General features: G+C 58.3%; 59 protein-coding genes and 4 tRNA genes (2 of these 63 cut by a window edge). 31 read left to right on the top strand and 32 right to left on the bottom strand.

The features are described from left to right. From ACJ8HB_RS02015 to ACJ8HB_RS02005, 3 genes are all read right to left on the bottom strand, one after another. On the bottom strand, window positions 1–905 hold the 5' portion of the coding sequence (locus tag ACJ8HB_RS02015; RefSeq protein ID WP_047568126.1) for an aldehyde dehydrogenase (NADP(+)). Its footprint begins 712 nt before the window's first position; the window shows 905 of its 1617 coding nt (coding positions 1–905); its start codon is at window positions 903–905; its stop codon lies off the left edge, out of view. A 54-nt stretch (window positions 906–959) separates the two neighbouring features. Further along, window positions 960–1880, bottom strand: coding sequence for a dihydrodipicolinate synthase family protein (locus ACJ8HB_RS02010; protein WP_033654192.1), 921 nt, complete (start codon window positions 1878–1880; stop codon window positions 960–962). Window positions 1881–2088: 208 nt separating this feature from the next. Beyond that, the gene (locus ACJ8HB_RS02005; protein WP_033637947.1) at window positions 2089–2943 is read right to left on the bottom strand and encodes an AraC family transcriptional regulator; all 855 of its coding nucleotides are present in this window, start codon (window positions 2941–2943) and stop codon (window positions 2089–2091) included. Between the two features lie 389 nt (window positions 2944–3332). Here ACJ8HB_RS02005 and ACJ8HB_RS02000 point away from each other — a divergent pair, with 389 nt between their 5' ends. Genes ACJ8HB_RS02000 through ACJ8HB_RS01985 form a run of 4 tightly spaced genes read left to right on the top strand, consistent with a single transcriptional unit; the run spans window position 3333 to window position 6922 of the window. Further along, on the top strand, window positions 3333–4280 hold the full coding sequence (locus ACJ8HB_RS02000; protein WP_033654191.1) for a 4-hydroxyproline epimerase: 948 nt from the start codon (window positions 3333–3335) through the stop codon (window positions 4278–4280). Beyond that, window positions 4280–5404: an NAD(P)/FAD-dependent oxidoreductase gene (locus ACJ8HB_RS01995; RefSeq protein ID WP_047568123.1), complete on the top strand. Its 1125-nt coding sequence runs from the start codon at window positions 4280–4282 to the stop codon at window positions 5402–5404. Before ACJ8HB_RS02000 ends, ACJ8HB_RS01995 begins: the two co-directional genes overlap by 1 nt. After that, a complete protein-coding gene (locus ACJ8HB_RS01990) occupies window positions 5401–5661 on the top strand; it encodes a (2Fe-2S)-binding protein (RefSeq protein WP_033654189.1) in 261 nt (86 codons plus the stop codon). The genes ACJ8HB_RS01995 and ACJ8HB_RS01990 overlap by 4 nt, the downstream gene beginning before the upstream one ends. Then, on the top strand, window positions 5654–6922 hold the full coding sequence (locus ACJ8HB_RS01985) for an NAD(P)/FAD-dependent oxidoreductase (RefSeq protein WP_033654188.1): 1269 nt from the start codon (window positions 5654–5656) through the stop codon (window positions 6920–6922). Before ACJ8HB_RS01990 ends, ACJ8HB_RS01985 begins: the two co-directional genes overlap by 8 nt. 41 nt (window positions 6923–6963) lie before the next feature. On the opposite strand, the gene ACJ8HB_RS01980 is transcribed toward ACJ8HB_RS01985, so the two are convergent. Then, on the bottom strand, window positions 6964–7323 hold the full coding sequence (locus tag ACJ8HB_RS01980; protein ID WP_033646527.1) for a hypothetical protein: 360 nt from the start codon (window positions 7321–7323) through the stop codon (window positions 6964–6966). A 544-nt stretch (window positions 7324–7867) separates the two neighbouring features. Between ACJ8HB_RS01980 and ACJ8HB_RS01975 the strand changes: the two genes are divergently transcribed. Together ACJ8HB_RS01975 and ACJ8HB_RS01970 are read left to right on the top strand one after the other, a co-directional pair. Further along, entirely contained in the window at window positions 7868–8182 is a 315-nt protein-coding gene (locus ACJ8HB_RS01975) for a hypothetical protein (RefSeq protein WP_033637956.1), read from the top strand. A gap of 171 nt (window positions 8183–8353) precedes the next feature. Beyond that, entirely contained in the window at window positions 8354–8785 is a 432-nt protein-coding gene (locus tag ACJ8HB_RS01970) for a hypothetical protein (protein WP_047568120.1), read from the top strand. Between the two features lie 18 nt (window positions 8786–8803). On the opposite strand, the gene ACJ8HB_RS01965 is transcribed toward ACJ8HB_RS01970, so the two are convergent. Both ACJ8HB_RS01965 and ACJ8HB_RS01960 read right to left on the bottom strand, forming a co-directional pair. Beyond that, the gene (locus ACJ8HB_RS01965; protein ID WP_033637958.1) at window positions 8804–9145 is read right to left on the bottom strand and encodes a GlpM family protein; all 342 of its coding nucleotides are present in this window, start codon (window positions 9143–9145) and stop codon (window positions 8804–8806) included. 121 nt (window positions 9146–9266) lie between these two features. Next, the gene (locus ACJ8HB_RS01960; RefSeq protein ID WP_004927950.1) at window positions 9267–9491 is read right to left on the bottom strand and encodes a DUF2594 family protein; all 225 of its coding nucleotides are present in this window, start codon (window positions 9489–9491) and stop codon (window positions 9267–9269) included. 703 nt (window positions 9492–10194) lie between these two features. On the opposite strand from ACJ8HB_RS01960, the gene uvrY reads away from it, so the two are divergent. The 6 genes from uvrY to ACJ8HB_RS01930 all read left to right on the top strand — a co-directional run bounded on the left by uvrY (window position 10195) and on the right by ACJ8HB_RS01930 (window position 14347). After that, window positions 10195–10851, top strand: coding sequence for a UvrY/SirA/GacA family response regulator transcription factor (gene uvrY / locus ACJ8HB_RS01955; protein WP_004927947.1), 657 nt, complete (start codon window positions 10195–10197; stop codon window positions 10849–10851). Further along, the gene (gene uvrC, locus ACJ8HB_RS01950) at window positions 10844–12676 is read left to right on the top strand and encodes an excinuclease ABC subunit UvrC (RefSeq protein WP_047568116.1); all 1833 of its coding nucleotides are present in this window, start codon (window positions 10844–10846) and stop codon (window positions 12674–12676) included. Before uvrY ends, uvrC begins: the two co-directional genes overlap by 8 nt. A gap of 58 nt (window positions 12677–12734) precedes the next feature. Next, window positions 12735–13283, top strand: coding sequence for a CDP-diacylglycerol--glycerol-3-phosphate 3-phosphatidyltransferase (pgsA, locus tag ACJ8HB_RS01945; RefSeq protein ID WP_033637960.1), 549 nt, complete (start codon window positions 12735–12737; stop codon window positions 13281–13283). A gap of 144 nt (window positions 13284–13427) precedes the next feature. Beyond that, a tRNA-Gly gene (locus ACJ8HB_RS01940) sits at window positions 13428–13503 on the top strand. A gap of 674 nt (window positions 13504–14177) precedes the next feature. Next, a tRNA-Cys gene (locus ACJ8HB_RS01935) sits at window positions 14178–14251 on the top strand. 10 nt (window positions 14252–14261) lie between these two features. Continuing rightward, a tRNA-Leu gene (locus ACJ8HB_RS01930) sits at window positions 14262–14347 on the top strand. A 178-nt stretch (window positions 14348–14525) separates the two neighbouring features. On the opposite strand, the gene ACJ8HB_RS01925 is transcribed toward ACJ8HB_RS01930, so the two are convergent. After that, a complete protein-coding gene (locus ACJ8HB_RS01925) occupies window positions 14526–15866 on the bottom strand; it encodes an anaerobic C4-dicarboxylate transporter (protein ID WP_033646470.1) in 1341 nt (446 codons plus the stop codon). Window positions 15867–16097: 231 nt separating this feature from the next. On the opposite strand from ACJ8HB_RS01925, the gene ACJ8HB_RS01920 reads away from it, so the two are divergent. The 3 genes from ACJ8HB_RS01920 (at window position 16098) to ACJ8HB_RS01910 (ending at window position 17490) form a co-directional block, all read left to right on the top strand. Next, on the top strand, window positions 16098–16550 hold the full coding sequence (locus ACJ8HB_RS01920; protein ID WP_033654150.1) for a PaaI family thioesterase: 453 nt from the start codon (window positions 16098–16100) through the stop codon (window positions 16548–16550). Between the two features lie 141 nt (window positions 16551–16691). Further along, the gene (locus ACJ8HB_RS01915; protein ID WP_047571649.1) at window positions 16692–16973 is read left to right on the top strand and encodes a hypothetical protein; all 282 of its coding nucleotides are present in this window, start codon (window positions 16692–16694) and stop codon (window positions 16971–16973) included. Continuing rightward, window positions 16939–17490, top strand: a complete 552-nt coding sequence (locus ACJ8HB_RS01910; RefSeq protein ID WP_047568113.1) for a hypothetical protein — start codon at window positions 16939–16941, stop codon at window positions 17488–17490. The genes ACJ8HB_RS01915 and ACJ8HB_RS01910 overlap by 35 nt, the downstream gene beginning before the upstream one ends. A gap of 65 nt (window positions 17491–17555) precedes the next feature. Here ACJ8HB_RS01910 and ACJ8HB_RS01905 read toward each other — a convergent pair whose 3' ends face one another. The 6 genes from ACJ8HB_RS01905 to ACJ8HB_RS01880 all read right to left on the bottom strand — a co-directional run bounded on the left by ACJ8HB_RS01905 (window position 17556) and on the right by ACJ8HB_RS01880 (window position 24600). Further along, window positions 17556–17825 carry a hypothetical protein gene (locus ACJ8HB_RS01905; protein ID WP_033646469.1) on the bottom strand — a complete coding sequence of 90 codons (270 nt, stop codon included), beginning with the start codon at window positions 17823–17825 and terminating at the stop codon, window positions 17556–17558. A 90-nt stretch (window positions 17826–17915) separates the two neighbouring features. Next, window positions 17916–18053: a hypothetical protein gene (locus tag ACJ8HB_RS01900; protein ID WP_162062229.1), complete on the bottom strand. Its 138-nt coding sequence runs from the start codon at window positions 18051–18053 to the stop codon at window positions 17916–17918. Window positions 18054–18193: 140 nt separating this feature from the next. Next, window positions 18194–19696, bottom strand: a complete 1503-nt coding sequence (gene proP, locus ACJ8HB_RS01895) for a glycine betaine/L-proline transporter ProP (RefSeq protein ID WP_047568110.1) — start codon at window positions 19694–19696, stop codon at window positions 18194–18196. A 417-nt stretch (window positions 19697–20113) separates the two neighbouring features. Further along, complete coding sequence (locus ACJ8HB_RS01890; RefSeq protein ID WP_047568109.1) at window positions 20114–21481, bottom strand: TolC family protein; 1368 nt, start codon at window positions 21479–21481, stop codon at window positions 20114–20116. A gap of 3 nt (window positions 21482–21484) precedes the next feature. After that, window positions 21485–23422 (bottom strand): MacB family efflux pump subunit, encoded by a 1938-nt coding sequence (locus ACJ8HB_RS01885; protein WP_047568108.1) that lies wholly within the window; start codon window positions 23420–23422, stop codon window positions 21485–21487. After that, window positions 23419–24600, bottom strand: a complete 1182-nt coding sequence (locus ACJ8HB_RS01880) for an efflux RND transporter periplasmic adaptor subunit (RefSeq protein WP_047571648.1) — start codon at window positions 24598–24600, stop codon at window positions 23419–23421. The genes ACJ8HB_RS01885 and ACJ8HB_RS01880 overlap by 4 nt, the downstream gene beginning before the upstream one ends. 239 nt (window positions 24601–24839) lie before the next feature. Between ACJ8HB_RS01880 and cho the strand changes: the two genes are divergently transcribed. The 5 genes from cho (at window position 24840) to ACJ8HB_RS01855 (ending at window position 27210) form a co-directional block, all read left to right on the top strand. Beyond that, window positions 24840–25688 carry an excinuclease Cho gene (gene cho, locus ACJ8HB_RS01875; RefSeq protein WP_033647447.1) on the top strand — a complete coding sequence of 283 codons (849 nt, stop codon included), beginning with the start codon at window positions 24840–24842 and terminating at the stop codon, window positions 25686–25688. Window positions 25689–25800: 112 nt separating this feature from the next. Continuing rightward, window positions 25801–25897 (top strand) — tRNA-OTHER (locus tag ACJ8HB_RS01870). Between the two features lie 185 nt (window positions 25898–26082). Then, entirely contained in the window at window positions 26083–26382 is a 300-nt protein-coding gene (locus tag ACJ8HB_RS01865) for a sigma-S stabilization anti-adapter protein IraP (protein WP_047568106.1), read from the top strand. 123 nt (window positions 26383–26505) lie between these two features. Then, entirely contained in the window at window positions 26506–27009 is a 504-nt protein-coding gene (locus ACJ8HB_RS01860) for a YlaC family protein (RefSeq protein ID WP_033638009.1), read from the top strand. 69 nt (window positions 27010–27078) lie between these two features. After that, the gene (locus tag ACJ8HB_RS01855) at window positions 27079–27210 is read left to right on the top strand and encodes a hypothetical protein (protein ID WP_015377413.1); all 132 of its coding nucleotides are present in this window, start codon (window positions 27079–27081) and stop codon (window positions 27208–27210) included. Window positions 27211–27272: 62 nt separating this feature from the next. On the opposite strand, the gene ACJ8HB_RS01850 is transcribed toward ACJ8HB_RS01855, so the two are convergent. The 4 genes from ACJ8HB_RS01850 to mdoC form a co-directional block, all read right to left on the bottom strand. Then, complete coding sequence (locus tag ACJ8HB_RS01850) at window positions 27273–27401, bottom strand: hypothetical protein (RefSeq protein ID WP_033638010.1); 129 nt, start codon at window positions 27399–27401, stop codon at window positions 27273–27275. 249 nt (window positions 27402–27650) lie between these two features. Beyond that, entirely contained in the window at window positions 27651–29372 is a 1722-nt protein-coding gene (locus ACJ8HB_RS01845; protein WP_033638011.1) for a potassium/proton antiporter, read from the bottom strand. Window positions 29373–29655: 283 nt separating this feature from the next. Next, complete coding sequence (locus ACJ8HB_RS01840; RefSeq protein WP_033638012.1) at window positions 29656–29880, bottom strand: hypothetical protein; 225 nt, start codon at window positions 29878–29880, stop codon at window positions 29656–29658. A gap of 303 nt (window positions 29881–30183) precedes the next feature. Continuing rightward, on the bottom strand, window positions 30184–31314 hold the full coding sequence (gene mdoC, locus ACJ8HB_RS01835) for a glucans biosynthesis protein MdoC (RefSeq protein ID WP_047568104.1): 1131 nt from the start codon (window positions 31312–31314) through the stop codon (window positions 30184–30186). 259 nt (window positions 31315–31573) lie between these two features. Here mdoC and mdoG point away from each other — a divergent pair, with 259 nt between their 5' ends. The 3 genes from mdoG (at window position 31574) to ACJ8HB_RS01820 (ending at window position 36103) form a co-directional block, all read left to right on the top strand. Further along, entirely contained in the window at window positions 31574–33142 is a 1569-nt protein-coding gene (mdoG, locus tag ACJ8HB_RS01830) for a glucans biosynthesis protein MdoG (RefSeq protein WP_170310366.1), read from the top strand. Next, the gene (mdoH, locus tag ACJ8HB_RS01825; RefSeq protein WP_033638017.1) at window positions 33135–35693 is read left to right on the top strand and encodes a glucans biosynthesis glucosyltransferase MdoH; all 2559 of its coding nucleotides are present in this window, start codon (window positions 33135–33137) and stop codon (window positions 35691–35693) included. The genes mdoG and mdoH overlap by 8 nt, the downstream gene beginning before the upstream one ends. Window positions 35694–35857: 164 nt before the next feature. After that, window positions 35858–36103: a YceK/YidQ family lipoprotein gene (locus ACJ8HB_RS01820; RefSeq protein ID WP_033638018.1), complete on the top strand. Its 246-nt coding sequence runs from the start codon at window positions 35858–35860 to the stop codon at window positions 36101–36103. Window positions 36104–36109: 6 nt separating this feature from the next. Here ACJ8HB_RS01820 and ACJ8HB_RS01815 read toward each other — a convergent pair whose 3' ends face one another. Further along, complete coding sequence (locus tag ACJ8HB_RS01815; protein ID WP_047568101.1) at window positions 36110–36655, bottom strand: GNAT family N-acetyltransferase; 546 nt, start codon at window positions 36653–36655, stop codon at window positions 36110–36112. A gap of 33 nt (window positions 36656–36688) precedes the next feature. Continuing rightward, window positions 36689–37066 carry a MysB family protein gene (locus tag ACJ8HB_RS01810; RefSeq protein ID WP_033638020.1) on the bottom strand — a complete coding sequence of 126 codons (378 nt, stop codon included), beginning with the start codon at window positions 37064–37066 and terminating at the stop codon, window positions 36689–36691. Between the two features lie 210 nt (window positions 37067–37276). Here ACJ8HB_RS01810 and leuA point away from each other — a divergent pair, with 210 nt between their 5' ends. Next, window positions 37277–38965, top strand: coding sequence for a 2-isopropylmalate synthase (leuA, locus tag ACJ8HB_RS01805; RefSeq protein ID WP_047568098.1), 1689 nt, complete (start codon window positions 37277–37279; stop codon window positions 38963–38965). On the opposite strand, the gene ACJ8HB_RS01800 is transcribed toward leuA, so the two are convergent. Next, window positions 38916–39716 (bottom strand): AraC family transcriptional regulator, encoded by an 801-nt coding sequence (locus tag ACJ8HB_RS01800; RefSeq protein WP_094859784.1) that lies wholly within the window; start codon window positions 39714–39716, stop codon window positions 38916–38918. The two genes, leuA and ACJ8HB_RS01800, sit on opposite strands and share 50 nt — an antisense overlap. Window positions 39717–39851: 135 nt before the next feature. Here ACJ8HB_RS01800 and ACJ8HB_RS01795 point away from each other — a divergent pair, with 135 nt between their 5' ends. From ACJ8HB_RS01795 to ACJ8HB_RS01780, 4 genes are read left to right on the top strand one after another with little or no spacing between them, the layout of a single operon-like run. Next, window positions 39852–40169 (top strand): ArsR/SmtB family transcription factor, encoded by a 318-nt coding sequence (locus ACJ8HB_RS01795; protein ID WP_033638023.1) that lies wholly within the window; start codon window positions 39852–39854, stop codon window positions 40167–40169. Next, window positions 40159–40593: a YeeE/YedE family protein gene (locus ACJ8HB_RS01790; RefSeq protein WP_047568091.1), complete on the top strand. Its 435-nt coding sequence runs from the start codon at window positions 40159–40161 to the stop codon at window positions 40591–40593. Before ACJ8HB_RS01795 ends, ACJ8HB_RS01790 begins: the two co-directional genes overlap by 11 nt. A gap of 1 nt (window position 40594) precedes the next feature. Next, window positions 40595–41023 (top strand): YeeE/YedE family protein, encoded by a 429-nt coding sequence (locus tag ACJ8HB_RS01785; RefSeq protein WP_039566628.1) that lies wholly within the window; start codon window positions 40595–40597, stop codon window positions 41021–41023. Continuing rightward, window positions 41014–41412: a VOC family protein gene (locus ACJ8HB_RS01780; protein ID WP_094859785.1), complete on the top strand. Its 399-nt coding sequence runs from the start codon at window positions 41014–41016 to the stop codon at window positions 41410–41412. Before ACJ8HB_RS01785 ends, ACJ8HB_RS01780 begins: the two co-directional genes overlap by 10 nt. Window positions 41413–41463: 51 nt before the next feature. Here ACJ8HB_RS01780 and ACJ8HB_RS01775 read toward each other — a convergent pair whose 3' ends face one another. From ACJ8HB_RS01775 to ACJ8HB_RS01760, 4 genes are all read right to left on the bottom strand, one after another. Then, window positions 41464–43017 (bottom strand): peptide MFS transporter, encoded by a 1554-nt coding sequence (locus tag ACJ8HB_RS01775; RefSeq protein ID WP_033638027.1) that lies wholly within the window; start codon window positions 43015–43017, stop codon window positions 41464–41466. Between the two features lie 474 nt (window positions 43018–43491). Further along, window positions 43492–44730, bottom strand: a complete 1239-nt coding sequence (gene mdtG, locus ACJ8HB_RS01770; protein ID WP_047568085.1) for a multidrug efflux MFS transporter MdtG — start codon at window positions 44728–44730, stop codon at window positions 43492–43494. A gap of 201 nt (window positions 44731–44931) precedes the next feature. Then, window positions 44932–45216 (bottom strand): YciI family protein, encoded by a 285-nt coding sequence (locus tag ACJ8HB_RS01765; protein ID WP_033655070.1) that lies wholly within the window; start codon window positions 45214–45216, stop codon window positions 44932–44934. Between the two features lie 101 nt (window positions 45217–45317). Continuing rightward, window positions 45318–46238: a Kdo(2)-lipid IV(A) acyltransferase gene (locus ACJ8HB_RS01760; RefSeq protein ID WP_033638030.1), complete on the bottom strand. Its 921-nt coding sequence runs from the start codon at window positions 46236–46238 to the stop codon at window positions 45318–45320. A 261-nt stretch (window positions 46239–46499) separates the two neighbouring features. On the opposite strand from ACJ8HB_RS01760, the gene ACJ8HB_RS01755 reads away from it, so the two are divergent. After that, window positions 46500–46658 carry a hypothetical protein gene (locus ACJ8HB_RS01755; RefSeq protein WP_033638031.1) on the top strand — a complete coding sequence of 53 codons (159 nt, stop codon included), beginning with the start codon at window positions 46500–46502 and terminating at the stop codon, window positions 46656–46658. A 119-nt stretch (window positions 46659–46777) separates the two neighbouring features. Further along, entirely contained in the window at window positions 46778–47845 is a 1068-nt protein-coding gene (trhO, locus tag ACJ8HB_RS01750) for an oxygen-dependent tRNA uridine(34) hydroxylase TrhO (protein ID WP_033646457.1), read from the top strand. Between the two features lie 45 nt (window positions 47846–47890). Here the strand turns inward: trhO and ACJ8HB_RS01745 are convergent, their stop codons facing one another. Both ACJ8HB_RS01745 and ACJ8HB_RS01740 read right to left on the bottom strand, forming a co-directional pair. Further along, on the bottom strand, window positions 47891–48469 hold the full coding sequence (locus ACJ8HB_RS01745; RefSeq protein WP_016928208.1) for a YceI family protein: 579 nt from the start codon (window positions 48467–48469) through the stop codon (window positions 47891–47893). 23 nt (window positions 48470–48492) lie between these two features. Beyond that, entirely contained in the window at window positions 48493–49047 is a 555-nt protein-coding gene (locus ACJ8HB_RS01740; protein WP_004927830.1) for a cytochrome b, read from the bottom strand. 442 nt (window positions 49048–49489) lie between these two features. Between ACJ8HB_RS01740 and ACJ8HB_RS01735 the strand changes: the two genes are divergently transcribed. Beyond that, a complete protein-coding gene (locus ACJ8HB_RS01735; protein ID WP_033646455.1) occupies window positions 49490–50548 on the top strand; it encodes an AI-2E family transporter in 1059 nt (352 codons plus the stop codon). Between the two features lie 294 nt (window positions 50549–50842). On the opposite strand, the gene ACJ8HB_RS01730 is transcribed toward ACJ8HB_RS01735, so the two are convergent. The 6 genes from ACJ8HB_RS01730 to bssS all read right to left on the bottom strand — a co-directional run. Then, window positions 50843–51532: a hypothetical protein gene (locus tag ACJ8HB_RS01730; RefSeq protein WP_047568082.1), complete on the bottom strand. Its 690-nt coding sequence runs from the start codon at window positions 51530–51532 to the stop codon at window positions 50843–50845. Window positions 51533–51922: 390 nt separating this feature from the next. After that, a complete protein-coding gene (locus tag ACJ8HB_RS01725; protein ID WP_052133443.1) occupies window positions 51923–52939 on the bottom strand; it encodes a zinc-dependent alcohol dehydrogenase family protein in 1017 nt (338 codons plus the stop codon). Window positions 52940–52942: 3 nt separating this feature from the next. Further along, window positions 52943–53059 (bottom strand): DUF2770 family protein, encoded by a 117-nt coding sequence (locus tag ACJ8HB_RS01720; RefSeq protein ID WP_033638034.1) that lies wholly within the window; start codon window positions 53057–53059, stop codon window positions 52943–52945. A 122-nt stretch (window positions 53060–53181) separates the two neighbouring features. Then, window positions 53182–53808 carry a LuxR C-terminal-related transcriptional regulator gene (locus ACJ8HB_RS01715; RefSeq protein ID WP_033646453.1) on the bottom strand — a complete coding sequence of 209 codons (627 nt, stop codon included), beginning with the start codon at window positions 53806–53808 and terminating at the stop codon, window positions 53182–53184. Between the two features lie 216 nt (window positions 53809–54024). After that, window positions 54025–55140 (bottom strand): N-methyl-L-tryptophan oxidase, encoded by a 1116-nt coding sequence (gene solA / locus ACJ8HB_RS01710; RefSeq protein ID WP_047568078.1) that lies wholly within the window; start codon window positions 55138–55140, stop codon window positions 54025–54027. 140 nt (window positions 55141–55280) lie between these two features. Then, a protein-coding gene (gene bssS, locus ACJ8HB_RS01705; RefSeq protein WP_004927812.1) for a biofilm formation regulator BssS crosses the window boundary here: on the bottom strand, window positions 55281–55351 show its end. 184 nt of this gene lie beyond the right edge of the window; 71 of the gene's 255 nt are visible here — the last part of the coding sequence; its start codon lies beyond the right edge, outside the window; it ends in the stop codon at window positions 55281–55283.

The following is a 55351-nucleotide window of genomic DNA, read 5'->3' as shown; positions in this document are numbered from 1 at the left end:
CAGCCGAGCGTGAAGGAAGAGACCAATTCCTGTGCGATACGCTGCTCGCGCCGCGCCAGCGCCTTGGGCAGGATCACTACCGGGTTGATGCTCGACATTTCGGCGAAGACCGGGATAGGTTGAGGGCGTTGCGTCGCCAGATCGAAGAGCGCCCGGCCACCTTGCAGCGAGCCGGTGAATCCCACCGCCTGAATCGCCGGATGTTGTACCAAATCGGCCCCCACGCGGTTGCCGAAGATCATGTTGAAGACGCCGGCGGGCATCCCGGTGCGTTCCCGTGCGCGCTCGATCGCCTGAGCGATCAGCTCCGCGGTGATCATATGGCCGCTGTGCGCCTTGAACACGATCGGGCAGCCGGCGGCGAGCGCGGCGGCGGTATCGCCGCCCGCGGTGGAAAACGCCAGCGGGAAGTTGCTGGCGCCGAAGACCGCCACCGGGCCGAGCGCCGTGCGGTATTGACGCAGATCGGGGCGCGGCAGGGGGGAACGCTGCGGCAGCGCGCAGTCGATGCGCACGCCCTCGACGTCGCCGCGCCGCAGCAGCGTGGCGAACAGCCGCATCTGGCCGCTGGTTCTGGCGCGTTCGCCGCTCAACCGCGCCAGGGGCAAGGCCGTTTCCTGCATGGCGAAGGCGAAGAAAACATCATCCAACGCGTCTATCTCCTCGGCGATGGCGTCGAGAAAGTTAGCGCGTTGTTCCGCGCTGAGCTGCGAATAGGGCGCAAAAGCCGCGGCGGCGGCTTCGGCGGCGGCGGCGGTTTCTGCCGCCGTGGCCTGGTGGAAGCGGTAACCGGTCGGCTGACCGTCGTCGGCGCGCAGGCTGAGCAGCGCCGCTTCCCCTTCGGCGCGGCGCTGGCCGCCGATAAATTGTTGGCCGCTGATGGCGGCATAGCGAGCGTTGGGCATCGGTTCCCCCGGTAGAGAAAGCATGACGCCCGGCATGGCCGGGCGGTGAAGGCGTTACAGGCCGACGTTCGGCAGCGCCGGGCGAGTGGCCAGCGCTTTATCGATCATGGCGTTGATCTCGCTGAGCGTTTCCCCCTGCAGCGCCAGGCGCGGCGGACGAGTGACGGCGCTGCCGCGGCCGACTCGCTGCTCGCAAAGCTTGATGCACTGCACGAGGTCAGGGCGGGCATCGAGGTGCAGCAGCGGCATGAACCAGCGGTACAGCGCCAATGCTTCCTCATAGCGTTTTTCCTTCGCCAGCCGGAACAGGGTTTCCCCTTCGCGCGGGAAGGCATTGGACATGCCGGAGATCCAGCCTTGCGCGCCGACGGCGATGCTTTCCAGCACCACATCGTCCAACCCGGCGAACAGCACGAAGCGATCGCCGACTTCGTTGCGCAGATCGATAAAGCGGCGGGTGTCGCCCGACGAGTCTTTGAAGCACACGATGTTCTCGCAGTCGACCAGCGAGGTCAGGATGTCGGGCGTGACGTCATTTTTGTAAATGGGAGGGTTGTTGTAGACCATGATCGGCAGATCGGTCGCGCCGGCGACGCTGCGGAAATGCGCGGCGGTTTCGTGCGGCTTGGCGGAGTAGACCAGCGCCGGCATCACCATAATCCCGTCGACGCCGGCCTTTTGCGCTTCACGCGCCATATTCTGCGCGAAGGCGGTGGTGAACTCGGCGATGCCGGCGATTACCGGCACTTTACCGTCGGCGGCATCTCTCGCCACTTCGATCACCGCCAGCTTTTCCTGCACCGTCATTGAGGTATTTTCACCGACGGTGCCGCACACCACCAGGCCGGAGACGCCGTCGCGCACCAGGTTTTTGATCACCGTATGGGTGGCGTCGAGATCCAGAGAGAAATCGTTGCGGAACTGGGTCGTCACCGCCGGGAATACGCCGCTCCAGCTTATGGCTTTATGGCTCATCGTGTTTGTCCTGTCGTCCGTAAGTGTTAATGAAAAGTGAATCTTTGGTAAGGCTCACCGACAGATTGACCGGTATTGCGCAGGGAGGCTTGACGCTTTTCGCCGATTGCCGCGACGAAATTGGCACAATGCCGGCGGAACGCGGGCGTGAAAAATTCGGGCGCCGGCGCACCGTGAAAAGAGGGGGGTAACCAGATAAATCAGCGCGTTAAGCGGAAAGCGTCAGGCGGAAATCGCGCGGCGTGGAGCCGGTCATCGCTTTGAACTGACGGCTGAAGGCGCTGTGATCGGTGTAGCCGCACTGCAGCGCGATGTCGGTGATCGGCAGATCGCCGGCCAGCAGTTCCGTGGCCTTTTCCAGCCGCACTTTATGGATCATCTGGCGCGGGGTGAGGTGGAAGATACGTTTGCAGTAGCGTTCGATCTGCGCCACCGACAACCCGGTCAGTGCCGTCAGCTCCTCAAGCGCGATCGGCCGGGCATAGTGGCGGCGGATGTGCACGTCGATCGCCGCCAGCCGTTGGTAGGCCGGGTGATTGGCCCTGGCCTCCTGCAGATCGTGAGAAATACCCGCCATACCGATGATTTTTCCCTGCGCATCATACAGCGCCAGCTTTTGCGTCAGGCACCAGCCGGTTTCTCGGCCATTGTACAGGTGCATTTCCAGCTGATCCTGGATCAGCACGCCGTGGCGCAATACCCGCAGATCCTGTTCGGTATAGCCGGATCCGAGCTGAGCGGGAAAAACGTCGGCGGAGGTCTTGCCCAGCAGCGGCGTGACGGTTTTGAAACCGCAGCGCCTGGCCAGCGTGAGGTTGGCCAGCAGGTAGCGGGCCTGGGCGTCTTTGATAAAGAACACCACGTTGGGGATCGCGTTCAGCAACGGCGCGATCAGCGCCAGCGTATTCAGCAGATCGCGCAGGTTGTTCGGGCGCTGCTGCGCCAGCCCGTCGCACAGGCGTGACAGATGTTCGACGGCAAAAACGTCCTCCTGCTCCGGCAGCCCCACGAGTGAAGGCGGCGAGAGAGAAACCGGAGGCTGATAGTCTGAAGTGGATCTCATAGCAGTCCCTTTTCGGTCGTTAGCCGGGAAAACAGGCGGGTCAGGTTGATGTCTTCGCATCAATATTAACTTTTCTGTAACGAATCAAGCGCTATTTCCGGCCACCTGCCAAATATGCGGATTGCCGCATACTTTTGCCGGACGGCGCGTGGCGGTTGCTTGAAAACTGCGGCGTTTCTCGTCATGCGGAGATTTAGCATGAAAGTAACGCCATGATAAATAAGTTATTGTTATGGCATTCGTTAATATCATGCCCGCAACGCGTCAGGCCTGACTTTTGTCACTATGCTGATTTCTTCATTCGCCGCGCCGAAACGCATCAAGCCGTTAAGCCCACATTCGTTCAGGCTAACGCTATTGGTAACATCTCATTAACTCAGGAGACGCCGATGGCACTTTCTGCGCATATCACCGCTTTGCGGGCGATCGATTCTCATACCGGCGGAGAGCCGACCCGCCTGATCGTGGAAGGTTTTCCCGATCTCGGCGCGGGCAGCATGGCGGAACGGCGGGCGCGCTTCGCGCAACATTATGATGATTGGCGCTGCGCGGTGATGCTCGAACCGCGCGGCAATGACGTGCTGGTGGGGGCGTTGCTGTGCCGACCCTGCTCGCCACAGGCCACCGCCGGGGTGATCTTCTTTAACAACAGCGGCTATCTGGGCATGTGCGGGCACGGCACTATCGGGCTGATCGCTTCGCTGGCGCACCTGGGGCGCATCCACGCCGGGCGCCATCTGATAGAAACCCCGGTCGGCCCGGTAAACGCCACGCTGCACGAGGACGGCAGCGTCACGGTAGAGAACGTGGCGGCTTATCGTTACCGCCGCCAGGTGCGGCTTGAGGTGGCGGGTTACGGGCCGGTGACCGGTGACATCGCCTGGGGCGGCAACTGGTTCTTCCTGATCGGCGAGTCGCCGTTGTCCATCGATAAACAAAATCTGGAGGCGTTGACCGCGTTCACCTGGGCGGTGCGGCAGACGTTGGAACAGGCGGGCATTCACGGTGAAGACGGCGGAGCGATAGACCATATCGAACTGTTCGGTGACGATCCGCAGGCCGACAGCCGCAGCTTCGTGCTGTGCCCCGGTAAAGCCTATGATCGTTCCCCGTGCGGCACCGGCACCAGCGCCAAACTGGCGTGTCTGGCGGCGGACGGCAAACTGCCGCCGGACACGCAGTGGCGGCAGGCCAGCGTGATCGGCAGCGAATTCCAGGCCTATTATCGTTGGAACGGCGATCGCATCGCCCCCTTTATTCGCGGGCAGGCCTACGTGTGCGCCGATAGCCAGCTGCTGCTCGACGAACGCGATCCCTTCGTCTGGGGAATACGCTGATGGGCGCCGAGCGGGGAGCCGATGTCATCGTGGTCGGCGCCGGCATCATCGGCGCCGCCTGCGCCTGGCGGTTGGCGCGGGAAGGCTATCGCGTCTCGGTGGTGGACGATCGCCGCGCCGGCGCCACCGCCGCCGGCATGGGGCATCTGGTGTGCATGGACGATAATCCGGCCGAGCTGGCGTTGAGCGCTTATTCACTGCGGTTATGGCGTGAAGTGACGGGACGCATGCCGCAAGCGTGTGCCTGGCGCGGCTGCGGAACGCTATGGCTGGCGGATAAAGCGGATGAAATGGCCATCGCCGAGCAAAAGCGGGTGCGGCTGGCGGAGCAGGGCGTGGCCGCGGAATTGCTGACGGCGGAACAGATCGCCGCCATGGAGCCGATGCTGCGGCACGGCCTGGCCGGCGGACTGCGGGTGCCGGGCGACGGCATTCTGTATGCGCCGCTCGCGGCTCGCTGGCTGTTGGCCGACGGTGGTGCGGCAATCGACGTGGTGCACGGCGAAGCGGCAGCGCTGGAAGAGGGAGCCGTGCGGCTGGCGGACGGCAGACGCCTGGCCGCGCCGGTGGTGCTCCTGGCGTGCGGCCTTGGGGCCAATGGCCTATTGTCGCAGACTTTGCTGCACGCCAAAAAGGGCCATCTGGCGATCACCGATCGCTACCCGCCGCGGGTGCGGCATCAACTGGTGGAGTTGGGGTATGGGGCCAGCGCGCATGCCAGCGACGGCACGTCGGTGGCATTCAATGTGCAGGCACGGCCCACCGGGCAATGGCTGATCGGTTCTTCTCGCCAGTTCGGCGCCGTCGATTCGGTGTTGGACATGCCGCTGTTGGCGGCGATGCTTGCGCGTGCGCAGCATTTCTTGCCCGCACTGGCGCAGATGAACATCATTCGCTGCTGGACCGGGCTGCGCGCCGCCTCCGCCGACGGGCTGCCGCTGTTGGGCGCGCATCCACGGCATTCCTGGCTGTGGCTGGCACTGGGGCACGAGGGATTGGGCGTCACGACCGCCCTCGGCAGCGCTGCGCTGATCGCTGCGCAGATCGGCCGGCAAACGCCGGAGATTGACGATTCCCCGTATTTGGCGGCGCGGGCGTTTGCCGCCGAGGAGCTGCCTGTATGAATGAAAGACAAAACACGATCACGTTGAGCATCGATGGCGAGCACCGGCGGGTGCCGGTTGGTCTCAGCGTTGCTGCGGCGCTCAGCCTGTGCGGCGACGAGCGTTGTCGGTTGTCTGTTTCACATCAACCGCGCGCTCCCTTTTGCGGCATGGGCGTTTGTCAGGAGTGCCGGGTGAACATTAACGGTCTGCGTCGCCTGGCGTGCCAAACGCTGTGCCAAGCCGGCATGCGCATTGAGAGGAGCGATGATGAGTAACTTAGACTGTGAGGTGCTGATCGTCGGTGCCGGGCCGGCCGGCATGGCGGCGGCGCTGGCCGCGGCGGAAAGCGGTGGCCAGGTGCGAATGATTGATGATAATCCGCATCCCGGCGGGCAAATTTGGCGCGATGGGCCACAGGTGGTTTTGCCTGAAACGGCGAACCGCTATCGGCAGGCGGTGGCGACGAAGGAAAATATTGCGCTGCAGCCCGGTTGCAAGCTGGTGGCGCAGTGTGGCGCTAACCGATTGGCATATGAAGACGCCGAAGGCTGCGGCGTGATTCGCTATCAAAAGCTGATTCTATGCAATGGCGCGCGTGAACTTCTGCTGCCGTTCCCCGGCTGGACGCTGCCGGGGGTGACCGGCGCTGGTGGTCTACAGGCGCAAATCAAGCAGGGGCTGGCTATCCGCGGCGAACGAGTGGCGATAGCCGGCAGCGGGCCGCTGCTGTTGGCGGTGGCGAACAGCGTGAAACAGGCCGGAGGCGAGGTGGTGCTGGTGGCTGAGCAGGCGCCGCTTTGGCGGTTGGCGGCGTTCGCCGGCGGCCTGTGGCGTTGGTCAGGCAAGCTGCGTCAGGCGCTTTCTCTGATGCCGCATCGTTACCGTGCCGGTAGCCGGGTGCAGGCGGCGTTGGGGCAAGAGCGTTTAACCGCGGTGCGCGTCAATAACGGCGGGCGGGAAAGAACGATCGCCTGCGACAGGTTGGCCTGCGGTTTTGGTCTGGTGGCGAACATTGAGTTGGCGATGCTGCTGGGGTGTCGGATAGAACACGACGCCGTAGCGGTGGATCATTGGCAGCAAACCAGCCAGGTGCAAATTTTTGCTGCCGGGGAATGTACCGGCATCGGCGGCAGTGAATTGGCGCTCACCGAGGGCGCCATTGCCGGTTATGCTGCCACCGGGCAACGGGAAAAGGCGGATCGCCTGGCGGCGCAGCGGCGGCGATGGCAGCGTTTCGCCACGGCGGCGGCCAGTGCCTTCGCTCTCGATGAGCGCTTGGATTCGCTGGCCAAACCACAAACGCTGCTGTGCCGCTGTGAAGACGTCATGCTGGAACAGGTGCGTCATCAGCCGGATTGGCACACGGCCAAGCTGGGCAGCCGCTGTGGCATGGGGGCATGTCAGGGTAAAGTCTGTGCGACGGCGGCGAGGCAGCTTTTTGGCTGGCCTTTGCCGCCGCCGCGTGTGCCTTTAACGCCGGTCAGAGCGGAAACGTTGGTTGCGCTGGGGCTGCTTGGCGATGACGACGACGGCTGAATGGGTTAGCGGGCATTCCGCACCCTGCAAACGCCGCTATATCACCATTGCGGCCAATAGTAGGTTTTCTCTCGCCAGCCTTTGCCGTACATGCAGGCTTCGATGGTGGCGTCTCGTGCGGACTGATTGCGATCGGTTTGCACTGTTTTAATCGACGGTTCCTTGTCATAGCGGTATCCCGATGGACAGTCTTTCTTATTTTTCTCGCAAGGAATGTATTTGTTTTCGTAGCTGAACTCCACGTCCCGCACCATGTCCGGCGGAAAACGTTCGTAGCCGCGACTGCGGCATTCGGCATATTCGGCATTTCGGGTACTCTCAACCGCGCCGGGCCTTTCCCATTGGGTGCAGGCGGTCAACATCAATAACGGTAAGGCAATCAAACAACGGCAATTCTTCATGGTGTCCCTAACTCTTTCTCTATCCTGAGGCTCGCTGACTAGGAATGTTCCTAACCGGTGAGGTAGGGCAGTGTAATAAACTGGCGCAATAATTGGAAATGATAATGGTTATTGTTTAGGTATGATTGAGGAAGTGCCGCGTTGAGAGAGGATGTGGCGCATTGAGTGAAGTCTGTAGGAAGCGGCGACCTCATGGCGAGGGCAGGTCGATGTGGCGCTGGTTTTATTCATTCTCTTTTTGCCGCAAGGATCCGAGCATCATTGCATCGTTATGAGTAGAGAAATAATATGCAGGCTAAGTATATTCTTAGCTGGTTTGAATATTATCTTTATTTAGGATATTTACCCATGCCAAGAATTTAATTCTCGGTATTAATACCCTATTTTTTTATTTCTGTTTTTTTAATGGGGTTTTATTTTCGGATTTTATCCGGAAGAGAATTTTTAGTTACAGGGAATTCATTTGCATTTTAATTTTGGATTTTTTAAATTCAGTTCAGAGGAAGGATAACCGTTCGCGACAGCTACAAAAAAGGAGTTTATTTTGTCAGGGATAAAGAAAACGCCTGAAAGTCATGACGGTTTACCTGCACCATCAGAGGATTATGATACTTTTAAGCACCTCTCCGATGTTGGCTCCGTGTTGGGATATGGGCGAACTCGCTTTTATCAGTGGTGCCGTAGCCGCGGATTTCTAACTCCGATGAACGTTCCGTCTCATGAAATGATCGCCCTGGGATATATGGTGGCGGTGTTATCAGAGACCGGCCATACCCGGGTTTACGTCACGCAGGATGGTTTCAGTTACGTCAGTGGCGCTTTTGCTGCAGATATCCAACGTGGCATGATCAAGTTTTAAATCTGCAAGAATCGCCTTTATTTCAATGGCTTTAATGCAGAATCTTCTTATCCCTGCAGGTTCGTGGGAGGAGTGGGAAGTTATCCGATTTTTTCGTCTCTGCGGTATGAATGCTACTGGAGACAGCTATTCTCTTGTTACGATAAGCATTATTTTCTTCAGGAGCCAAGGATGAAGCATTACGCCGCGTTGTTATTTGCCTCTGCACTGTTGACGGGATGTGCGACCCAAGCCGTGCCGCCGCAACAGGCTGAGTTGCCCCCCCCAAGCCGTCTGATGCTCTATCAGAATATCCCGGATACGCCTTACGCCACGGTGGTGGTGGTGCGCGACAGCGGAATGCTGGCGGGCAGCTGCCGCACCGGCGTCTATGTGAATGGGGAGTTTGCCGCTTCGCTGGAGGCGAAAGAAAAAGCAGAGTTTCGCGTGCCGCCAGGCAATGTTTCGGTCAGTATCGGGCAAGATATGATCGAGAATCACCTGTGTATTTGGCGTGAGACCGGCGGCAGTATACCGATGACGCTGCGCGCCGGTGAAAGCCGCTATCTGCGTATCGCCGGTGATCGGCAGCGTGGCTTTGTTTTACAGGCGGGGCGACCGTAATCTGCCCTGGCAAGGGCGTTAACGCCCTTGCCACCATCCCCACAGCGTAATGAGTAGCCACGCTGCTGCAATCCAGCACAGTACCGCCGCCCCCAGAGCCAACGACAGCCGCAGACTGTTGATCAGGAAATACAGCGAGATCAAATACACCAGGTAAGGCAGCACCGCCCACATGCCAAAAATCAGCGTGGTTTTCAGCGCCGCAATGGAACGCTCGTTGCCGACAATGTAATGCGCAATCAGGGCGAAAGTGGGAAAGAGCGGGACTAAACCGGCGATATAATAGTTGCGCGTTTTGGCCAACAGGCCGATCAGAACCACGACCAGCGCGCCGATCAGCGCTTTGACAAGGATGGCCATAACGGTCTCGGGTGTGGGGGAAAGTCAACACACTGCCCGAAAGCACGTGCAAGATCAATGGGGTGTGGCGTAGCGCGGTGAAAAGCAGACCCACAAGAAGTGCGGGTCTGGGACGCAACGCTTACTGACGGTAAGCGTGCTTGATTTGCTGAATGCTGTTCTTGAAGATTTCCGCCTGGGTAGGATCTTCAATCTGGGCGATGAAACGTTCCATGTTGATGATGACTTTCCCGGCGTCGGCCTGGCCGATCGACTTCAAGATCAGCGTCAGCGTAGCTTTGAGGCAGGCAACCTCGGTCGCCAAGATTTCCGGGTTTGCAGACGTAGTGAAATCAACGTTGCTCATTTTCTCTCCTGATTTTTTGAGGCCGTAGCCTGATACAAGCTGCTTTGGCGCACCGCGCGCGGGCTAAACGTTGCCCCGCGCGCAGCGGCGAATTTAACTGGGCGCGGAGTATAGCATAGCATGCGTCCGTCATCTGCACCGGGCTTGCTCCGGTCATGCGGGTGGGCAACGTTCGCTCATTGCCATGCTGAATCATCCGCTGTCGGCCAGTTATTTCGAGGTGGTTAACAAGTATTTGTCCGGCACGTTATTGTTGAACAATGGGGGGGATTATAATTATTTGGGCGGGGAACACCGATTTTACCGGCGTTTGCCGGGAATAATAGTTTCGAACGCGGCTTGCCAAACCCACGTTGGCGGCGGATTTTGTTACGCCTTTAAATATCAAATGATTACAAACAGCCAACGGCCGTGTTAATATTATGCATGTCGCGATTGCTTACACAGATTTCTCACGCGCAACATGATTGTCGCGCTATCCTGTGTTTGGTGCAGCGCCGCGCAATTATTTTCGTCGTCCGATCTTTTCCAACGTGACGATTTATCGGCGGCATAGACGGCTAAAATTGAAAAATCAGCTCTGCTCCGCAAAGTTATTCGAAAGTATGTATTAATCTGTGTTCATTCTTGTCTGAAAAACAAGTAATATCTCTGGCGAAAACAGAGGCCGATTGCGTTACTCCCTTTTTTTGGAGATTTTTCCTTGATTAGCGTTCTTCTTGTTGATGACCACGAACTGGTGCGCGCAGGGATACGACGCATTCTTGAAGATATCAAAGGTATAAAAGTTGTCGGTGAGGCTCAGTGCGGTGAAGACGCCGTAAAATGGTGCCGTGGCAACGCTGTCGATATCGTGCTGATGGACATGAATATGCCGGGCATTGGCGGGCTGGAAGCCACGCGCAAGATTGTGCGTTATGCACCCGACGTCAAAGTCATCATGTTGACCATCCATACTGAAAATCCTTTGCCCGCGAAGGTGATGCAGGCGGGTGCCGCCGGTTACCTGAGCAAGGGCGCCGCGCCGCAGGAAGTGATTAACGCCTTGCGTTCCGTGCATGCGGGGCAGCGCTATATCGCGTCTGATATCGCCCAGCAGATGGCCCTGAGTCAGCTGGAGCCGCAGGCTGAAACGCCGTTCAGCTGCCTGTCTGAACGCGAGTTACAGATCATGTTGATGATCACCAAAGGCAAAAAGGTGAATGAGATCTCGGAGCAACTGAGTCTCAGCCCGAAAACGGTGAACAGCTACCGTTACCGCATGTTCAGCAAACTGAATATCAGCGGCGACGTCGAATTGACTCACCTGGCCATCCGACATGGATTGTTCAATGCGGAGACGTTGTTAAGCAGTGAATGACCGTTTTGATGCCAAAGCCTTCCTGAGTACCGTCACCAGCCAGCCCGGCGTCTACCGTATGTACGACGCCACGGGTACGGTGATCTACGTCGGTAAAGCCAAAGACCTGAAAAAGCGTCTCGCCAGCTATTTTAGGCAGCAGGTCAGCAGCCGTAAAACCGAGACGCTGGTTAAAAATATCGCGCAAATAGACGTAACGGTTACCCATACCGAAACAGAAGCGCTGCTGTTGGAACATAACTACATTAAATTGTACCAACCGCGATATAATGTTCTTTTGCGAGACGATAAATCTTACCCACTGATTTTTCTCAGTGCGGATACCCATCCCCGTTTGGCGGTGCACCGCGGCGCCAAACACGCCAAGGGCGAATATTTCGGGCCTTTTCCCAACTCTTACGCCGTACGCGAAACGCTGGCGCTGCTGCAGAAGCTGTTCCCGATCCGCCAGTGCGAAAACAGCGTATATCGCAACCGGTCGCGCCCGTGCCTGCAGTATCAGATCGGCCGCTGTCTGGGGCCTTGTGTTGCCGGCCTGGTGAGCGAAGAAGAATACCGGCAGCAGGTGGACTATGTACGGCTGTTTCTTTCGGGCAAAGATCAGCAGGTATTGCACCAGCTGATTGCGCGTATGGAAGAAGCCAGCAAACTGCTTAATTTCGAAGAGGCGGCGCGCATTCGCGATCAAATTCAGGCCGTGCGCCGCGTCACCGAGCGGCAGTTCGTGTCGGGCGACAGCGACGATCTGGACGTGATCGGCGTGGCGTTCGATGCCGGTATGGCGTGCCTGCACGTGCTGTTCATCCGTCAGGGCAAGGTGCTGGGCAGCCGCAGTTATTTCCCTAAAGTGCCGGGCGGCACGGATATGGGCGAAGTGGTGCAGACCTTTGTCGGTCAGTTCTATCTGCAGGGCAGCCAAGCGCGCACGCTGCCCGGTGAGATCCTGCTGGATTTCAGCCTGCCGGAAAAAGACCTGCTCGCGGAGTCGCTCTCCGAGTTGGCGGGGCGCAAGATCCAAATTCAAAGCAAACCGCGCGGCGACCGCGCCCGTTATCTGAAGCTGGCGCGTACCAACGCGGCAACGGCGTTGACCACCAAGCTTTCGCAACAGTCGACTATTCATCAGCGGCTGGCGGAATTGGCCAAGGTGCTGAACCTGACTGAAATCAACCGCATGGAGTGCTTCGATATCAGCCACACTATGGGCGAACAGACCGTGGCTTCGTGCGTGGTGTTCGACGGTAACGGCCCGGTGCGAGCGGAGTATCGGCGCTACAATATCAGCGGCATCACCCCCGGCGATGACTACGCGGCGATGACGCAGGTGCTGAAGCGCCGTTACGGCAAGGCGCTGGAAGAGAAAAAGATCCCGGATGTCATCTTTATCGACGGCGGTAAAGGGCAGCTCGGCATGGCGATCGAGGTCTTCAAATCGCTGAACGTCACCTGGGACAAGAATAAGCCGCTGCTGATTGGCATCGCCAAAGGCGCCGATCGCAAGGCCGGATTGGAAACGTTGTTCTTCGTGCCGGAAGGCGAGGGGATTTCGCTGCCGCCGGATTCGCCGGCGCTGCATGTGATCCAACACATCCGCGACGATTCGCACAATCATGCGATTACCGGCCACCGGCAGAGAAGGGCGAAAGTCAGAAATACCAGCGCATTGGAGCTGATTGAAGGCGTAGGGCCGAAACGGCGCCAGGTGCTGTTGAAGTATATGGGCGGACTGCAACCTTTGTTGAACGCCAGCGTGGAGGAAATTGCAAAAGTGCCGGGTATTTCACAAGCATTGGCAGAAAAGATCTACAATGCATTGAAACACTGAGGGCAATGTAGCAACATACTCTTAATTTCCACTCTAGCCAGATAGTTACCGTAGCATTATGCAATTGAATATACCGACTTGGCTTACCCTGTTTCGCGTAGTTCTGATCCCATTCTTTGTGCTGGCGTTTTATCTGCCGTTCAACTGGGCTCCGATGGTTTGCGCCGTTATCTTTGTGTTCGCCGCCGTCACCGACTGGTTTGACGGCTTTCTGGCACGCCGCTGGAAACAAACGACGCGCTTCGGGGCGTTTTTGGATCCGGTCGCGGACAAAGTGATGGTGGCGGTGGCGCTGGTGCTGGTGGCGGAGCACTACCACAGCTGGTGGATCACGCTGCCGGCGGCCACCATGATCGCCCGTGAAATCATCATTTCGTCGCTGCGCGAGTGGATGGCGGAAATTGGCAAGCGCAGCAGCGTGGCGGTATCCTGGATCGGCAAAGTGAAAACCATGGCGCAGATGATGTCGCTGGTGGGTTTGCTGTGGCGGCCGGATCGCTCCGTAGAGTATGTGGCGATTGGCTTGCTGTATATCGCGGCGGTGCTGACTTTCTGGTCGATGTTCCAATATTTGAAAGCGGCGCGCAACGATCTGCTGGAACCGTGATCGATACGCTGCAAAAATCGGCAAACGATCGTGATGAGCCAACAATTTTATTGACTCATCACGTCAGGCAAGTAGAATGCATCGCATCAGACGACAACGATGAATTGCCGAAAGATAGCAAATAAATCAGTCAGTTCTGGTAATGCGGGAATAGCTCAGTTGGTAGAGCGCAACCTTGCCAAGGTTGAGGTCGCGAGTTCGAGCCTCGTTTCCCGCTCCAAACATTAGCCTGTTGAATCCCCGTGATTCGGTAGGTAAGCGAAAAGGGGCTTCGGCCCCTTTTTCGTTTTCTATTCCTTTACCGTCCGGTGAAACCCTTCTTCATCCTGCTAGCTCGATTATTGCCACTATATCTGCTGTCGTTTTCATACCCCAGGATGCATCCGTTGCATGGAGCAATCAGGCACATTTGATTGGGCGCCGTACGGTGTACAATCTGACGTCAGTCTCCAGCCTTGCAGTTGCGTTGGCCGTTCGGGGCAGCGGCACCGGAGATTCATGATAATGTTATGCCTGATATCCCATCACCATAAGCAAGTGAAAAGCCGCAGAGGGCGCGGGTAAGCGATTCCTGCTGAGAAAAAAGATCCGATTTGCCCGTGAATCCCTGCACCGATGCATATAAAATCAACATTCCGCTTGCCTTTCCGTTGGCATTGTGAACAGTGCGCCCACAAAATAAGCAGTTGAAAGCGTTAGAGAACTTTTTGCTATTTCGGGGGGTTGCCAAGGTGGGGGGTTTAGTCCATAATGCAGTCCATCGATTCGGCGGTAACGAAATAAATTACTTAAGAATCAGATGATTAAGATAAGCGATTTCAACGTCGCCGATCAAAAGAACAAAACGAAGTGGGTGAATCACCGGCTTTGGCCTGAAAAGGCAAACAGAATAAAGGCGCGTTAACAAAGCGGTTATGTAGCGGATTGCAAATCCGTCCAGTCCGGTTCGACTCCGGAACGCGCCTCCAACTTTCCCGAGCCCGGGTGGTGAAATCGGTAGACACAAGGGATTTAAAATCCCTCGGCTTATGGCTGTGCGGGTTCAAGTCCCGCCCCGGGTACCAGGGAACAAAAATACCGAATAATCAAAGCAATAAGCAGTAATGTCGTAGACCGCCGAGAGGCGGTTTTTTTGTGCCTGAAATTCGCGTTACACCTGCATTCTTCCTTTTTTTGTCATACCCCATGCCCATGGATTGTCATCCTGCTTGCAGGGAGCCCCGCAGGGCTCCGCAGTACCAATCATAAGAAACCGAACGCCGCAGCGAGGATCCAGCCGAAGACGCAGGAGACGCTAACGCCGATCAGGCCGGGCAGAATAAAGCTGTGGTTGATCACGAAGCGGCCGATGCGGGTGGTGCCGGAGCGGTCGAACTGGATCGCTGCCAGATCGCTGGGATAGGTTGGCAGAATGTAATAGCCGTAGCAGGCCGGCGCCGAAGCGACGATATAGGCCGGGTTGACGCCGATCGCCAGCGCCACCGGCACCAGTGCCGCCAGCGCGGCGGCCTGCGAGTTGACGAATTTCGACACCAGCAGCAGGATCAGCGCATAGGCCCAGGGGTACTCTTTCACCAGCACGCCCAGCGTGGCTTCGATCTGCGCCAGGTGCGCGCCGAACATGGTTTCCGCCATCCAGGCGACGCCATACACCGCCACAATGGCGATCATGCCGGAGCGGAACACTTCGTTTTTAGAGATAGACGCCGGGTTGGTGCGGGTAATGATGACGATCAGCGCCCCGGCCATCAACATGCACATCTGGATCACCAGAACCATGGAGAGCGGCTTGCCGCCGAAGCTGGGCCGCAGCTCGGAAAATGCCCCCAGCACCGCCACCAGGGCGATGGTAGCGAGGAAAATCCACATGGCGATCCAGTTGCTGCGCGGCAGCACCCGGTCCAGCAAGGTGGCGGCATCGCCATAGACGTAGCGATGGTTCTCCGGCACCGAGATGAATTTCTGGAACTCCGGATCTTTGTCCAGGTCTTTGCCGCGGAACCAGCTGAAGATGCCGATCGCCAGAATGCCGCACAGGGTCGAAGGAATGGTGATCGACAGCAGATCGAGGAATTCCAGATGGCGGCCATTGAAGGTATAGCTGCTGAGCATCGCCACCAGTGAAACGACCGCTACCGAAACCGGGCTGGCGATAATGCCCATCTGCGCGCCGATCGAACTGGCCGCCATCGGCCGTTCCGGGCGGATGTTATTTTTGATCGCCACGTCATAAATGATCGGCAAGATGGTGTACACCACGTGCCCGGTGCCGCACAGAATAGTGAGAATGCAGGTCACGAACGGTGCGATGATCGAGACGTAACGTGGGTTGCGCCGCAGCATCCGTTCGGCGATTTGCAGCATCACGTCCAGCCCGCCAGAGGCCTGCAGGGTGGCGGAGGCCGCCACCACCGCGATGATCACCAGCATCACGTCTACCGGCGGTTTGCCGGGCTGCAGGTGAAAGCCGAACACCAGGATCATCAACCCGATACCGCCCAGTAACCCCAGCGCAATGCCGCCCTTGCGCGCCCCATACAGCAGGCATGCCAATATAACCGCTAATTGCAGAAAGAAATCCATGATAGATACGCCTTAATAATGTTGAACTTAACTGCGTTCAGTTTCCGGCGGCGGTTACAACAGAAAGTTGTTTTAAATCTAAAGGCGCTAAAAAATTGTGGTTATTAACGCTAAAGAGTGATGGTGCTCACACTCAGTGAATCAAGGGGGAAGAAGCCACCAGCACGAAAAAGCAAGCCAACAGGTCAGACCTCTACTATATGAAAGGTTTACTGATCCGAGGAGAAAACCATGGACCCGACAAAAATGACCGGGCTGGCGCTGTTACAGGCTGCAATGGCCGGCAAGATCCCAGCGGCCTCGATCGCTGAAACCGTGCCCATGAAGCCGGTTGCGGTGGAAGAAGGGTATATCCGCATCGTGGCGCGGGCAGACGGGCGCCATCTGAATCCGCTGGGTGGCGTACATGGCGGCTTTGCCGCCACGGTATTGGACTCGGTGACCGGTTGCGCGGTGCACAGTACGCTGGGCGCAGGCGTAGGCTACGGCACCGTCGATCTGCAGGTAAAAATGCTGCGCCCTGTGCCGAAGGAGAGTGACCTGATCGCCGAGGGGCGTCTGGTCTATGCGGCGAAGAACGTTGCTTTCGCTGAAGGCACGCTCAAAACGGCGGAAGGGAAGCTGCTGGCTTCGGCAACCGCCACTTGTTTTATCATTCGCCCTACCGAACAAGCACCGCAATAACTCGCTCGTGATAGGGCTTCGGGCTATCAACCCGGGGCCCGATGCATTTCTCTTCGGCTGCATAGATTGCTGCGCTACGATGACAGGCGCGATACGCCATTGTGGTCTAGTATTCTTGGGGAAAAATTTATCGGAGTGATTATGCAGCCGTATAAAGAGGTTGAGTTTGATCATGAGCTTTGTCTGGCGATCGGCAAAGCCGTATTAGACGTGGTGGCGCAGGGGGAGGAAACCAGCGCTCCGGCGGTGATGAACGCGATTGAGCGGTCGGTGGAACAGGGGTTGAATGACGACGAAACGGCCATCGCCGACGACGCCCTGGATTTGATGGCTCGTCTCATCCACGGCTTCAGCTTCATAAATCTAGCGGATGAAGAGGATACTTCCCATGCATTGGTTGAATTTCAAACGCTACAAGAGTGACGTTGCCAAACAGGCCGTGCCGCCGCATTTGAATGCGGCTGAATTTGCGCGGCATTACGCCGACAAGCCGCAAGCCGATACGGAAGAGTATCTTTCGCTGAGCGGGGAGATGTGCTGGGATGCGGTGGTGCTGTGCGCCCACCGTTCAGGCGCGCTCAGCAAGGCGAAATACAAGCAGCTGTGGCAGACGGTGTTCGATAAGCAATACAAACATTTCGTCAGCCCGGACGATACCGAGATCCGCACCATGGCCGATATGTTGCGCGCGCCGCAGGGATGTTTTATCGGCATATTTTCCCTGCGTGACGCGACGGCGCCCCGTTTGCTGCATGCCATGATCGGCACCGGTGCAGGCTTTGCCGCCGGCAATAAAAATCTTTGCATCGGCGTGGGGGGCGCGGTCGGTTGGGAAAATCTCAATCTGGCGCGCGATCTGCGCTGGCAGCCGGCAGGCGGTTTTTTACGCCAGGGCGACAACGAAGTGCTGCGCATTTTTTATCGGCCTTTCCCCGCCTGAGCCGGTTCGCCTGCTTTTAGAGTAAAAACCGCCGTCTGGCGGTTTTTTGTTGGCGCGTGTCGCCCTTATTTGAACCCGCCGTTGCGAATGAATTCGAGACCGGCGGCGGTGATCCGCGTTTGATGCGGGTCGATATCATAGTTGTTCTCGTCGATGTCGCTCATCACATAGGCCTGTATCAGGCCCTTGGTTTTGAGATAGGCGAAGGGATCGGCGAAGGCGTGCGGGCTGGTGGCGTCTTGTTTCCACAGTTCATAGGTTTTTTCATCCAGCGTGCCGGGGTGATTGGCGGCCAGCCGGGTCAGGATCTGATTGTAGAACGCATAATCGGTCATGATGCGATCCTCTTTATCGCGAGCGGCAGTCTCGGAAAATGGCGGTAAGGTCTTTAATCATAGCCGATGTTTTCCACCGTCGGCATGGGGTTAGCCGCGTTGGCTTTCAATCCAGTGGAACAGACGTGAAATGCTCAAGGTGATATCACCGATGTTGAAGAGTGCGCCAAGCCACAGGGCGAGCATAACCAGGATGCCGATGATGATGGAAAGGTCCATCGTGCTCATGATTATGTTCTTCATTAATAAAGGCGTGCGGCAAAGCGTGCCACCAATCCCGCTTGCCATAAAATGCGCTGCGCATTATTCCTTTTGAAATCAAAGTAAAAAAGCCACCCAAACGGGTGGCTTTTGTGTTTTCGCGCCGATCAATCCAGCTTGGGATGCTGGTCGATCAGGATCTGCTTTTTCTTTTCCAATTCGGCGATCTGCGCGTTGATGTCCTCGACTTTCTGTTCGATGTTGTCGTAGGTCTCCTGCAGCAGCTCTTTCGCTTCTGAGCGATCCGAAGCGGCCGGCGTCGCGCCGCGCAGCGGCTTGTTGGCGGTTTCTTTCATGTACAGACCGGTGATAAGACCGATCACCGCCACAACCATCAGGTAGTAGGCCGGCATGTACAGGTTGCCGGTCGCTTCGACCAGCCAAGCGGCGGCGGTCGGCGTCGCACCGGCGATCAGCACCGAAATGTTGAACGAAATTGCCAGCGCGCTGTAACGGATGTGCGTCGGGAACATCGCCGGCAGAATCGAGGCCATCACCCCGGTGAAGGAGTTGAGCAGCACCGCCAGCACCAGCAGACCGACGAAGATCAGGCCAATCACGTTGCTGTTGATCAGAATGAAGCACGGGATCGCCAGCGCCAACAGGCCGATGCTGCCGCCGATAATGAACGGCTTACGGCCAATGCGGTCGCTGGTCAGGCCGATCACCGGCTGTACGAACAGCATGCCGATCATGATGGCGATGATGATCAGAACGCCGTGATCTTCCGAGTAGTGCAGGTTATGCGACAGGTAGCTCGGCATGTAGGTCAGCAGCATGTAATAGGTCACGTTGGTGGAGATGACGATACCGACGCACACCAGCAAACTTTTCCAGTGTTTGGCCGCGATCTCTTTGAACGAGGTTTTTGGCGGATTTTCGATGGCGTTGCGGTCCTCTTTCTCCATCTTGTCCACGTGCTGCTGGAACGCCGGGGTTTCTTCCAACGCATGGCGCAGATAGAGACCGATCAGGCCCAGCGGTGCGGCGATGAAGAACGGGATACGCCAGCCCCAGTCGAGGAAGTTGGCTTCGCCGACGATGCTGGAGATCAGCACCACCACGCCTGCACCCATCACAAAGCCGGCGATGGAACCGAAGTCTAACCAGCTACCCATAAAACCGCGTTTGCGATCCGGCGAGTATTCGGCGACGAAGATCGCCGCACCGGAATATTCACCGCCGACGGAGAAGCCCTGCGCCAGTTTGGCCAGCAGCAGCAGGATCGGTGCCCAGATACCGATCGACGCATAGGACGGGATCAGGCCGATACAGAAGGTGCTGACCGCCATAATGATAATGGTGATCGAGAGCACTTTCTGGCGACCGAACTTGTCGCCCATGGCGCCGAAGAACAGGCCGCCGAGCGGACGCACCAGGAAGGGCACGGAGAAGGTCGCCAGCGCGGCGATCATTTGCACGCCGGGAGAGGCGCCTGGGAAGAAGACCTGGCCGAGCGCATAGGCGACAAAGCCGTATACGCCGAAGTCGAACCACTCCATCGCGTTGCCCAGAGCCGCCGCGGTGATCGCCTTCTTGAGTTTGCTGTCATCGATGATGGTGATGTCGTTAATGTGCATCGGTTTATGTCGTTTTTTTCTTAACTTCATATAATCATCCCTTAATGAATTATTCGTTGTTCGTGAAAGCGTAATCTCCGTTCACTGTTGTTTTCGAGTTATCAAATCGGCTAATCGAATCGCGGTTCAAGACGATTCATTATCCACATTTAAGTTGGGATGTGGATCACAAAATATCGTCGTTTATGCCAAGATTATGTCATTTAGGTGACTAATTATTTTGCATCTATAGCTTAACGTTATATCTTGCGCCGATCAAATCCAGCAGTTTAACTTAAGTGTTTGCACCGATCTGGTGCGAGAATGGTCTAATAATTGTGCGATTTGACGGTTTTTCGTCTGATTAGGAATGTTTGAAGTATAGAGAGTACGGGAGATAAAACAGGAAAAATTGATGTGTTCACCGCTAAAAAATCACCTGGCCGGAGTATGGCCAGGCAGTTTGGTTTAGGGTACCGACGAACCGCCGAATTCCAGATAGATTTTCGCCAGGTTCTGGTACTGCGCGAAGCGGTTCTCGTCCACCGCCAGTTCCGCCTGCCGGCGCTGCTCCTGAGCATTTAGCCAGTCGGTAATGGTGACGGCGCCCTGCCGGTAACGCACCTCGTTCAGCCGCTCCGATTTGCGCGCCAATGCCAGCGAGGCCTGCAGCTGCGTCTCTTGTGCCCGCAGCTGTGCGCGCAGCGACAGCGCGTTATTCACATCGCCCATCGCCTTGTACAGCGCCTGCCTGAATTCCAGCACCTGCTGTTCGTAGTCGTTACGGGCGATCTTGATATCCACCCCCATTTGCCGCCACTGCAGGAACGGCAGCGTCAGGCCGGCGCCGAGGCTGCCCGTCGGGTTGCGCAGGAACTCCAGCAGCGCGCTGCTGCTGGCGCCCAGCGAGCCGGTCAGGCTGAACGCGGGATAGTACTGCAGACGTTTCTCGTCGACGTTGGCCAGGGCGGCGCGCAACCGCAGCTCTTTGGCGCTGAGATCCGGGCGCCGGCTCAAGACGCTGGCGGGAATGCCGGTGTTGATCTGCGGCATCGCCGTCGTCGGCAGACGCGCGGGCGCGATAGTGGCCTGGCCTGAAGGCGCGCCCAGCAGCACCGCCTGTTCATTCAGAGCCTGTTGACGATCGTGTTGCAACGCCAGCAGCCGGCTTTCCTGCGTCAGCACGTTTTGTTCCGCGTTCACCATGTCCAGCGCCGAGATGCTGCCGGCCCGGTAGCGGGCGTTGGCCAGCCGCAGCGTCTGTTTGGCGTAGGCGATGCTCGCCTGGCTGACGCCGATCTGCTGATTGAGGAAGCCGATGCGCCAGTAATTCGTGGCGGCGTTGGCCAGCAGCGTCAGGCGCGCCGTCTGCAGATCCTGCGCGGAAGCCTGGCTGGCCCACTCGGCGGCGTCGCGCTGGCGCGCCAGCTTGCCCCAAAGGTCGACTTCATAGCTGGTGGTGAGCGACGCGTTGCTGGTTTTATTCCACGCGGAGGACTCCGACAGCGGGCGATTGATGCCGCTGTTCAACGAGGCGTTGACGTCGGGGGCGGTGCTGATGCCGACGCGTTCCGCCTCGAGCCGCGCACGGTAGACGCGCAGCACGGCGACGGCCAGATCGTTGTTGCTGGCCATCACCTGTTGCAGCCAGCGATCGAGCTCGGGATCGTGGAAATCGCGCCAGTCGAACGGCGTCGGCGCGGCGTTGTCGGCGGCGTGCTGCCAGCTCGTCGGATAGTTGACCTGCGGCGCGCGGTAGTCGCTTTTCAGGGCATTGCCGCAGCCGGCGGTGAGCAGGGCGGCGAGGCTTAACGCCAGGGGAGATAAAATTTTCATGGGTTACTCGCTGGCCAATGAAACGACCGGATCCATCCTTGCCGCTTTGCGGGCGGGGAGATAACCGAAGATCATGCCGATTAAGGTTGAACAGAAAAACGCCGTCGCGGCGGCTTGCCAGGAATAGATGGCGGTGAACATGCCGCCCGCCAGCGAGGTGAACAGCGAACCGGCGGCGAACGACAGTGCGATGCCTAATGCGCCGCCGATCAAACAGACCAGCACCGCCTCGATCATGAACTGTTGCATGATGTCGCCGCGCCTTGCGCCGACCGCCATGCGCACGCCGATCTCATGGGTGCGCTCGGTCACCGAGACCAGCATGATGTTCATCACGCCCAGGCTGCCGATCACCAGCGAGATCGAGGCCACCATCAGGATCAGCAAACTGAGCGTCATCGAGGTGCGCTCGATCGATTTACGGAACTGATCGCGGTTGAACGTCATGAAATCTTTTACGCCATGCCGCTGAGTCAGCAACTGCGTGATGGCGCTGACGGCGGCTTCGCTGGCGACGTCATCCTTCAAGCGCACGGTGATGCCGCTGAGCGTGGTTTTGCCGACCATACGGTACATCACCGTGCTGTAGGGCATCCAGACGCTGATGCGGTTGGGCGCGTAGCTGTGTTCGCTTTTGGCGACGCCGACCACCCGCGCCGGCACCGAGCCGAGAAACACGATCTGGCCGAGCGGCTCGACGCCGAAATCGCCGAACAGCGCCTGGCGCGCATTGTCGTCGATGATCACTTCCTGCAGCGCATTGCGATCGTCGCGGAAGGTGGCGCCTTGCACCAGCGTGATGCCGTTGACGCGGAAATAGTCGCGGCCGACGCCGGTGATTGACGCGGTGGCGGATTTGCTGCGAAAACGGATGCTGTCGGACGCGCTGACTTCCGGGCTGACGCTGTCGACGAAGCTTTGCTGCGCCAGCGCGTCGGCATCGGCCGGCACCAGGGTGCGGATGCTGTCGATGGCGTCGTCGAAGAAGTCACGCCCCGGATAGATGCTCACCACGTTGGTGCCGAGCCCCTTGATATTCTCCAGCGTGCGCTGTTTGGCGCCTTCGCCCAGCGCGACTACCGTAACCACGGCGGCGATGCCGAAGATAATGCCGGTCATGGTCAACGCGGTGCGCAGGCGGTGGGCGTTCATCGCCTTCAGCGCCATGTGCAGCGACTCGCGGGTGCGGTCGATAAGACTTTGCCAGCCGCTTTGCCGGCTGCGGTTCGGCGGCGGTAGCGCGACGGCGGGTGCCGATTGGCGTCCGCTGTCAGCGATGATTTTGCCGTCTTGCAGTTCGATGACGCGCTGCGCATGTTGCGCCACTTTCATATCGTGGGTGACGATCACCACGGTGTGGCCGCGTTGGTTCAGCTCGCTGAGGATCGCCAGCACTTCCTGGCCGGATTGGGTGTCCAGCGCGCCGGTCGGTTCGTCCGCCAGGATAATTTCGCCGCCGTTGATCAGCGAGCGCGCGATGCTGACGCGCTGCTGCTGGCCGCCGGAAAGCTGGCCGGGCTTGTGGTCTTCGCGCCCCTCCAGGCCCAACCGCGCCAGCAGTTGCGCCGCTCGCTGCCGCCGCTGATCGCGCCGGGCGTTGGCGTAGATGGCCGGGATTTCAACGTTGCTCAGCGCGTTGAGATCGGGCATCAGGTGGTAACGCTGGAAGATAAAGCCGATATGCTCGCGGCGCAGGCGGGCCAGTTCGTCCGGCGACAGGTGGGCGGCGTTCTGGCCGCTGATGTAGTAGTCGCCGCGATCCGGCACATCGAGGCAGCCCATGATGTTCATCAGCGTCGATTTGCCGGAACCGGAGGCGCCGATGATCGCCACCAGTTCGCCGGCGGCGATGGTCAAATCGATGTCTTTCAACACCGTCAGCGCCTGGCCGCCGTTGGTGTACGTTCGGCTGATGCCTTTTAGCTCGATGATCGCGTTCACAGGAAGATGCCATCCTCAGCCGGCTTGGCGGCGGGCTGCGACAGCACCACGGTTTCACCGGCTTTCAGGCCGCTGAGGATCTGAATGTCGACGTTGTTGGTGATGCCGGTGGTCACTTTGCGCGTTTCCAGCCGCTGGTCTTGGGTCAGCACCTGCACCTGCTGCTCTTTGCCATCGATTTTATGCACTGCCTGGATCGGCACCAGCAGGGTGTTCTTCGCTTCGCCGAGCAGCAAGGACACCTGCGCGGTCATGGCGATGCGCAGGCGGTTTTCCGGATTGGGCACGTCCAGCAGCGCGTTGTAATAGACCGACGCGTTCGAGGTGCCGGAACCGGAGGCGGAGCTGGTGCCGGCGAGCGAGTCGTCTTTCATTACCGATTCCGGTGCCAGTTCGATGGTGCGCAGCGTGGCGTCGTAGCGTTTATCCGGATCGGAAAAAATAGTGAAGTACGCCTTTTGCCCCGGTGAAATGCGGGTGATGTCGGCTTCGGAGATCTGCGCCTTGATGGTCATCATATCCAGCCGCGCCAGCTTGACGATGGTCGGCGCGCTTTGGCTGGAGTTGACCGTTTGCCCCTGCTGCGTAACCACGGCGATGACGATGCCGTCCATCGGCGCGACCACGCGGGTATAGCCCAGATCGATTTTTTTCTTGTCGACTTCAATCTGCGCCTGCACCAGGCGGGCATTGAGCGAAAGCTGCTCGGCGCGGGTGGTGGCGAGCGTGGCTTCGGCGGTTTCGAAGTCCTCCCGCGAGCTGGCTTCGTCGTTCAGCATGCGGCGCTGGCGTTTGAAACGCGATTCGGCCTGTTTCAGCTGCGCCTGTTTGGCCTGCAGTTCGGCCTTGATGACGTTCAGCGCCGCCTCGGCGTTGCGCAGATCGTTGCGCTGTTGCAGATCGTCGATGTCGGCGATCGGTTGCCCTTTGGTGACGCGATCGCCCAGTTTGACCTTCAGCGATTTCACTTCACCGGAGACCCGCGCACCGACGTTAACGCGTTCGACGGCATCCAGTCGCCCGGTGGCCAGCACGGCGTTCTCGATATCGCCCAGGCGGGCCGTTGCGGTAACGTAATCCTGCTGCGGCGGGCGTTGCCAATAGAGGGCCAGCGCGATGGCGACGCAGATGAAAATGATGACGGCGATCAACGCCAGACGACGGGGGGTGAGTTTCAGTGAAGTCATGCCCAGGTTTTCCATAACGATAAAAGCGGCGGTTCCAGTCTGCCATCATGGCAGCGCCAGCTTGAACTGGCGCTAAACGTGAGGCGCTTTCCCGCTGGAAAGGAGATAGTAAAGGCTTTCCCACTAAAGATCACGGCGAGTTATTATCCTTCGGGGTGCAACCGGCTGTGTGGCGCGTTATACTGGGTAAAAAACCAGTATTCATTCATCAGCAGGACAACGCCGCCGCCATGATGCCAAACCGCCTCGAGCCGGAACTCGACATTTACCAATACCCGGAGCACCTGCGCGCCTGTCTGGCGCCGTTGCCCAAGGGGCCGGGCGTCTATCTGTTCCACGGCGAGAGCGAAAGCCTGCCGCTTTACATCGGTAAAAGCGTCAACGTACGCAGCCGGGTGATGGCGCATTTTCGCGCGCAGGACGAGGCGAAAATGCTGCGCCAAACCCGGCGCATCAGCTTTATCGAGACCGCCGGCGAGTTGGGCGCATTGCTGCTGGAGGCGCAGTTGATCAAGCAGCAACAACCGTTGTTCAACAAACGCCTGCGGCGCTCGAAACAGCTGTGTGCGCTGCGTCTGCAGGCGGACACGGTGACGATTGCCCACGCCAAAGAGATCGATTTCGCCGTCACGCCCCACCTCTACGGGCTGTTTGCCAATCGCCATGCCGCGCTGGAAAAACTGCGCGCCATCGCCGACGAGCATCGTTTATGTTATGGCAAGCTGGGGATCGACAAGCTGCCCGCGGGGCGAGCCTGCTTCCGCTACAGCCTGCGCAAGTGCGCCGGCGCCTGCTGCGGCGTGGAGTCGGCGCAGGAACATGCGCGGCGGCTCAGCGCGGCGCTTGAACAGCTGCGCATCGCCTGTTGGCCATTCGCCGGGCGCGTGGCGTTGGAAGAACAGGGCGAGACGTTGCGTCAGTACCATGTGATTCACAATTGGTTTTATCTGGGCTCGGTCAGCAGCCTGGCGCAGGCGCAGCGGCTGCAGAGTGCGGCCAGCCATTTTGACAGCGATGGCTACAAGATTTTGTGCAAGCCGCTCATGGCCGGCGATTATCGTATTATTGAGCTGCCGTAATGCCATAACGCTGTCGATAGCCTAAGACTTATCTGTAAATTCAGCGCATTAGGCTAAAAAAGCTTGAGTCCATAATGTTGTTATGGATAATGGCGCCCCGAAGCGAAGGAACGCGCTATTAACTCAGTTGGCAGAGTGATTGGTTTTATAATGGCTTGTTTTGGCTTGAAAATTGATAGACGCGGGTTCGAGTCCTGCATAGCGCGCCAGCTTTCTTCCCTTCATCTCACCGCGCTTACCGTAAAGCGCACCCGGGTTGATTTGCACTATCGGCTCCTCGTTGGGATTTTCGGGTGTGCTTTACCGTAACCGCTGGCTTTCCTTCCTCTTTCTCTTTCGATCCTTTGCTAAACTGTAATCAGGCAGGCTTGCTGCCCGGCAACAGGAGGTCGATATGTCTCACTCCGAGCAACTGCAGGAACTCTTGCAACGCGTCGCCGCCCTTGAGGCGAGAGAGAAAGCGCTGAGCGCCGCGTCCAACGCTTATCAGGCGATTATCACCACCATATTGGGCAATATGGAAAAGACCGAACGCGATCGGATCATCGCGATGATCGATCAGGCCCATGAAATCGCCTACGCCCGCGCCATTCAACGCAGCAACGAACCGCAAAAGCAGAAAATCAAACAGGCCGACGATGTGGCCCAGCGCATGTTCATGTTTGCGCAAGGCAAGGCCGCCCAACCGCGCTGAAGCCGAACTATAACAGTTGCAGCCATTAAGTTGGCTAACTGATCTACCTGGCGAAACTGTACTTGTGTTACTTTTAGCGGTGAGATTTGATGGCAATGCTGTTTCCAGCATAAGGTTGTAACGATGGACGCGATTAAAAGCATCTTGGTTAAAGAGATTGAACAGATCAATCGGCGCGAAGGGCGTGACGGCAAGCCGCGCTTCAACAGCGAATTCGCTCGCACTCACCGCTATCTGTGCCTTGCCATGTTCGCCGGTTATTTCGCGGTGATCGCCGTGATGTACCAGGTGCCGTACATGGGGATATATGCTTTCCTGGGCTTCACCGCTTTTGTGCTGTTCATGTTCGCCATGCTGCTGATCGAGATCCGGCCGGTATACCGCTTCGAGGACATCGGGGTGCTCGATCTGCGGGTTTGCTACAACGGCGAGTGGTACTTTACCCGCGCGCTGTCGCCCTATGCGGTGCAGCAACTGCTGGAGGAGCCGTCCATCGGCGCCGCGCTGAAACAGAAGATGCGCGTGATCATCGGCAACAAGGGCGAAATCGACTTCTACGACGTGTACGACATGGCGTACGGAAAAAAGCCGCAGGATGAGCAGCCGCAGCTGGCGGCGGCAAACTGAAAGGTTTCCGGCCGGCGGCTTGTCGATTATACTCAGCGTTTGAACGAGAAGCAGAATGAGGATCAAGCGATGAGTGATGATATTTTCGATTTTGATATCGATGCCGAACTGGCGAAAGCCGAAGAAAAAGCGGCGCAGAAGGTAAAAGAGGTCCCTGAGTTCCTCGAAGACGAAGCGGACTGCGAAGGTTGCAAGATCTGATCGCCTGCCCCATAAAAAAAACCGCCGCGGCGGTTTTTTTTATGTCTGAGCGTCGTGGGGTGTCAATCCAGCACGAATCCCCAGATCAGCAACGTCGCCACCAGAATCAGGCAAAGCGCGGACACCGTCACCAGTATTTTCCCCAGAATGTCTTTTTCTTGTTCCTGCTGCGTCACGTTGAAATTATCCAATTAAAAGTCTATGGACCAAACCGGCGATGCTGAGATCGAGCGCCGCTACGCCCAGCGCCATAAGCATCATTACCGAAAGAAATCGAGTCTTGCCGTTCACGTCCTTAATCCCTGTGGACGCCGCTGTTAAGTTTTTATATCAAAGGGATATAATTCAGCGACGCCCTATTTCATGCATCATGATAGTGATTAAGAACGTTCTTAAGGCCAGAAGTTCCCTCGTCTGATAACGCAGCCGGTGCGGCAGCGTCAGTCGGTTACGATCCGCACGCCTATCTTGCTGACTTGATTGCCGTCCATTTCGGCGATGGTCCAGGTCAGGCCGTCCCATTCCACCTGGTCGCCGATCACCGGTTCGCCGCCGATCAGCTGAATGACGAACTGGCCCAGCGTCTGCTGCTCGTCCACGTCGTCTTGCAGATTGAGGCCATAAAGCTGCGAGATGTCGCTTAAACGGGCATCGGACTGCAGGATAAAGTCGCCGAAGAAGCGCTCGTCGAGCGTCACGGCCGGCGCCTGGCTGAACAGTTTGCCGAGGATGGGCAGGTCGTGCTCATGGCCGATAACGCACAGAATATCGTTCTCCCGCAGGCGGGTACTGCCGCTTGGATGCAGCAGTTCTTTGCCGCGGAACAGGGCGGCGATGCGGGTATTGGGTGGCATCTTCAGCTCCCGCAACGCCGCGCCGACGCACCAGTTTTCCGCCGAAAGCTGATACACGAACTGTTCCCACTGGTTCTCCGGGTGCACGTCCAGCCCAACGCGGGAGATCGGCGTCAGCGCCGGCGGCACGATCACCTTGGCTTTTTTGGCGGCAAACGACAGCGTGGTGCCTTGCAGCAGCAGGGAGACCAGCACCACGAAGAACGCCACGTTGAAAAACAGCTGGGCGTTGGGCAGCCCGGCCATCATCGGGAACACCGCCAGGATCACCGGCACCGCGCCGCGCAGGCCGACCCAGGAAATAAAGCCGCGCTCGCGCAGGGTAAAGCTGCGGAACGGCAGCAGGCCGATAAACACCGACAGCGGACGGGCGAACAGGATCATCCATAGCGACAGCAGCAGGGCAGGGATGGCGATCGGCAGCAGCTCGTGCGGGTTGAGCAGCAAGCCAAGCACCAGGAACATGCCGATCTGGCTGAGCCACGCCAGGCCGTCGAAGGTTTGTACGATGCCGTGCCGGTTGCGGATCGGCCGGTTGCCCAGCAGCAGGCCGCACAGATACACCGCCAGAATGCCGCTGCCGTCCAGCGCGGTGGTCAGCGCAAAAATAAGAATGCCGCCGCTCACCGCCAGCAGCGGATAGAGGCCGTCCGCCAGTTTGATGTGGTTGATCAGCGTCAGCAGCAGCCAGCCGCCGCCCAGACCGAAGACGATGCCCATACCGAACTGCTGCATCAGATGCAGCGGGAAGGCCCAGCTCAGCGCGGTTTCCCCGGCGGCGATCATCGCAATCAGCGTGATGGTGAGAAACACCGCCATCGGATCGTTGCTGCCGGATTCGATCTCCAGCGTGGCGCTGACGCGTTCGTTCAAACCTTTGCCCCCCAAGAGGGAGAATACTGCGGCGGCGTCGGTGGAACCGATAATGGCGCCGATCAGCAGCCCCTGCAGCAGATCGAGATTGAACAGCCAGGCGGCGGCCATGCCGGTCAGACCGGCGGTGATCACCACACCGATGGTGGCGAGAGACAGCGCCGGCCACAGGGCGACGCGGAAAGAGCTGACCCGGGTACGCATGCCGCCGTCGAGCAGGATCACCGCCAACGCGAGGTTGCTGACCAGATAAGCGACGGGGTAATTGCTGAAGACGATGCCGCCGGGGCCATCGACGCCGGCCAACATGCCGATCGCCAGAAAGATCACCAGGATCGGAATGCCGAGCCGGGAAGAAAATGAGCTGAGCAGAATGCTTGCCCCCACCAGCACGGCACCGATGACGAACAAACTGTTAATGGTGCTGGCATCCAAAATATCGCTCTCCTGAGGCTGGGGGATAGGGGGCACTGCGAGTGTGTCGATGATAACGTGTTTAGTGGGTAAAACGCCAAGGCTGATTGCGAAAACAACCGATCAATTATTGCCCTTTGGTGTGATTAAACGAAGAAAGTGAGGAGAAGAGGGAGATTCCCGCCTTTTATCCAACATTATCAGGCTGCTGTATTTCTGCTTCGGCAACAATGTTCGATCGTGGCTGAGGGAAAAACCATTAAGCCCGCGCAGGCAGGCTTAATGGTTTGCAGGCGCGGTAGGATTAATGATCGAGCGATTCCAGCGCCCGTTTGATCAGCTCGGAGGCCAGCTTGCTTTCCGCTTCGGAAATGCCGTCGAGATTGAAGTTGGAGAGCTCAGCGACCAGAATGCTGCGTTCTTTGCCGCTGATTGAGGCGTCCAGCGCGGACAGCAACCTGCCGAGGATCTTCAGCAAGGTGGCGTTTTCCGCTATGGCTTCCTGAGCCGGGGTGTTCTTGTCGGTCATTCAAAATCCTCTCTGTCGTGACGGAAGGGAGATGCAGCTAACGCCATCGGATGAATTAAACGATCGCGCAGCCCTTCGGGGGTGTTGAGCCCAATCACTACCGTAAGGCAGGGATCCGGATTTCTACTTATGCATTGCAGTTATAACGGCTAGGTTATCTATGCAGCCGTATCACTTTGCCCTAACGGGCGACGTCAGGCTGAGCAATGTGTGCTCTGCATGCAAACGACCAGTATAGGCTTTTTACACGGCGGTAATATGACAGAAAGCCCCTGCAAATGTTCTGGGTTACAGGGGCCAAGGTTATTGCGGCTTGCCGGAGAACAGGAAGCGCAGCAGCGGAACGCGTTTGTGCAGTTCATATAACGCGAAGGCCAGCGAGAACACAAACAGCAGGCCCAGCAAGAATCCCAACAGGTTGTTGCCGATATAAGGCGTCACGAAAGCGCCATATATCAGGGTCAACGGATGGTGCACCAGATATATAAACAGCGAGGCGTTGACCAGATAGGTGATGCGCGGCGAGTGATAATTCAGCAGGTTATGCCCGAAAGAGAACACCACGTTAGTCATCAGGATCCCCATTAGGGTTTTGATCACCACTTCCAGCTCGAACATATAGCTGCTGTGCGCCAGCAGCTTTTGGTTCAGCATATATGCGATAAACAGCAGCAGCGAACCGAGCAGCGCCAGCGGTGAGCGGCGCAGAAAAATCTCCTTAAGCCACACATACTTAAACGCATAAGCGCCGAGGATGAAGAACGGCAGGTAAAACATCGTCTCCATCACCACGAAATTGAACAGGCCGTTGGATAATAGCTGCGGTGCAAAAATTAAAATAATGCGGTGCGCGGCCGAATAGCATATCGCATAAATAAAGAAATACAGTGAGATGTTTCCTAATCCACGCATTCTGTTTATTAACGCAGGAATATGTTCACGGGGTTGACGCTTGATGTTGCGGAACAGATAAAAGCAGGCGCAGGTTAACAATGACAGGGTCAATAAGAACCAAAGATGAGACACCAATTCCCAAACTGTTACATTTATTTTCTGATAGAGAGAAAACTCATCCCAGCCGTTTAATTTATCGGTGAAATATTTCAGCATGAAAAACTGCGGCACCGTGATTAGCGGGATGGAACTCAACAGCGGGATCGCCACCCGCTCCAGCCGTACCTTCAGCCACTGGTGGCGCTCGTAGCGCTCGTAAAGCATGTAGGAGAAGTAGCCGGAGATCACGAAGAACACCTGCATGCGGAAGGCGTGGATGAAGTCGTTCAGCACCGTGAGCGAGAAAGAGGGCGACGGGCTGTTCACCGCCCAGGCGTGGCTGGAATAGATCAGGGAGAGGTGAAACGGGATGCCGAGCAACATCAAATAGGCTCTGATGGAGTCGAGAAAAAACTCGCGCTGTTTGCTGCCTTTAGTCATAGATTACCGCTGGTGATTTAATCGAGAGTTCATTAACACGCTTAATAAGTCGTCAAACGTTAAATTGTTATCCGGAACCCTACTATAGCCCCCCGCATTTTTCCATAGCGTCTTGTTGCGCGGCTTGCTACGCTGGTGTTCCATCAGCTGCTTAAACAATGAGCCGTAAACATGAACCATCCATTTATCATGTTGTCGGAAAGCTGAGTAATCCATTAATATGGATTTAAATGATTTGAGCACACGAATAGGGGGGGATGTGCTAGTTAATATATTATCCGGACAACCACGCGCCGCGAGCGTTCGTTGGTTAGGTGCTACCGTATTGTTCACGCTGTTCAGTTCGCCGGCATGGGCCTTTTCTATTGATGATGTGGCCAAGCAGGCTCAGGATCTGGCGGCGAAAGGTTTCGAAGCCCCGAAGAGCAACCTTCCTTCTCAGTTCCGCGAGATGAAGTTCGCAGACTATCAGCAGATTCAGTTCAATCACGATAAAGCCTATTGGAGCAAGCTGAAAACCCCTTTCAAGCTTGAGTTTTATCATCAGGGGATGTACTTCGATACGCCGGTGAAAATCAACGAAGTCACCTCCACCAGCGTAAAACAGATCAAGTACAGCCCGGATTACTTCAACTTCGGTTCGGTCAAACACGACCCTGAATCGGTGAAAAATCTCGGTTTTGCCGGCTTTAAGGTGCTCTACCCGGTCAACAGCGCCGACAAAAACGATGAGATCATGAGCCTGCTTGGCGCGAGCTATTTCCGCGTGGTGGGTAAAGGGCAGGTTTACGGGCTTTCCGCTCGCGGCCTGGCCATCGATACCGCTTTGCCGTCCGGCGAAGAGTTCCCGCGTTTCCGCGAATTCTGGGTTGAGCGTCCGAAGCAGGGCGACAAGCACCTGGTGATCTATGCGCTGCTGGATTCCCCGCGCGCCACCGGCGCTTACCGTTTCACGGTGATCCCGGGCCGCGACACCACCGTGGACGTCGAGTCCAAAGTGTTCCTGCGCGACAAGGTGGGCAAACTGGGCCTGGCGCCGCTGACCAGCATGTTCCTGTTCGGGCCGAACCAGCCGTCGCCGACGTTGAACTACCGTCCGGCGTTGCACGACTCCAACGGCCTGTCTATCCATGCCGGCAACGGCGAGTGGATCTGGCGCCCGCTGAACAATCCTAAACACCTGTCCGTCAGCACCTATACCGTCGAGAATCCGAAAGGCTTCGGTCTGCTGCAGCGCGGCCGCAACTTCAAAGAATATGAAGATCTGGACGATCGTTACGATCTGCGTCCGAGCGCCTGGATTGAACCGAAGGGCGACTGGGGCAAAGGCAAGGTTGAGCTGGTGGAGATCCCTACGGCGGATGAAACCAACGACAACATCGTCGCGTTCTGGACACCGGATACGCTGCCGGAAGCCAAAAAGCCGCTGACGCTGAGCTACCGCCTGAACTTCACCCGCGATGAAGACAAACTGCATTCGCAGGACATCGCCTATGTGGCCCGCACCATGCGTTCGACCGGTGACGTGAAGCAGTCCAACCTGATTCGCGAGCCAGACGGCAGCGTGGCCTTCCTGGTCGACTTCGTCGGCCCGGTGCTGAAAGGGCTGGACGCCAATACCCCGGTCGCCTCTCAGATCAGCATCGGCGACAACGGTGAAATGGTGGAAAACAACGTCCGCTATAATCCAGTGACCAAAGGCTGGCGCCTGACGGTGCGTCTGAAAGTGAAAGACGACAAGAAGCCGGTAGAAATGCGCGCGGCGCTGGTCAATGGCGATAAGACTCTGTCGGAAACCTGGAGCTATCAGCTACCTGCCAATGAATAAGCCTACTCAACCCGCCCAGGATTATCTTGCGGCGCTGCCTCTGACCGCCGAGCGGTCGGAGGCGCTCAACCCTCAAACGGCGGATGACGCTCAGGCACTGGAGGCGCTCCATCGGCAGATGGGCGCCGCCGACGCCAACGTCAATAGCCTGTCGGCGGATGACGTGGCGCTGGCCTCGGTCAAACCGCGTATCGAAAACGCCTGGCCGGATGCGGTCAGCGATGACGACTTCGATACCGACGCCGAAGGGCGCGCGATTCTGAAGGCGACGCCGCCGATCAAACGAACCACCATGTTCCCGGAAGCCTGGCGCACCAACCCGGTGGCGCGCTTCTGGGATTCTCTGCTGGGGCGTTCGCCGCACAACCGGCACGCCACCAAAGAGGAGGCCGAGGCCGAGAACCGCTGGCGTACCGTCGGCTCCATGCGCCGTTATGTGCTGCTGGTGCTGATGCTGGTGCAAACCGGCATCGCCACCTGGTACATGAAAACCATCTTGCCTTATCAGGGCTGGGCGCTGATCGATCCTATCGCCATGCTGGATCAGGATCTGATGCAGTCGGTGCTGCAGCTGCTGCCATATGTGCTGCAAACCGGCATTCTGATCCTGTTCGCCGTACTGTTCTGCTGGGTCTCGGCCGGTTTCTGGACCGCGCTGATGGGCTTCCTGCAGCTGCTGATCGGCAAGGACAAATACAGCATTTCCTCCACCATCAAGGGCGATGAGCCGATCAATCCGGCGCACCGCACCGCGCTGATCATGCCGATCTGCAACGAAGACGTCGAACGCGTGTTCGCCGGCCTGCGTGCGACCTATGAGTCCGTCGCCGCGACCGGTCAGCTGGAACACTTCGATATCTACGTCTTGAGCGACAGCTACGATCCGGACATCTGCGTGGCGGAGCAAAAGGCGTGGATGGAGCTGTGCCGCGATGTCGACGGCCACGGCCGCATCTTCTATCGCCGCCGCCGCCGCCGCGTCAAACGCAAGAGCGGCAACATTGACGACTTCTGCCGTCGTTGGGGCGGTGAGTACAGCTACATGGTGATCCTGGATGCCGACAGCGTGATGAGCGGCGAATGCCTCACCGGGCTGGTGCGTCTGATGGAAGCCAACCCGAACGCCGGCATCATCCAGTCCGCGCCGAAGGCGTCCGGCATGGATACCCTGTATGCGCGCGTGCAGCAGTTCGCTACCCGCGTTTACGGGCCGCTGTTTACCGCCGGCCTGCATTTCTGGCAGCTGGGCGAGTCGCACTACTGGGGCCATAACGCCATCATCCGCGTGAAGCCGTTTATCGAGCACTGTGCGCTGGCGCCGCTGCCGGGCGAGGGCTCCTTCGCCGGTTCAATCTTGTCGCATGACTTCGTTGAAGCGGCGCTGATGCGCCGCGCCGGTTGGGGCGTGTGGATCGCTTACGATCTGCCGGGCAGTTACGAAGAGCTGCCGCCAAACCTGCTGGACGAGCTGAAACGCGACCGTCGCTGGTGCCACGGCAACCTGATGAACTTCCGCCTGTTCCTGGTGAAGGGCATGCACCCGGTGCACCGCGCGGTGTTCCTCACCGGCGTGATGTCCTACCTGTCGGCGCCGCTGTGGTTCATGTTCCTGGCGCTCTCCACCGCGTTGCAGGTGGTGCACACCCTGATGGAACCGCAATACTTCCTGCAGCCGCGGCAGCTGTTCCCGGTCTGGCCGCAGTGGCGGCCCGAGCTGGCGATAGCGCTGTTCTCCACCACGCTGGTGCTGTTGTTCCTGCCGAAGCTGCTCAGCATCGTGCTGATCTGGGCCAAGGGCGCGAAAGAGTACGGCGGGGCGTTCCGGCTGTTCATTTCGATGCTGATGGAAATGCTGTTCTCGGTGCTGCTGGCACCGGTGCGCATGCTGTTCCATACCGTGTTCGTAGTGAGCGCCTTCCTCGGTTGGGAAGTGGTGTGGAATTCGCCGCAGCGTGACGACGACGATACGCCGTGGGGCGAAGCCTTCCGCCGCCATGGCTCGCAGATGTTGCTGGGCCTGGTGTGGGCCGGCGGCATGGCGTGGCTGGATCTGCGCTTCCTGTGGTGGTTGGCGCCGATCGTGTTCTCGCTGATCCTGTCGCCGTTCGTGTCGGTGCTGTCGAGCCGCGCGACGCTGGGCATGAAGAGCAAACGCGCCAAGCTGTTCCTGATCCCGGAAGAGTACAACCCGCCGCGTGAGCTGTTGGCGACGGAAGAATACCTGCATCTCAACCGCAATCGCGCGCTGACCAACGGCTTTATGCATGCGGTGGTCAACCCGTCCTTCAACGCGCTGGCGACGGCGTTGGCGACGGCGCGTCACCATCTGCGCGCGACGCTCGATCGCAACCGCGAGGAGCGGGTGAACGAAGCGCTGCAGCTGGGGCCGGAGAAGCTGGCGAAGGGCAAACGTCTGGAGCTGCTGAGCGATCCGGTCACGCTGGCTCGTCTGCACCAGCGCGTCTGGCTGTTGCCGGAAGGCGCCGCCTGGCGTGAGCACTATCAGCAGTTGCCGCACAACCCGCTGGCGCACCCAACGGGCCGGCGTTAATCGCTGAACGGCAACGCCCAGACGGGGAATGCGCATGGCGCATTCCCCGTTTTTTTTACCTTTTGCTTACGTGCGCCGGTGCCGGCGGAGAAAGGGAACTGTGGTAGACTGCGGCCGATGCGTTGTTCACTCGCGAAACAACCCCCTTGCTCAGAGTCAATGTCGTGAATCTCTCTTCCTACCTTCGGCTGGCCTGCGTGGCGGCCGGCGTGATGGCCCTGACCGGCTGCGGCAGCATTATCAGCCGCACCGTGCCCGGCGCGGGGCATGGCCACCAGTACTATCCCGGCGTGCAGTGGGATCTGCGCGATACGCCCTGGCGCTACGTCACGGTGATAGACGTGCCGCTGTCGATGGTGGTGGACACCTTTATGCTGCCGTTCGATGCGCAGCACGGCCCCTATGAATAAACCCGCTCAGCGGGTGGCGAACACCACCAGCTGATAGCCTTTCTGCCCGCAATGGAAAGGCGCCAGCGCCGTCATGCCCAGCCCTTGCACGTGAGCGGCCAACGAATGCGGATTGTCGTCGTCGATAAACAGCGCGCCCACGTCGTAGTCATGGCTGGTATGCGCTTTGACCGCGGCGTAAAGGTGCTTCAGCACGCCTTTGCCGCGCCAGGCGGCGGCGAGGCAGACCGGGCCGTAGAGAAACACCCGCAGTTCATTCAGCGCGCGTCCGGCGAAGGATTGCGTGGCGAGCGTCGCCAGCATCGCGTCCACCACCGGCGGGCGCGGTTGCACGTCGGCGGGCATCAGGCAAACAAACCCCGCCAGTTGGTTTTCCTGTTCAGCAACTAGTATGCCGATGCCGCGGTTGATCGCCGCCAGCTGCGCCTCATTCATGCGCGATACGATAAATCCCTGCCGTTTTTGGCGCTCGTCGAGCGCTTCCGGCACGTTTTCCCCCTGCAGTTGCAAAATGGCGGGGTAGTCGGTGGGGCGAGCCCGGCGAATATCCATGCTGCCTCCTTGGCGATGAGTGCGTAGTGCGGGTTAACGTTCATCCCATTCATCGGCCGCGGCCTGGCCTTCTTCGGTATCCAGCGGCGGCTCGAGCTGGAAGTCGCCTTCTTCCCATTCGTACAGGGTATTTTCATCTATCCACTCGGCGGTGATCTCCACCTCGTCGTAGTCACCGTCGAAGATTGCCTGCGCCGCCGCACCGCTGCGCAGCGGCAGGCACTCCACCGCTTCGCCTTCTTCCTCGAAGAACTCGGCCTGCCACATCGTGTCGCCATCCTGCATCACGTACTTTTGCAGATTGAACTGCTGCGGCACCGGCGGTTCGTCATCGCCGCCGCCTTCGGCGGTGTCGATAAACTCTTCGCGTGCGGCCTCGATGGCTTCTTCCAGGGTTGCATACAGGCTCATGTTCGCCTCCGTTGACAATGAGAGTAGAGCGCCCGGCGGCACTGCCGGTGCGGTGGGGGAAACGTCAAACCTAATTGTTGTCTCACTGGCGCAGGATGCAAATTTTTTTGTTGTCCGCATTGCGACGATGGTTGTCCGCAAAGCGGGAGAAGAGGCGGCGAGGGCGGGAAATAATGGCGTCATCGTTCATTCAGGCGTCAGGAGAAGCCCATGTTAATCGACCCTTCAAGCAAATATCGACCCTTCCCGCTGGTGGCGTTGCCGGACCGCCAATGGCCTGCGCGTACGCTGCGGCAGGCGCCGCGCTGGTGCTCCAGCGATCTGCGCGACGGTAACCAGGCGCTGGCGGAGCCGATGGATAACGCGCGCAAGCGCGAGTTCTATCAATTGCTGTTGCAGTGTGGTTTCAAAGAAATTGAAGTGGCTTTCCCTTCGGCGTCGCAAACGGATTTCGATTTTGTGCGCACGCTGATTGACGAGCAGCTGATCCCGGACGACGTCACGATTCAGGTGCTGACGCAGTCGCGCGACGATCTGATCGACCGCACCTTCGAGGCGCTGCAGGGGGCGCCACGGGCTATCGTGCATCTGTACAACGCCACGGCGCCGATGTTTCGCGACATCGTGTTCCGCCAGGATAAGGCCGCCACCGTGGCGCTGGCGGTGAACGGCGCGCGGCGCATTCGCCGGCAGTGCGAGGCACAGCCCGATACCGCCTGGTGCTTCGAGTATTCGCCGGAAACCTTCTGTTTTACTGAATTGGCGTTCGCGCTGGAGATCTGCGAAGCGGTGACGGCGGTGTGGCAACCGGGGCCGCAGCGGCCGATGATCATCAATCTGCCGGCGACGGTAGAAGTGAGCACGCCCAACGTGTATGCCGATCAGATTGAATGGTTCTGTCGCCACTTCAGCCGCCGCGCCGATGTAACGATCAGCGTGCATCCGCATAACGATCGCGGCACCGGCGTGGCCTGCGCGGAGCTGGCGCTGTTGGCCGGCGCCGATCGGGTCGAAGGCTGCCTGTTCGGCAACGGAGAGCGCACCGGCAACGTCGATCTGGTTACGCTGGCGTTGAATCTCTATACCCAGGGCGTGGCGCCGGGCCTGGACTTCAGCCGCCTGAAGCAGGTGGTGGAGGTGGTGGAGCTGTGCAATCAGCTGCCGGTGCACCCTCGCCATCCTTATGCCGGCGAGTTGGTGTTTACCGCCTTCTCCGGTTCGCATCAGGATGCGATTAAAAAAGGCTTCGCCGCCCAGCGCCAGCGCCAGGATGGCTGGTGGCAGGTGCCTTACCTGCCGCTCGATCCCGCCGATGTCGGCTGCAGCTATGAGGCGGTGATCCGGGTCAACAGCCAGTCCGGCAAAAGCGGGGCCGCCTGGCTGTTGGAGCAAAATCACGGGCTGGCGTTGCCGCGCGGTTTGCAGATTGATTTCAGCCAGGTGGTGCAGCGCGCGACCGACGGCAGCGGCAAGGAAATGAGCGGCGCGCAGCTGTGGCGCTTATTCCGCGACACCTATGGGTTGGTGGAGCAACCGCACTTGCAGCTGCTGAGCTACCAGACGGAAAGCCACGGCGTAGAGGCCTACAGCTTCAATGCGCGGGTTGCCTGTGAGGGAGAGCCGCTGCGGCTGCAGGGCGCCGGCAATGGCCTGCTTTCCAGCGCGGTGGATGCGCTGCGCCAGCGCTTCGGCTTGCCGCTGGCGATCGAGGACTACCACGAGCATACGCTGGGGCACCAGAGCGACAGCCGGGCGGTGGCCTATATTCGCTGCTCGTTGCCGCAGGGTGAGGCGACCTACGGCGTTGGCATCGACGTCGACTCCGCCAGCGCCTCGCTGCAGGCGCTGCTCAACGTCGCCGGGCGCTATCTGGCGTCAACGTCGGCGCGGCCGGGCTGAAATAGTCGCTGGGCGCGACCCCCAGCACTCGACGAAACATGGCGCTGAACGCGCTGGGGCTGTCATAGCCGAGATCCAGCGCCACTTCCAACACCGAGCGGCCGGTCGCTAGCGCGTTCAGCGCCGCCAGCAAACGGGCGCGTCGCACCCAATCGCTAAAATGCAGCCCAGTTTCGCGCTGGAAGCGCCGCGACAGGGTGCGTCCGCTGACGCTGAGATGAGCGGCCGCCTGTTCCAGTGTCCAGGGCTGCGCCAGCGTAGCCTGGATATGGCGGCACAGGGCGAGCAGCGATGCCTCACGCGGTTCAGGCAGGTGCAGCGGCAGGACCGGCAGCATCCGCAACTCATCCAGAATCAGTTCCATGACGCGTTCATCGCGTCCGCCGCTCGGGTAATCGGGCGCAATCTCCATCGCACAGATAATCAACTCGCGCAGCAGCGGAGAAACCTGCACCACCTGGCATTGGGCCGGCAGATCGGCGCGCGCCAGCGGATCGACGAACAGCGTCCTGGCCGCCACCTGGCCGGTAATGCGCAGACTGTGCACCACCTTAGCCGGCACCCAGACGCCGCGGCCGGGCGGCACCACCCAACTGCCGAGCCGGGTCGTGACCTGCACCACGCCGCTCAGGCTGTGAATCAGCTGCGCGCAGTGATGGTAGTGATCCGGCTCGCTGTCTCCGTGGCGATAATCCTTGGCCAACGGCCGGACAGGCTGGTCGGGCGGCAGAACGTCGTGAAACAACAGCATCGTAAGCAGGCTCCGCGCGGCAAAAGGGGGAAGACAGCATGCCATGCGGCGCTGTTTCACACCAGTCTGTGGCGCGGTACGGCGAAATGGTTTATAAAATAATATTATATTATTTTATAAATTGATGGAGGAGCAATGGATATTGACGCGATGCGCAAGGCGGCGGCGCAGGCTGGCGCGATGCTGCGCACCTTGGGCAACGAAGATCGGCTGCTGCTGCTGTGCCGGCTCAGCCAAGGCGAGATGGCGGTGAGCGAGCTGGCGCAGGCGCTGGATATCCGCCAGCCGACGCTGTCCCAGCAGCTTGGCGTGCTGCGCGAGGAGGGATTGGTCTCCACCCGACGCGCCGGTAAGCAGATTTACTATGCGGTGGCCGACGCTAAAGCGCTGGCGCTGCTCCATACCCTATATCAACTCTATTGCCCACAGCCGGAGAACCGCGATGACCATTGACTGGCAACACTTCACGCCGTATTCCGCGCTGGCGGGCGGAGCCATTATCGGCGCAGCGGTGGCGCTGCTGCTGCTGTTCAACGGCCGGATCGCCGGCATCAGCGGCATTACCGGCGGTTTATTGAGCGCGGGTGGCCGCGAGCGGGGCTGGCGCGCCGCATTTCTTGGCGGGTTGCTGATTTCCCCCTGGCTGTATGCTGCCGCAGCGGCTTTGCCGTCTGCTGAGATCGCGGCCGGCAGCGGCGGGCTGGCGGTAGCAGGGCTGTTGGTGGGGGTGGGGACACGATTGGGCAGCGGTTGCACCAGCGGGCACGGCGTGTGCGGCGTCGCGCGGCTGGCACCGCGTTCGCTGGCCGCCACGGCGGTGTTTATGCTGCTGGGTTTTATGACCGTGTGGCTGATGCGCCACCTGCTGGGAGGGTGAGATGTTTAAATCTCTGTTGGCGCTGCTGAGCGGCGTGATTTTCGGTCTGGGGCTGATCGTCGCCGGCATGGCCAATCCGGCCAAAGTGTTGGCGTTTCTCGACGTTACCGGCCAGTGGGATCCTTCGCTGGCGCTGGTGATGGTTGGGGCGATCGCGGTCGCGGCGCCGGCCTTCTTGTGGGCGCGGCGACGCGAGCGGAGCCTGTTGGGCGAACCGCTGCAGATCCCGGCCGCCGGGCGTGTGGATCGCCGTTTGCTGGCGGGCAGCGCGCTGTTCGGCGTCGGTTGGGGCATCGCGGGCATTTGCCCTGGCCCCGCCTGGGTGTTGGCGGGGGCGGAGATACAGCGGGTATGGCCGTTCCTGCTGGCGATGCTGGCGGGCATGGCGCTGTATGAGATTATCATGAGGCGGAGGCGTACATGTCGATAGTCAAGGCGGTGTTGCGCATCGCGCGCCCGACCGATCGGTTGCAAGAGATTGCCGCGCTGTATTGTTGCGGGCTGGGGTTCGAAAAGCTGGGCGAGTTTGTCGATCATCAGGGCTTTGACGGCATAATGATCGGCCATCCGCAGCATGCCTACCATCTGGAGTTCACGCAGCATCGCGGGGTGCGGGTCGGGCAGGCGCCGACGCAGGATCATCTGCTGGTGTTTTATCTGCCGGATGAGAACGCATGGCGAGCCGCGTGCGAGCGGATGCGGGCGGCAGGATTCCTGGCTGTCACCGCCTATAACCCCTATTGGGATAGGGCGGGGCAAACCTTTGAAGATCCTGACGGCTACCGGGTGGTCCTGCAACATCAGGCCTGGCAAGGATAAAAAAAACCGGCGCCTTGAGCGCCGGTTTGCGAGATAAAAAAGGGGTATCCGTCAGGCGCTGGTCGCCGGTTTCTGCGCGCTCTTGGTCTGGGTATTTTCCAGCATGCGGCGAATCGGCACGATCAGCACGATAAGCACGGCGGCGCAGATCAGCAGCGCGACTGAGCAGCGAGCGAACAGATCCGGCAGCATATCCAGTTGGTCGGCCTTGACGTGACCGCCGATCAGACCGGCCGCCAGGTTGCCCAGCGCGCTGGCGCAGAACCACAGCCCCATCATTTGCCCGCGCATTCTCTCCGGCGCCAGCAGCGTCATGGTGGCCAGGCCGATCGGGCTCAGGCACAGCTCACCCAGCGTCAGCATCAGGATACTGCCCACCAGCCACATCGGCGATACGCCGGCGCCGCCGTTGCTCAGCACATTCTGCGCGGCCAGCATCATCAGGCCGAAACCGCCGGCGGCGCACAGGATACCGATCACGAACTTGGTAATGCTGCTCGGGCGCACGTTATTGCGCGCCAGTGCAGGCCAGGCCCAGCTGAACACCGGCGCCAGCAGGATGATGAACAGGGCGTTGATCGACTGGAACCACACCGCCGGGATCTCGAAGCCGCCGACCATGCGATTGGTGTAATCGTTGGCGAACAGGTTGAACGAGGTCGGTTTCTGTTCAAACGCCGACCAGAAGAACGCGGCGGAGATCAGCAGGATAAAGCACACCAGCAGGCGAGCGCGCTCTTTGCGGCTCAGGCCGGCAAAGGCGAACAGATAGATGAAATACAGGGTGACCGACGCGGCGATCACGTACACCAGCACGCTGGCTACTTCGACCGGGTTGATGACGATGGTGCCCTGAGCGATCAGCACGATGACCGCAGCCAGGCCTACCGCCAATGCCAGCAGCCAGGCGCCGACGCCTTTTTTCTTCGCGACCGGGCTGTTCCAGGTGGAATCCAGGCCCACCTCGCGGTCATAGCGTTTCATCGCCGGGACGGCGAACACGCGGAAGATCACCAGCGCCACCAGCATCCCGATACCGCCGATGCCGAAGCCCCAGTGCCAGCCGTGTGACTTGATCAGCCAGCCGGAGATCAACGGGGCGATGAACGAACCGATGTTGATGCCCATGTAGAACAGCGAGAAACCGCCGTCGCGGCGCGCATCGCCTTTCTTGTACAGCGTGCCGACCATCACCGAGATACAGGTCTTGAACAGGCCGGAACCGAGCACGATGAACATCAGGCCGATGAAGAACAGGTTGGTGCCCATCACCGCGGACAGGGCGATCGACAGGTGGCCGAGGGCGATCAGAATCGAACCGTACCAAACGGCCTTGCGTTGGCCGAGCCAGTTGTCCGCCAGCCAGCCGCCCGGCAGCGCCGCCAGGTACATGCTGCCGGCGAAGATGCCGACGATCGCCGACGCGTTCTCGCGCGCCAGACCCAGACCGCCGTCGTATACGGTGGCGGCCATAAACAGGATCAGCAGCGGACGGATGCCGTAGAACGAAAAGCGCTCCCACATTTCGGTGAAGAACAGAGAACCCAGCGGATAGGGATGGCCGAAGAAGGTCCGGCTTTCTGACTTATTGACAGAGGATTGCATAACGATTTCCCAATAAAAAGGCGCTGCATGGCTGCAGCCCGTACTGTGGTTGTATGTGTATTTAATGAAGGCGATCCGCCCAATGCGGATTACCCGACAAAACCGCGGCTGCAACGCTGATAAACCGTGGAAAGCGTGCTGACCTTTTCTTCACTTGGCCGATGGTTCACATCTGGCGTGATATTATTTAACCATTTGATAACTGGTCGTTGGTTTTGTCTAGTACCTGTATCCCATTTTTTAGACGAAAAGTCGACAAGCATCTCCTTTTCTGGTTTTTCTGTTGGTTATGACAGGAATATGATTGACAGCGGGTTTTATGCGCTGAAGGTTAATTAATTGTTGATAAACAAGATGTTGTAGTAAGAATGTTCCGAGTGGGGCGAAAATTCGCCGGCCCGCAGGAAGCATTATTAAAAGTAGGGGAAACGCGCCGTTGATCCGGCCAATCGCGGAAATTGGCGATAAATGCAGCTATTGTTCTTCCTGCAGCGTGTCTTCCCGCATATAGCCCGGCCGCCGCCGCAGACACCACCAGGAATAACCGGCGTTGAACAGCACCACCAAAGCGGTGACGGCGAAGACCGCGCGAAAACCGTAGCCGGCGGAGACCGCGGCGCCGAGCAGCGGGCCGCTGACGTTGCCGACGTCGCGGAACGACTGGTTGTAGCTGAAAATTCGGCCGGCGACCTGATTGGTGCAGTTATAAATCAACAGGGTCTGTACCGCCGGCAGCAGCGCGCCGTCGGCCGCCCCCAGCAGAAAGCGCAGTACGCCGAGCTGCCACGGCGTTTGCACGAACGCCATCGGGATCAGCAGCAGCACCGAGACGATCAGCATAAAGACCAGAATGCGTTCCGGGCCGATGCGATCGCCCAGCTTGCCCAGCCGTGGGGCGCTCATCAATGCCGCGACGCCGGGCACCGAGGCGATCAGCCCGCTGATAAACGCCAGATTATGGGTCGCGCCGGCCAGATCGCGCACATACAGCGTCAGGATCGGGGCAATTGAGCCGGTGGCGATCTGGATGATCATGGTGGTGACGAACAGGCTGAGCACCAGCTTCGGGTTCTTCAGCGAGGCGAACACCTGTTTTGCGTGCAACATGTCGCGCTTTTGCACCGGGGTGAATTGCTCTTTAACATACAGCAGCGTCAGCACGAAGCAGACGAACAGCACCGCGGCGGTGATATAAAACACCGGACGCAGGCCGTACAGATCGGCCAGCAGGCCGCCGATCAGCGGGCCGACCAGCGCACCGCCGACGCCACCGGTAGACAGGGTGCCGAGCGCCCAGCCGCTGCGGTTGCGCGGCACCTGGGTGGCGATCAGCGCGTTGGCGTTGGGAATGAACCCGCCGAGCAACCCCAGCACCGCACGCAGCGCGAGAAACTGCCAGACCGTTTGCGCCATACCCATCAGCACCATGACGATCGCCATGCCCAACGCCGAGCGCAGCAACATCAGTTTACGGCCGCGTCGGTCGGCCAGGGCGCCCCAGAACGGCGCGGCGATAGCGGAAAACAGGAAGGTAATGCTGAACAGCAGACCGGACCACATGTTGAGCGCCTGATGGCCGGTTACGCCGAGGGTCTCGACGTACAGCGGCAGAAACGGCATCACCAGGCTGAAGGCGGCGCCGGTGAGAAAGCACCCTACCCACGCGACGAAAAGGTTGCGTTTCCAGTTAACGGGTTCTGCTGCCGAAGCCATAAATGTCCATTGCCGAAAGGTGACGCGTTTTGCCGGCGGCAAAAAGATGAAGGGCAAAACGTGAAAGTTAGCCTGATAAGTATGCGCCGCCGGCGCGGCTACGGCAAACCAGAGGACGGGAATAGGGCGAAAAATGAAATAAAGTTTTAAAAATGACGTTTAAACCTTATTCCGCGCTTGGCGCGCGGAATTTTCAGCGTTTTATAGGCCGGCCAGCGCCTCGAAACCGGCGGCGGTGGTGGTGGCGCTAAAGTCAGTGACCTCGTAGTGAGCCACGGCGTTGAATGGATCTTCGGCCAGGATGGCGTCCAGCCGCGCGCGTTCAATGCCCTTGGCCAGGATCACGCCGCCGGTGCGGGGATTCTTGCGGCCGGAGGCGATGAAGGTGCCGTCCTGAAAATATTTCTTAAGCCAGGCGATGTGCCCGTCAAGGTGGCTGTCGACGTCGGCGATCGGGCGATGGTAGGTCAGGCTGACAATGTACATGGCGGCTCCGGGGTTGGCGGCAAAGGCTTTACCATCCCACCCTCGCCGTCGATTCTCAAGAGGCGCGCAATAAAAAACCCGCCGGCGGCGGGTTTGCTTTATCAGTAGAGCGAAGGCTCGCCTTCCGGGCGGGTCTTGAAGCGGCGATGCAGCCACATGTATTGATCCGGCGCCATCAGGATCTCTTTTTCCACCACTTTATTCATAAAGGCGGCGGCATCGAGTTCGTTATCCAGCGGGAAGTTTTCCACCGCCGGCTGCATGATCAGCTCATAGCCTTTGCCGTCCGGCAGGCGGCGCGGGGTGAACGGAATGATCGCCGGTTTGCCCATCCGCACCAGCACGTAACTGCCGGTGGTGGTGGCGGCTTTGTCTACCGCGAACAGCGGCACGAATACGCTGCTGCGCGGGCCGTAGTCGTGATCCGGCGCATACCAGATGATATCGCCCTGTTTCAGGGCGCGGATCATGCCTTTGATGTCTTTGCGATCCAGCATCGATTTGTTGGAACGCATGCGGCCCCAGGTTTGCAGCCAGTCCATCAGCTTGTTATCGTGCGGGCGGTAAACGCCGATGCCCGGGTTGTGAATGCCGAAGATGCGCGCGCCCAGCTCCAGCGTCAAAAAGTGCAGGCCAATCAGCAACACGCCCTGCTGGTTGTCGCGCGCCTTTTGGATGTGCTCCAGGCCGCTGACCTTGAACCAGCGCTCGATGCGCCAGTTGGGCCAGAACCACGCCATGCCGGTTTCAAACAGCCCCATGCCGACCGATTCGAAATTCTTTACCACCAGCGCATCGCGTTCGGCCTGCGGCATGTCGGGAAAACAGAGCTCGAGGTTACGCTGGGCGATAGCGACGCGTCGCTTGAGAAAGCGCATGGAAAATCGCCCAATCGAGGTGCCGAGCCAGTAGATGACGGGATAAGGCAGCAACACCAGCAGATACAGCAAGCCGATGCCGACCCAGGTCAGCCAGTAGCGCGGGTGCAATAAGGAACGATTGAAAGTAGGAACTTGAGTCATGGGTTCTCTGTTTGAATACGGTTGTTTAAGTGTAATGACAGAGTCATAGCATGGTCTGGCAGCCGGGTGAGCTCGGCGGCAAGGTTCGTTTCTGCCGTTTGTTTGCGACTATTGTGGCATTTTTCTGGCGATCCGGGAAAACACAACGCATTAAAATCCCTTTTTGGGCGTTAAATATGCATCGAATGCCGAATTTTTCCACAATCTTTCCTGCCAAAGATAATGGCGATATTATTGCTGGTAATTATTCAGAGGGTAAATATGTTGGCACCATGGATCAGTGCGGGGCTGCTGGTTTTGGGCGCGGCGGTCGGCAGCGTCGGCGCGCATCTGCAGGTGAACGCGATATTGGCGCTCGCCGGCGTGATGATGGCGCTTGGTATGCTGGCTTCCGCGTTTACCGAAGGCGGCGGACGCTGAACGGGGCGTTTGCGCCAGGGCTGCGCGGCGGCGGTTTTTCGGGTATGATGTGCGCCGCGCGCGGGCCGGCAGGCTGCGCGCGATAATCAGTCACCTCCCGAAAGACAGGAAAGTACACCATGCCAGTGTTACATAACCGAATTTCTAATGAGGAACTGAAGGCGCGCATGCTGGCGGAAACCGAGCCGCGCACCACAGTTTCTTTTTACAAATATTTCTCCATCGACGATCCCAAAGCGTTTCGCGACAGCCTGTACGTTCAGTTCGAAAAATTGAAGGTGTTCGGCCGCATCTACGTGGCGAAAGAGGGCATCAACGCGCAGATCAGCGTGCCGCAGCATAACTTCGACGCGTTCAAAGCCGCGCTGTTCGCCTCGCACCCGGCGCTGGATCAGGTTCGCCTGAATATCGCGCTCGAAGACGACGGCAAATCCTTCTGGGTGCTGCGCCTCAAGGTGCGCGAGCGCATCGTGGCCGACGGCATCGATGACGAGAGCTTTGACCCAAGCAACGTCGGCGAATATCTGCAGGCCGATCGCGTCAATCAGATGATCGACGATCCGAATACGGTGTTCGTCGACATGCGCAACCACTATGAGTACGAAGTCGGTCACTTCGAAAACGCCATCGAGGTGCCGTCGGATACCTTCCGCGATCAGCTGCCGATGGCGGTGGAGATGCTGCAGGACAGCAAAGACAAAAACATCGTCATGTACTGCACCGGCGGCATTCGCTGTGAAAAAGCCAGCGCCTATATGCTGCACAACGGCTTTAAAAACATCTACCACGTGGAAGGCGGGATCATCGAGTACGCCCGCAAAGCGAAAGAGCAGGGGCTGCCGCTGAAGTTTATCGGCAAAAACTTCGTGTTCGATGAGCGCATGGGCGAGCGCATTTCCGACGATGTGATCGCCAACTGCCACCAGTGCGGGGCGCCGTGCGATACCCACACCAACTGCAAAAACGACGGCTGCCACCTGCTGTTCATTCAGTGCCCGAGCTGCGCCGCCAAGTTTGAAGGGTGCTGCAGCGAGATTTGCCGCGAAGAGCTGAAGCTGCCGCGCGAAGAGCAGCGCGCGCGCCGTGCCGGCCGTGAAAACGGCGTCAAGATCTTCAATAAGTCGAAAGGCCTGTTGCAGACTACGATGCACATTCCGGCACCGGAAGAAGAAGGCCCAGCCCGCTGAGCCTGAGGAAATGAGAAGCCCGGCCGCCAAGCCGGGCTTTTTTACTTATTTCTCGCGCACGCCTTCTACGGAGATGATCAGCTCAACGTCTTGCGACGCCGGGCCCAGATCGGTGGTGATGCCGAAATCTTTCAGCTTGATCTTGCCGTTGGCTTCAAAGCCGGCGCGGTAGCCGCCCCACGGATCGTTGCCCTGGCCAATCAGTTTGGCGTCCAGCGTAACCGGTTTGGTCACGCCGTTCAGCGTCAGGTTACCGACCACCGCATAACCGTCGCCGCTTTTCTTCACTTCGGTGGATTCAAACTTGGCCTGCTTGTTCTTCTCCACGTTGAGGAACTCGGCGCTGCGCAGGTGCTTGTCGCGCTCGGCGTGGTTGGTGTCGACGCTGGCGGTATTGATGGTCACGTTGACTTTGTCCTTGGACGGATCTTTTTCGTCGAAGGTGAAGCCGCCGTCGAAGTCTTTAAAGCTGCCGTACAGCCAGCTGTAACCCAGGTGCTGGATGCGGAACTCGATAAAGGCGTGCTGGCCCTGTTTGTCGATCTTGTAGTCCGCCGCCAGTGCGGAACCGGCGCTCAGCAGCAGGGCGCCTGCGGTCAGGCCCAATACGGTCTTTTTCAACATAGCAATCTCCATAAATCCAAAGGTTAATCGGCGCTGCTACCCAGCATCCGTTTCAAAGTGACATCACGATCGATAAAGTGATGTTTAAGCGCGGCCAGCCCGTGCAGTACCGAGAGCACTACCACGGCCCAGGCCAGGTAAAGGTGTATGGCGCCGGCGGTGTCGGCTTGCTCCGCCATGCCGGTCACGGTGGCGGGTACGTCGAACCAGCCGAATACGCTGATCGGTTGGCCGTCGGCGGTCGAGATCAGATAGCCGCTGATCAGAATGCCGAACAGCACGGCATACAGCGCCAGATGCGCGAGAATGGCGCTGACGCGAGTGAGGCGGCCATAGCTGGCCAGAGGCTTGGGCGGCGGCGAGACAAAGCGCCAGATCACGCGGATCACCATCACGATGAACAGCAGCGTGCCGATGCTTTTGTGGATCTCCGGCGCCTGGTGGTACCAGACGTCGTAATAGCCCAGCGTGACCATCCACAGGCCGAGGGCGAACATGCCGTACACCGTCAGCGCCACCAGCCAGTGGATCAACACTGACACATGGCCGAAACGATCGGCGGTATTTTTCCAGAGCATCCTGTTTCCTTCGATTACCGATTGGCTGGCTGCAATAATTAAACTTTAGGAAACATAAAATCAATAATAAATTTAACTATGTTACTTCTTAGAAATATTAGTCAGTGAATTTGTTTGAGATGTTCGGAGTTCATCAGATAAATCGTTGAAGATGATATGATTTCTTTCACGTGGCGATTATGCTAGTTGTTGAAAATTAGGCTTATTATCTATTAATGTCAGCTTTTGTCATTTTACGTAAACCGTTCATGGATTGCTGGGCGGGATTATTGGTTGGCAAAGGTTATGCCTATTTCTTGCGGCGAAGAGCAGGGCGGAAAGATTAAATTATTCGAACGGTTACGCTAAATCCTCTGCGGCGTGACGGCCGACTTTGCTACCATTAGCGCCAAGAGTCGGCTCTTTGTGGCCGGTTAACCCAGTGAAATAACAAGGAAACGTCATGGGCCGAACCCGAGTAACCGACAGCAGCCTGCGTTTGGCCGTCCTGTTGGCGATGTTGGTGATCATTTTGGCCGGGGTGAAAGCCGCCGCCGACATCGTGGTGCCGTTTCTACTGGCGGTATTCCTCGCCATGGTGCTGAACCCGCTGGTGACGATGCTGGAACGCCGCCGGGTGCCGCGCATCCTTGGGGTGACGCTGCTGGTGACGGCGGTGATCGTGGTCGTGATGCTGTTTATCGGCATGCTGGGCGCTTCGCTGAACGAGTTCGCCCGCTCGCTGCCGCAGTACCGCGGCATGATGATCGAGAAACTGCGCGAGCTGCAGCATTACGCCGATCGCTTCAATATCAGCCTCTCCAGCGAAGCGATGCTGCAGTATGTCGATCCCAGCGCGGCGATGAATCTGGTTACCCGCATGCTGGGGCACCTGTCTGGCGCCATGACCAACGTCTTCCTGCTGCTGATGACCGTGGTGTTTATGCTGTTTGAAGTGCAGCTGCTGCCTTATAAGCTGCAGCAGGCGTTGGATAAGCCGAACGAAGGCCTCGCCGCGATGCGGCGGGCGCTGGACGGCGTGACGCGCTATCTGGTGATTAAAACCATCATCAGCCTGGCCACCGGCGTGATCGTCTGGATCTTCCTGGCGGCGGTCGGGGTGCGCTTCGCCTTTATCTGGGGGCTGCTGGCGTTTCTGCTCAACTATATCCCCAATATCGGCTCGGTATTGGCCGCCATTCCACCGTTGATTCAGGCGCTGCTGTTCAACGGATTGGGCGATGCGCTGGTGGTGGCGGGCGGCTTTATCGCTGTCAACATGGTGATCGGCAATATCCTCGAACCGCGGGTGATGGGGCGCGGGCTGGGGTTGTCGACGCTGGTGGTGTTCCTGTCGCTGATCTTTTGGGGTTGGCTGCTCGGCCCGGTGGGCATGTTGCTGTCGGTGCCGCTGACGATCGTGGCGCGCATCGCGCTGGAGACCACCGAGGGCGGCTATCGGCTGGCGGTTATCCTGGGGGACGGCCGCCCGCCGCGCCAGCCTCCGGCGGCGCCGGAGTGAGGAGTGTTCTTGTAGCCACGTTGAGCCGTGCGTTGTTAATGCGCTTTGAATAAGCCACCCAACGGTGGCTTAACGCTTATACTGTTAGTGCTGACTGGGAACATTGGCTAATCAGTAAAAACTACAACCACTTAGACCACTTTACATAGGCGACACAAACAACAATGGCCCAGATGAGGGTGAGATAAAAACCAGCCTTTGGAAACACTGAAACGAGAATAACCCCGCCCAAAATAATGAGTACAACAGGGATTAAGTAAGCGAATGAGTTACCCAGCCATTCAATCAACCACTTCATTTTGTGAGAATCTTGTTCATTAGAAAAATAATTTCCTCTTCATCACTAGTGCCTGAATTAGTCAGGTAGATGATTCTGTTCATTTCTGGCTCGATCATAAAGTACAGCAACTCTAGGTTTTCTTTGTAGAGAGCTGAGTAATAGTTAGGCTCTGAAAATTGAAGTTTTCTTGCAGAAAGGGCGGCTGTTTGCATTTTTCCATAGAAACTTAAAACGCTTACGGCAACTAAGCTACTTTTATTGATGATGTTAATATGTGATTCTTTGAAATCGTGGGATTCAGTAATTAGTTTTGCGATCGTGTACGCAACTGACAATTTAGAAAACTTTTCTGATGCATGGTTAGCAAGTTTTTCAGTGATAGTTTGCATAATCTTATGCTGGCCAGAGCCACTGATTCTACTAAGCTTAATATTAAAATAGATTTCCACCATATCCAGTACTACGTCTTTTCGCTGGTACACCTGCCGAATTGATAACAGCATGCGGGTATCTTCTTGTCTCAACTGCTTACATACGTCTTTGTAGTCATCAAACAGACAGGAACCATACCAACTTGCTCGCTCGGCACCAGACCTAACACTCTGTACAGTATTGGTAGTGTCTTTCTTGAGTTGTACAAGGGATCTCTCAATACTTAGAGCAATGGCTCGGTCTGCTTGCATCTTTAACTTGAGATAGGACATGCGTTATCATTTCCTTTGATGTAGAATCCTTTGGGTGATTATATATTGAACAGTAAATAATGCAAGGATGACCAATGAAGAGAGCAATTGCATATATCGTATTGACTCTGATCTACTTTGTGCTACTGGCTGAAATAGTTTTCAGGCGTTTATCAGAGGATACGTACTTAAAGGTAGCGAAGATCTCAAACTCACTAGGTTTAATGAGTTCGTCGTTTGACTCTCTAATTGTTATGCTTATTTTAATTTCGGTCGTTATGTCTTGGGTAACGATACGTCTTATCGCAAAGTTTAGAGCATGATAATGTCCGGCGTGCTAATAAAATGGCATCTCGCCACTAATAATTTAACATTATCGGAAAAGTCGCACTCCCCTCCATTGCATTTTATTTATTGGGAACTCCGTTGAATAAGGGCTCTTCCACCGCCAACCGTCTTCGATGTTGTCGGAGTGAGGAAGATCTTGCCGTTCACACCGGGCTGCGCGGCGTGTTGCAGCGCCGCTGCGTACTGATGCAGAGGGTAAATCGCGGCGGGCGGGCGCAGCGCCAGCTGGCCGCGGCGCAGCAGCTGGAATAGCTGATAAAACGCCGTTTGCCACTGCGCCGGCGCCGCCTGCGCATTCCATTTACGCAGGTGGAACAGCGAAGCGTGCAGCTTTAACTCATCCACTACGCGCCGCCAGTCCACCTGGTGCCCGCCTAAAAGGCCCAGCGCCACGAAATCGCCGCCGGAGCGAACCGCTCGTGCCAACTGCAATCCGTCTTCTCCGCCGATGCAGTCGATGGCGGCGCGGGCGCCAAAATGGGGCATTTGCGCCAGCTGCGGCGCTTCGATAACGCGCCAGGCGCCGGCGGCCAGCAGCGCCTGGCGATGGGCGGCGTTGCGCACCACCACCGCCAGACGAATACCACGCAGCGCCGTCAGCTGCGCCAACAGCAGGCTAACGGCGGAGCCGCCGCCGTTGAGCAGCAGCACGTCGCCGGCGTTGAGCGGCAGCCATTGCGTCAGCAACACCCAGCAGGTGAGCGGGTTGATGTAAATCTGCGCCGCGTCGTTGTCGTCGATGTCGTCCGGCACCCACACCACCCGATCCTCAGGCAGCGTGACGAAGGTTTGCCAGCTGCCGTCACCCGCTACCGCCAGCGCGCGTCGGCCGGTCGAGCGCCCGCTCTGCGGATCGACGATGACGCCTGCGCCTTCATAGCCCGGTACCTGCGGCAGGGCGATACGGTGCGCGTATTGGCCGTGAATCGGGATCAGGTCGGAAGGATTGATCGGGGCATAGCGCATCTGCAGCAGCAGCCGGCCGGGGCGCAGCGGCGGCCTGTTCACCTGCTGCAGCGTCAGCACCTGGGCGGGATCGCCGAAGCGGTTGAAGCTCAATCGGGGAAATGACGACGGCATGGGTTACAGTACGAAGAAAAAGTAGACATCCAGCGCCAGCAGCACCAGCCACAGGCAAAGATACAGCACCAGGTGCTCACGCACGTTGTTGACGATAGCCGCCAGTATTCGGTTTAACATTTCAGCCGCCAGAAGAAAGAGACCTTTGATTATAGTCCTTTTCTCGGCGTCTTTTATAGCGCGCCGCGCATGAGCGCTGGAAGAATGGCGATAAAAAAGCCTGCGTTATCGCAGGCTTGATGTCATACCGCCAGCAGCGCCAACGGCGTCGAGTTCGTTGGCGTGTTCGGCGGGTAGAAATAACGCAGCACGTTATACAACGAGTAGAACTCCAGCCGGTTGCGCGCGTTGATCTTCTCCGTGATGTGGCGCTTGTGCACGTACACCGTATGCGAGCTAATTTGCAGTTTTTTCGCGATGCGGTAGTTGGGCATCTCCGCCATCCAATATTTCATCACCGTCAGTTCCTGCGGGCTGAACAGGGAACGCTCTTCGCCGTCATCGGCCAGCGCCAGCGGATTTTCGCGCAGCGTGCGCAAGGTGAGCGGCAGAATGCTTTTATTGAACAGAAACGCGTTATCGGCGATGCGCATTGGCGTTTCGCTGTAAGGGTAAGGCGTATCGAGATAGATAAACAGCAGGGCAGACTGGCTGGCTTCCATAAACGCCAGCAGCTGTGCGTCCGCTTCGTTATAGCGGCACTGGTTGCTGAGGTTCACCAGAATGTGGCTCGGCTGAAAGCTGGCCAACAGCGGCGTAGCGTACTCAATGCTGTGGCAGCACTTGATCGTCGTAATCCCACTATCAGCAAAGTAGCTGGCTATACCGACCCGGGTGAAGCAGCATTCGTCCACGACAAGTAGTTTCATGGTGACGTCCTTGTTGAAAGCCGATGGAGCATATCTTCTGTAAAATAGGACTTACACTGCAAGTGTTCAATTCGGAAATTCAACTGCTGAATGCAAGAAATTTCCGTTATAAGAATTTTTACTTGGTATTTAAAAGAGTTAGCAGGTTAAGAAATTGTAACCGTCAGATTTCGCTGTCCAGGGCTCGACGGGAACCAGGACAGCGACAGCCTTCGCTTAGCTAAATCGTTTCAGACCAAAGCTGGAGATGTCGACCGGCGGCGCTTTGTCCTGCGCGAACAGCGCGGCAATCTCGCCCAGTGCGCTGGCGAACTTGAAGCCGTGGCCGCTCAATCCGCTGATGACCATCAGACGATCGCACTCCGGCAGGGTATCGATAATAAAGTCTTCGTCGGGGCTCATATCATAGCTGCAGGCTTCGCCGTGTAAACATACGCCTACACCCGGTAAAAACTGCCGCAGGAAGGTGAAGACTTCGGTGCCGTCGCTGGCGTGGCTGCCGAAAGGTTTACGCTGCTCGGGGGCATCCATCGGCTGGCCACCGTCGTGTTTGCCCACTTTCAGGCCGTCGTTATCCGCCGGGAAGCCGTAATAGTGCGTGCCGTCTTGCGCTTCAACGGTAAAGGCCGGGAAGCGATTGTTCACGCTGTAGCGGCCATCCGCCTGATGCCAGGAGAATACCTTGCGCAATGGCGCAACCGGCAGCTGCGGCAACAGCGCTTTCACCCAGGTGCCGGCGGTGACCACCGCTTTTCGCGCCGTGAAGCGCCCTTCGCCGGTGACGACTGCAACGCCGCCATCGATAGGCTCCACCGCGCTGACCGGGCAGTTGAACAACTGGCTGCAGCCGGCCTCTTTCGCCAGCTTGATCAGGCTGGCCACCGCCAGTTCGGAACGCAGGAAGCCGGCGTCCGGCTCGAAAACGCCGACGTAACCTTCCGGCGTGCGGAATTCCGGCCAGCGTTGAGCAATCTGTTCGGCGCTGAGGGTTTGCGCGTTCAGGCGGAATTTTTGCGCGCTCTGCTGAGCATTGCGAATGAATTCGGAGTGCTGTGGCCCCAGGTTGAGTACGCCGCACGACTGGAACAGTTCCTCGTCGGATTGTTGAATCAGCGCATTCCACAGCGCCTGCGCGCGCAGCACCAGCGGCACGTACTTTTCGCCTTCGCCGTAAGCGTGACGGATAATGCGGGTATCGCCGTGATGGCTGCCGTTTCGGTGCGGGGGGATAGCGCTGTCGATCATCAGCACTTTCAAGCCGGCCCGCGTGGCATAATAGCCTGCCGCCGCGCCGACGGAACCGCTGCCCACCACAATCAAATCATATTCCACGTACCCACCCTCTCTGATAGCGAATTCTTATCGCCCCATGATAAAAGGTTGGCGGGCGCAATGCACTGATTGAACGGCGAAAGGCAAAGAAAAAGGCGCCGGGAACGGTCGCGGCGCCTTAGGGGGTAGGAGACGATGAATCAATGTTTTCTGCGATCAAGATCCTGGTAATCCGTAGCTTCAATCTTGGCGATGCCGGCCTCTAAGATAT

Origin of the sequence: Serratia sp. CY27727, assembly GCF_052169275.1 — a bacterium.
Lineage (GTDB): Bacteria > Pseudomonadota > Gammaproteobacteria > Enterobacterales > Enterobacteriaceae > Serratia > Serratia sarumanii.
Note: the sequence above shows the minus strand (reverse complement) of the source record. Positions and strands in the feature narration are given on the sequence as shown.

Coding starts and splice junctions, on each gene's coding strand:
- leuA (WP_047568098.1), top strand. CDS start 37,277: ATGTTAATCGACCCTTCAAGCAAATATCGACCCTTCCCGCTGGTGGCG.
- ACJ8HB_RS01855 (WP_015377413.1), top strand. CDS start 27,079: ATGAGTGATGATATTTTCGATTTTGATATCGATGCCGAACTGGCGAAA.
- ACJ8HB_RS01735 (WP_033646455.1), top strand. CDS start 49,490: ATGGGCCGAACCCGAGTAACCGACAGCAGCCTGCGTTTGGCCGTCCTG.
- mdoC (WP_047568104.1), bottom strand. CDS start 31,314: ATGACTAAAGGCAGCAAACAGCGCGAGTTTTTTCTCGACTCCATCAGA.
- ACJ8HB_RS02000 (WP_033654191.1), top strand. CDS start 3,333: ATGGCACTTTCTGCGCATATCACCGCTTTGCGGGCGATCGATTCTCAT.
- ACJ8HB_RS01800 (WP_094859784.1), bottom strand. CDS start 39,716: ATGCTGTTGTTTCACGACGTTCTGCCGCCCGACCAGCCTGTCCGGCCG.
- ACJ8HB_RS01910 (WP_047568113.1), top strand. CDS start 16,939: ATGCATTGGTTGAATTTCAAACGCTACAAGAGTGACGTTGCCAAACAG.
- ACJ8HB_RS01860 (WP_033638009.1), top strand. CDS start 26,506: ATGGACGCGATTAAAAGCATCTTGGTTAAAGAGATTGAACAGATCAAT.
- ACJ8HB_RS01840 (WP_033638012.1), bottom strand. CDS start 29,880: ATGACCGACAAGAACACCCCGGCTCAGGAAGCCATAGCGGAAAACGCC.
- ACJ8HB_RS01920 (WP_033654150.1), top strand. CDS start 16,098: ATGGACCCGACAAAAATGACCGGGCTGGCGCTGTTACAGGCTGCAATG.
- ACJ8HB_RS01765 (WP_033655070.1), bottom strand. CDS start 45,216: ATGTACATTGTCAGCCTGACCTACCATCGCCCGATCGCCGACGTCGAC.
- ACJ8HB_RS01790 (WP_047568091.1), top strand. CDS start 40,159: ATGACCATTGACTGGCAACACTTCACGCCGTATTCCGCGCTGGCGGGC.
- ACJ8HB_RS01715 (WP_033646453.1), bottom strand. CDS start 53,808: ATGAAACTACTTGTCGTGGACGAATGCTGCTTCACCCGGGTCGGTATA.
- ACJ8HB_RS01865 (WP_047568106.1), top strand. CDS start 26,083: ATGTCTCACTCCGAGCAACTGCAGGAACTCTTGCAACGCGTCGCCGCC.
- ACJ8HB_RS01990 (WP_033654189.1), top strand. CDS start 5,401: ATGAATGAAAGACAAAACACGATCACGTTGAGCATCGATGGCGAGCAC.
- ACJ8HB_RS01760 (WP_033638030.1), bottom strand. CDS start 46,238: ATGACTCAAGTTCCTACTTTCAATCGTTCCTTATTGCACCCGCGCTAC.
- ACJ8HB_RS01730 (WP_047568082.1), bottom strand. CDS start 51,532: ATGTCCTATCTCAAGTTAAAGATGCAAGCAGACCGAGCCATTGCTCTA.
- ACJ8HB_RS01810 (WP_033638020.1), bottom strand. CDS start 37,066: ATGAGCCTGTATGCAACCCTGGAAGAAGCCATCGAGGCCGCACGCGAA.
- ACJ8HB_RS01995 (WP_047568123.1), top strand. CDS start 4,280: ATGGGCGCCGAGCGGGGAGCCGATGTCATCGTGGTCGGCGCCGGCATC.
- cho (WP_033647447.1), top strand. CDS start 24,840: ATGATGCCAAACCGCCTCGAGCCGGAACTCGACATTTACCAATACCCG.
- ACJ8HB_RS01960 (WP_004927950.1), bottom strand. CDS start 9,491: ATGAGCAACGTTGATTTCACTACGTCTGCAAACCCGGAAATCTTGGCG.
- ACJ8HB_RS01725 (WP_052133443.1), bottom strand. CDS start 52,939: ATGCCGTCGTCATTTCCCCGATTGAGCTTCAACCGCTTCGGCGATCCC.
- ACJ8HB_RS01780 (WP_094859785.1), top strand. CDS start 41,014: ATGTCGATAGTCAAGGCGGTGTTGCGCATCGCGCGCCCGACCGATCGG.
- ACJ8HB_RS01900 (WP_162062229.1), bottom strand. CDS start 18,053: ATGAGCACGATGGACCTTTCCATCATCATCGGCATCCTGGTTATGCTC.
- mdoH (WP_033638017.1), top strand. CDS start 33,135: ATGAATAAGCCTACTCAACCCGCCCAGGATTATCTTGCGGCGCTGCCT.
- ACJ8HB_RS01795 (WP_033638023.1), top strand. CDS start 39,852: ATGGATATTGACGCGATGCGCAAGGCGGCGGCGCAGGCTGGCGCGATG.
- ACJ8HB_RS01720 (WP_033638034.1), bottom strand. CDS start 53,059: ATGTTAAACCGAATACTGGCGGCTATCGTCAACAACGTGCGTGAGCAC.
- ACJ8HB_RS02010 (WP_033654192.1), bottom strand. CDS start 1,880: ATGAGCCATAAAGCCATAAGCTGGAGCGGCGTATTCCCGGCGGTGACG.
- ACJ8HB_RS01890 (WP_047568109.1), bottom strand. CDS start 21,481: ATGAAAATTTTATCTCCCCTGGCGTTAAGCCTCGCCGCCCTGCTCACC.
- ACJ8HB_RS01925 (WP_033646470.1), bottom strand. CDS start 15,866: ATGGATTTCTTTCTGCAATTAGCGGTTATATTGGCATGCCTGCTGTAT.
- ACJ8HB_RS01815 (WP_047568101.1), bottom strand. CDS start 36,655: ATGGATATTCGCCGGGCTCGCCCCACCGACTACCCCGCCATTTTGCAA.
- ACJ8HB_RS01755 (WP_033638031.1), top strand. CDS start 46,500: ATGTTGGCACCATGGATCAGTGCGGGGCTGCTGGTTTTGGGCGCGGCG.
- ACJ8HB_RS02005 (WP_033637947.1), bottom strand. CDS start 2,943: ATGAGATCCACTTCAGACTATCAGCCTCCGGTTTCTCTCTCGCCGCCT.
- ACJ8HB_RS01980 (WP_033646527.1), bottom strand. CDS start 7,323: ATGAAGAATTGCCGTTGTTTGATTGCCTTACCGTTATTGATGTTGACC.
- ACJ8HB_RS01745 (WP_016928208.1), bottom strand. CDS start 48,469: ATGTTGAAAAAGACCGTATTGGGCCTGACCGCAGGCGCCCTGCTGCTG.
- pgsA (WP_033637960.1), top strand. CDS start 12,735: ATGCAATTGAATATACCGACTTGGCTTACCCTGTTTCGCGTAGTTCTG.
- ACJ8HB_RS01740 (WP_004927830.1), bottom strand. CDS start 49,047: ATGCTCTGGAAAAATACCGCCGATCGTTTCGGCCATGTGTCAGTGTTG.
- ACJ8HB_RS01985 (WP_033654188.1), top strand. CDS start 5,654: ATGAGTAACTTAGACTGTGAGGTGCTGATCGTCGGTGCCGGGCCGGCC.
- ACJ8HB_RS01965 (WP_033637958.1), bottom strand. CDS start 9,145: ATGGCCATCCTTGTCAAAGCGCTGATCGGCGCGCTGGTCGTGGTTCTG.
- ACJ8HB_RS01915 (WP_047571649.1), top strand. CDS start 16,692: ATGCAGCCGTATAAAGAGGTTGAGTTTGATCATGAGCTTTGTCTGGCG.
- ACJ8HB_RS01905 (WP_033646469.1), bottom strand. CDS start 17,825: ATGACCGATTATGCGTTCTACAATCAGATCCTGACCCGGCTGGCCGCC.
- ACJ8HB_RS01775 (WP_033638027.1), bottom strand. CDS start 43,017: ATGCAATCCTCTGTCAATAAGTCAGAAAGCCGGACCTTCTTCGGCCAT.
- trhO (WP_033646457.1), top strand. CDS start 46,778: ATGCCAGTGTTACATAACCGAATTTCTAATGAGGAACTGAAGGCGCGC.
- mdtG (WP_047568085.1), bottom strand. CDS start 44,730: ATGGCTTCGGCAGCAGAACCCGTTAACTGGAAACGCAACCTTTTCGTC.
- proP (WP_047568110.1), bottom strand. CDS start 19,696: ATGAAGTTAAGAAAAAAACGACATAAACCGATGCACATTAACGACATC.
- ACJ8HB_RS01970 (WP_047568120.1), top strand. CDS start 8,354: ATGAAGCATTACGCCGCGTTGTTATTTGCCTCTGCACTGTTGACGGGA.
- ACJ8HB_RS01785 (WP_039566628.1), top strand. CDS start 40,595: ATGTTTAAATCTCTGTTGGCGCTGCTGAGCGGCGTGATTTTCGGTCTG.